At 60.8% G+C, this 40406-nt stretch carries 37 protein-coding genes; 21 read left to right on the top strand and 16 right to left on the bottom strand.

Annotated features, from left to right (window positions below; all coding sequences use genetic code 11):
• Positions 1–67 precede the first annotated feature (67 nt).
• The 4 genes from AC1D2P_RS16615 to AC1D2P_RS16600 all read right to left on the bottom strand — a co-directional run bounded on the left by AC1D2P_RS16615 (position 68) and on the right by AC1D2P_RS16600 (position 3600).
• Positions 68–622, bottom strand: a complete 555-nt coding sequence (locus AC1D2P_RS16615; RefSeq protein ID WP_077431210.1) for a tetratricopeptide repeat protein — start codon at positions 620–622, stop codon at positions 68–70.
• A 225-nt stretch (positions 623–847) separates the two neighbouring features.
• The gene (gene hemL / locus AC1D2P_RS16610; RefSeq protein ID WP_477811510.1) at positions 848–2131 is read right to left on the bottom strand and encodes a glutamate-1-semialdehyde 2,1-aminomutase; all 1284 of its coding nucleotides are present in this window, start codon (positions 2129–2131) and stop codon (positions 848–850) included.
• Positions 2132–2146: 15 nt separating this feature from the next.
• Positions 2147–2770, bottom strand: coding sequence for a thiamine phosphate synthase (thiE, locus tag AC1D2P_RS16605; RefSeq protein ID WP_477757953.1), 624 nt, complete (start codon positions 2768–2770; stop codon positions 2147–2149).
• 32 nt (positions 2771–2802) lie between these two features.
• Complete coding sequence (locus AC1D2P_RS16600; RefSeq protein ID WP_046028703.1) at positions 2803–3600, bottom strand: hydroxymethylpyrimidine/phosphomethylpyrimidine kinase; 798 nt, start codon at positions 3598–3600, stop codon at positions 2803–2805.
• A 421-nt stretch (positions 3601–4021) separates the two neighbouring features.
• Between AC1D2P_RS16600 and AC1D2P_RS16595 the strand changes: the two genes are divergently transcribed.
• From AC1D2P_RS16595 to AC1D2P_RS16580, 4 genes are all read left to right on the top strand, one after another.
• The gene (locus AC1D2P_RS16595) at positions 4022–6406 is read left to right on the top strand and encodes a hybrid sensor histidine kinase/response regulator (RefSeq protein WP_477757952.1); all 2385 of its coding nucleotides are present in this window, start codon (positions 4022–4024) and stop codon (positions 6404–6406) included.
• Positions 6407–6481: 75 nt separating this feature from the next.
• Positions 6482–8131: an acyl-CoA dehydrogenase family protein gene (locus AC1D2P_RS16590; RefSeq protein WP_477757951.1), complete on the top strand. Its 1650-nt coding sequence runs from the start codon at positions 6482–6484 to the stop codon at positions 8129–8131.
• 177 nt (positions 8132–8308) lie between these two features.
• Complete coding sequence (gene amn / locus AC1D2P_RS16585; RefSeq protein ID WP_175648968.1) at positions 8309–9808, top strand: AMP nucleosidase; 1500 nt, start codon at positions 8309–8311, stop codon at positions 9806–9808.
• A gap of 71 nt (positions 9809–9879) precedes the next feature.
• Positions 9880–10515, top strand: a complete 636-nt coding sequence (locus tag AC1D2P_RS16580; protein WP_027924272.1) for a pseudouridine synthase — start codon at positions 9880–9882, stop codon at positions 10513–10515.
• Here AC1D2P_RS16580 and AC1D2P_RS16575 read toward each other — a convergent pair.
• The gene (locus tag AC1D2P_RS16575) at positions 10510–10719 is read right to left on the bottom strand and encodes a DUF2788 domain-containing protein (protein WP_007937369.1); all 210 of its coding nucleotides are present in this window, start codon (positions 10717–10719) and stop codon (positions 10510–10512) included. The two genes, AC1D2P_RS16580 and AC1D2P_RS16575, sit on opposite strands and share 6 nt — an antisense overlap.
• A 206-nt stretch (positions 10720–10925) precedes the next feature.
• Positions 10926–11405 (bottom strand): Lrp/AsnC family transcriptional regulator, encoded by a 480-nt coding sequence (locus tag AC1D2P_RS16570; RefSeq protein WP_030129517.1) that lies wholly within the window; start codon positions 11403–11405, stop codon positions 10926–10928.
• Positions 11406–11840: 435 nt separating this feature from the next.
• On the opposite strand from AC1D2P_RS16570, the gene AC1D2P_RS16565 reads away from it, so the two are divergent.
• Positions 11841–12887 (top strand): DUF6515 family protein, encoded by a 1047-nt coding sequence (locus tag AC1D2P_RS16565; RefSeq protein ID WP_477757950.1) that lies wholly within the window; start codon positions 11841–11843, stop codon positions 12885–12887.
• Here the strand turns inward: AC1D2P_RS16565 and AC1D2P_RS16560 are convergent.
• Both AC1D2P_RS16560 and AC1D2P_RS16555 read right to left on the bottom strand, forming a co-directional pair.
• A complete protein-coding gene (locus tag AC1D2P_RS16560) occupies positions 12872–13777 on the bottom strand; it encodes a cation diffusion facilitator family transporter (RefSeq protein ID WP_077431215.1) in 906 nt (301 codons plus the stop codon). The genes AC1D2P_RS16565 and AC1D2P_RS16560 overlap by 16 nt on opposite strands.
• Before the next feature lie 30 nt (positions 13778–13807).
• Positions 13808–14227 (bottom strand): hypothetical protein, encoded by a 420-nt coding sequence (locus AC1D2P_RS16555; RefSeq protein ID WP_046028688.1) that lies wholly within the window; start codon positions 14225–14227, stop codon positions 13808–13810.
• 110 nt (positions 14228–14337) lie between these two features.
• Here AC1D2P_RS16555 and hrpB point away from each other — a divergent pair, with 110 nt between their 5' ends.
• Positions 14338–16854, top strand: coding sequence for an ATP-dependent helicase HrpB (gene hrpB, locus AC1D2P_RS16550; RefSeq protein ID WP_477811509.1), 2517 nt, complete (start codon positions 14338–14340; stop codon positions 16852–16854).
• A 126-nt stretch (positions 16855–16980) separates the two neighbouring features.
• On the opposite strand, the gene AC1D2P_RS16545 is transcribed toward hrpB, so the two are convergent.
• A complete protein-coding gene (locus AC1D2P_RS16545; RefSeq protein WP_046028870.1) occupies positions 16981–17901 on the bottom strand; it encodes a LysR substrate-binding domain-containing protein in 921 nt (306 codons plus the stop codon).
• A 225-nt stretch (positions 17902–18126) separates the two neighbouring features.
• On the opposite strand from AC1D2P_RS16545, the gene AC1D2P_RS16540 reads away from it, so the two are divergent.
• The 5 genes from AC1D2P_RS16540 to AC1D2P_RS16520 all read left to right on the top strand — a co-directional run bounded on the left by AC1D2P_RS16540 (position 18127) and on the right by AC1D2P_RS16520 (position 24039).
• Positions 18127–19620 (top strand): aldehyde dehydrogenase, encoded by a 1494-nt coding sequence (locus tag AC1D2P_RS16540; protein WP_223525573.1) that lies wholly within the window; start codon positions 18127–18129, stop codon positions 19618–19620.
• A gap of 31 nt (positions 19621–19651) precedes the next feature.
• Complete coding sequence (locus AC1D2P_RS16535; RefSeq protein WP_109786332.1) at positions 19652–21022, top strand: aspartate aminotransferase family protein; 1371 nt, start codon at positions 19652–19654, stop codon at positions 21020–21022.
• A gap of 393 nt (positions 21023–21415) precedes the next feature.
• A complete protein-coding gene (locus AC1D2P_RS16530; RefSeq protein WP_477811508.1) occupies positions 21416–22402 on the top strand; it encodes an ABC transporter substrate-binding protein in 987 nt (328 codons plus the stop codon).
• 9 nt (positions 22403–22411) lie between these two features.
• Positions 22412–23215, top strand: coding sequence for an ABC transporter permease (locus AC1D2P_RS16525; RefSeq protein WP_046028679.1), 804 nt, complete (start codon positions 22412–22414; stop codon positions 23213–23215).
• Positions 23203–24039, top strand: coding sequence for an ABC transporter ATP-binding protein (locus AC1D2P_RS16520; RefSeq protein ID WP_077431220.1), 837 nt, complete (start codon positions 23203–23205; stop codon positions 24037–24039). Before AC1D2P_RS16525 ends, AC1D2P_RS16520 begins: the two co-directional genes overlap by 13 nt.
• Before the next feature lie 117 nt (positions 24040–24156).
• Here the strand turns inward: AC1D2P_RS16520 and AC1D2P_RS16515 are convergent, their stop codons facing one another.
• Positions 24157–25233, bottom strand: coding sequence for an endonuclease/exonuclease/phosphatase family protein (locus AC1D2P_RS16515; protein WP_477757949.1), 1077 nt, complete (start codon positions 25231–25233; stop codon positions 24157–24159).
• Positions 25234–25468: 235 nt separating this feature from the next.
• Positions 25469–26143: a YciC family protein gene (locus AC1D2P_RS16510; protein ID WP_046028868.1), complete on the bottom strand. Its 675-nt coding sequence runs from the start codon at positions 26141–26143 to the stop codon at positions 25469–25471.
• A gap of 178 nt (positions 26144–26321) precedes the next feature.
• Here AC1D2P_RS16510 and AC1D2P_RS16505 point away from each other — a divergent pair, with 178 nt between their 5' ends.
• From AC1D2P_RS16505 to AC1D2P_RS16495, 3 genes are all read left to right on the top strand, one after another.
• Positions 26322–27080 (top strand): DUF2076 domain-containing protein, encoded by a 759-nt coding sequence (locus AC1D2P_RS16505; protein ID WP_477757948.1) that lies wholly within the window; start codon positions 26322–26324, stop codon positions 27078–27080.
• Positions 27081–27218: 138 nt separating this feature from the next.
• Positions 27219–27698: a LabA-like NYN domain-containing protein gene (locus AC1D2P_RS16500; protein WP_007946629.1), complete on the top strand. Its 480-nt coding sequence runs from the start codon at positions 27219–27221 to the stop codon at positions 27696–27698.
• A gap of 22 nt (positions 27699–27720) precedes the next feature.
• Positions 27721–28332 carry a 3'-5' exonuclease gene (locus tag AC1D2P_RS16495; protein WP_046028672.1) on the top strand — a complete coding sequence of 204 codons (612 nt, stop codon included), beginning with the start codon at positions 27721–27723 and terminating at the stop codon, positions 28330–28332.
• A 177-nt stretch (positions 28333–28509) separates the two neighbouring features.
• Here AC1D2P_RS16495 and AC1D2P_RS16490 read toward each other — a convergent pair whose 3' ends face one another.
• The gene (locus AC1D2P_RS16490) at positions 28510–28968 is read right to left on the bottom strand and encodes an Lrp/AsnC family transcriptional regulator (RefSeq protein ID WP_109786329.1); all 459 of its coding nucleotides are present in this window, start codon (positions 28966–28968) and stop codon (positions 28510–28512) included.
• Between the two features lie 163 nt (positions 28969–29131).
• On the opposite strand from AC1D2P_RS16490, the gene yedA reads away from it, so the two are divergent.
• Positions 29132–30058 (top strand): drug/metabolite exporter YedA, encoded by a 927-nt coding sequence (gene yedA, locus AC1D2P_RS16485; RefSeq protein ID WP_477811507.1) that lies wholly within the window; start codon positions 29132–29134, stop codon positions 30056–30058.
• A 78-nt stretch (positions 30059–30136) separates the two neighbouring features.
• Positions 30137–31471 (top strand): RNA helicase RhlE1, encoded by a 1335-nt coding sequence (locus tag AC1D2P_RS16480; RefSeq protein ID WP_109786327.1) that lies wholly within the window; start codon positions 30137–30139, stop codon positions 31469–31471.
• Positions 31472–31591: 120 nt separating this feature from the next.
• Here the strand turns inward: AC1D2P_RS16480 and AC1D2P_RS16475 are convergent, their stop codons facing one another.
• Both AC1D2P_RS16475 and AC1D2P_RS16470 read right to left on the bottom strand, forming a co-directional pair.
• Positions 31592–32836 (bottom strand): TIGR03862 family flavoprotein, encoded by a 1245-nt coding sequence (locus AC1D2P_RS16475; RefSeq protein WP_477811506.1) that lies wholly within the window; start codon positions 32834–32836, stop codon positions 31592–31594.
• A 298-nt stretch (positions 32837–33134) separates the two neighbouring features.
• On the bottom strand, positions 33135–34055 hold the full coding sequence (locus tag AC1D2P_RS16470; protein ID WP_109786324.1) for a histone deacetylase family protein: 921 nt from the start codon (positions 34053–34055) through the stop codon (positions 33135–33137).
• A gap of 74 nt (positions 34056–34129) precedes the next feature.
• Between AC1D2P_RS16470 and AC1D2P_RS16465 the strand changes: the two genes are divergently transcribed.
• The 3 genes from AC1D2P_RS16465 (at position 34130) to AC1D2P_RS16455 (ending at position 36263) form a co-directional block, all read left to right on the top strand.
• On the top strand, positions 34130–34699 hold the full coding sequence (locus AC1D2P_RS16465) for a GNAT family N-acetyltransferase (protein ID WP_046028662.1): 570 nt from the start codon (positions 34130–34132) through the stop codon (positions 34697–34699).
• Between the two features lie 104 nt (positions 34700–34803).
• A complete protein-coding gene (tesB, locus tag AC1D2P_RS16460) occupies positions 34804–35673 on the top strand; it encodes an acyl-CoA thioesterase II (protein WP_477757946.1) in 870 nt (289 codons plus the stop codon).
• Entirely contained in the window at positions 35670–36263 is a 594-nt protein-coding gene (locus AC1D2P_RS16455; RefSeq protein WP_223522712.1) for an HAD family hydrolase, read from the top strand. Before tesB ends, AC1D2P_RS16455 begins: the two co-directional genes overlap by 4 nt.
• Before the next feature lie 87 nt (positions 36264–36350).
• Here AC1D2P_RS16455 and AC1D2P_RS16450 read toward each other — a convergent pair whose 3' ends face one another.
• Both AC1D2P_RS16450 and ypfJ read right to left on the bottom strand, forming a co-directional pair.
• Positions 36351–37310, bottom strand: a complete 960-nt coding sequence (locus tag AC1D2P_RS16450) for an alpha/beta hydrolase (RefSeq protein ID WP_477757945.1) — start codon at positions 37308–37310, stop codon at positions 36351–36353.
• Positions 37311–38207, bottom strand: a complete 897-nt coding sequence (ypfJ, locus tag AC1D2P_RS16445; RefSeq protein ID WP_477757944.1) for a KPN_02809 family neutral zinc metallopeptidase — start codon at positions 38205–38207, stop codon at positions 37311–37313.
• Positions 38208–38458: 251 nt separating this feature from the next.
• Between ypfJ and AC1D2P_RS16440 the strand changes: the two genes are divergently transcribed.
• Together AC1D2P_RS16440 and AC1D2P_RS16435 are read left to right on the top strand one after the other, a co-directional pair.
• A complete protein-coding gene (locus AC1D2P_RS16440) occupies positions 38459–39235 on the top strand; it encodes an IclR family transcriptional regulator (protein WP_077431228.1) in 777 nt (258 codons plus the stop codon).
• A gap of 212 nt (positions 39236–39447) precedes the next feature.
• Positions 39448–40326: a DMT family transporter gene (locus AC1D2P_RS16435; RefSeq protein ID WP_046028645.1), complete on the top strand. Its 879-nt coding sequence runs from the start codon at positions 39448–39450 to the stop codon at positions 40324–40326.
• Positions 40327–40406: the final 80 nt, after the last annotated feature.

The following is a 40406-nucleotide window of genomic DNA, read 5'->3' as shown; positions in this document are numbered from 1 at the left end:
AGGTTCACCACTGCTCTTGTAGGAGCAAGGCTTGCCCGCGATTGCGTCAGAGAGGTCGGTAAAGAAATCAGGGAAGAGGCGAAAACGGCGTACGCCCATCGGCGCTCTGCAATTCCATCAGGTATTTACGGAAAATTTGCCCCAGTACCTGGGTGGCGACTTCCAGCTCTTCGCGCGGCATTTTCTCGGTGACTTCGTCGGCGGTGTCCAGCGCCTCTTCAGCGCCGTTGACCGCCGCCATTTTCAGCAGAATGTAAGCCTGGACGTTATTGGCCGGCACACCTTCGCCATGGAAGAACATGGTGCCGAGTTTGAATTGCGCCTGGGCATGGCCTTGCAGCGAGGCTTTTTCGAAATAGCTGAGGGCTTTATTGAGGTCGCGCGGCGCGTTTTTGCCTTCGTAGTAGAACTCACCCAACTCGTATTGCGCTTGCGCATCCCCTTCATCCGACGCTTTTTGGCAGGCGGCGAGCGCTTGCGTCAGGTCTTGCGGCTGAGTATTGAGGGTGCAGCGACCCATCGCTGGGATTAACAACGAGTTGCCGCCTGCTTGTGCGAGCGCGAGCAGGGGCTGAAGGAGCAACAGGCAGCCCATTGCAAGGGCGCGGCCGGTGCGGTTCATGAGAATCGACTTACCTCTGAAGGGCGCGCGGACCCATCGAGGGGATCCAATAAGCGCGCATTATGAAATAAGCAGGGCCAACCTTACAAAGTCTTTACTCGTTTTTCTGCTGCGTGGGGAATATATCGCCCAATTTGCGGGGGATTATTAGCGCAAGCGTCGGAATAACAGTGCGGATGTAGGTGAAAGCTGACGTCGGCAGTCGCCAACGTCAGCAGCAAAACGTTATTTCAATGCGGCGAATGCACGCTCGGCAGCGTCCAGTGTCAGTTTCAACTCGGTTTCGCCATGAGCGATCGAGGTGAAGCCGGCTTCGAACGCGCTCGGCGCCAGGTAAACCCCGCCTTCGAGCATCAAGTGGAAGAAGCGGCCGAACAGGGCGGCATCGCTCGCCATCACGTCATCGAACGTCACGATATCGTCGGCGCCACTGAAATACAGGCCGAACATGCCACCGGCTTGCGTGGTCACGAACGGAATGCCCGCGGCATCGGCGCGTTGCTGCAGGCCGTCGAGCAGACGCGTGGTGTAGTCGGTCAGTTCGGCGTGGAAACCCGGACGGCTGATCAAACGCAAAGTGGTCAGGCCGGCGGCCATGGCCAGCGGGTTGCCCGACAACGTGCCGGCCTGGTACACCGGGCCCAGCGGCGCAATGTGCTGCATGATTTCGCGTTTGCCGCCGAAGCAGCCAACGGGCATGCCGCCACCGATGATTTTGCCGAAGGTGCTCAGGTCCGGCGTTACGCCGTASTAAGCCTGGGCTCCGCCGAGGGCAACGCGGAAACCAGTCATCACTTCGTCGAAAATCAGCACTACGCCGTGCTTGTCGCACAGTGTCCGCAGGCCTTCGAGGAAGCCTGGCGCTGGCGGTACGCAGTTCATGTTGCCGGCCACTGGCTCAACGATGATGCACGCCACGTCCTGGCCGACTTCGGCGAGCATGGTTTCTACCGCGTTGATGTCGTTGAACGGCAGGGTCAAGGTGTGTTTGGCAAAGGCTGCCGGCACGCCGGCCGAGCTCGGTACGCCTTGGGTCAGCGCGCCAGAGCCGGCCTTGACCAGCAGGCTGTCGGAGTGGCCGTGGTAGCAGCCTTCAAACTTGATGATGCTGTCGCGGCCGGTGAAGCCACGGGCCAGACGGATCGCGCTCATGGTCGCTTCGGTGCCGGAGCTGACCATACGCACCATTTCCATCGACGGCACGATCGAGCAGACCAGGTCTGCCATCTCGGTTTCCATCGCGGTCGGGGCGCCATAGGACAAACCGTGTGCCAGTTGTTTGCGCACCGCGTCCAGCACGTCCGGATGGCTATGGCCGAGAATCATCGGCCCCCAGGAGCCGACGTAATCCACATAGCGCTTGTCGTCTTCGTCGGTAACGTAGGCGCCTTCAGCGTGTTTGAAGAACAGCGGGGTGCCGCCGACGCTTTTGAACGCGCGCACAGGCGAGTTCACGCCACCGGGAATGTGTTTCTGGGCATTGGCAAACAGGGTTTCGGAACGAGACATGGTCGGGCTCTCAAATCAGATTTTAAGTAGTTCGTTAAAGGCGCGGGCGCGGCGTGTCACTTCAGCCGTACTCTCGGCGCCAAAAAGACCGTGGACGACCGCCAGCAGGTCAACCCCGTGGGCTACCAGTGGCGCGGCGTTTTCCAGGGTGATGCCACCAATCGCGCAGATCGGCAGGTGCAATGTGCTGCGGGCCTGATCGAGCAAGTCGAGACTGCAAGTCGGCGCGCCGGGCTTGGTGTTGGAATTGAAGAAACGGCCGAAGGCGACGTAGCTGGCGCCTTCCTTTGCAGCCTGTTCGGCGAGTTCGAGTTGCGCGTGGCAGGTCGAACCGATGATTGCCTTGGAGCCGAGCAAGGCGCGGGTCGGAGACAGCGGACCATCGGTCTGTCCCAGATGCACACCCACGTTCAGGCGGGCAGCGAGTTCGGCGTCGTCGTTGATGATCAACTGGGTCTTGTAGCGATCGCACAGATCGCGCAGTGCTTCGGCTTCACGCAATCGGCGGGCCTCGTCACTGCTTTTGTCGCGGTACTGCAGCAAGGTGACGCCGCCTTCCAGCGCCGCCTCCACGTACGAAAGAAATTTACCGGCCAGCAACTGGCTATCGGTAATGGCGTACAGGCCACGTAGTTTCATCGGACAAGCCTCGGCGCTTTACGCATCAAAAGTTACGAACAGAAATCCAGAGGCAGGCGGCGCGGCACGAACTGGCCTTTGCCCAGTTGCTCCGCATCACGCAGGGTTCGCCATGTGTAGTTAAGCGCGGTCTGCACGGCGCTGGCGAGGTTTTCACCCAGGGCCAGACGACCGGCCAACGCGCTGGCCAGCGTGCAACCGGAACCGTGATAACTGCCGGGCAAGCGCTGGCAGGTAAAGGTTTCGCGGTGGCCGTCGCGGCTGTAGAGGCGATTGTGGATTTCGTGTTCGTCGCCATGACCGCCCGTGATCAGCAGGTGTTTGACAAACGGCAGCAGTTTTTCTGCGCATTCGTCGGCGCTGCCTTCTGGCAGTTCGGCGAGGATGCGCGCTTCGGGAAGGTTAGGGGTGGCGATGATGGACAGGGGCAGCAGGCGTTCGCGCATGGCGTAGCCGACTTCGTCCTTGCCCAGTCGTCCGCCACCGCCGGCGCGCAGCACCGGGTCGCAGACGACCGGCAGGTGCGGGTGCGCCTGAAGCAGTTCGACCACGGTGTCGACCATCTCCAGGGAACCGAGCATGCCCAGTTTGACGGCGGCGACTTCGGAGTCGTTGAGCACGGCATTGGCCTGGGCCAACACCCACTCACGGTCGAGGACGCGGAAGTCAGTGACGTTGACCGTGTCTTGCACGGTCAGGGCGGTGACGGCCGGGGCCGCATGGCAACCCTGCGCGAGCAAGGCTTCGATATCTGCCTGCAAGCCGGCGCCACCACTTGGATCGTGGCCGGAGAGACAGAGGACAACGGGGCGAGAGCTGTAGATATTCATGGTGCGCGAGCTTACCACCAGTCGACCAGCGAGTCATGAGACGGACTTGTAGCAGCTGGCGCAGCCTGCGTCCGGCTGCGCAGCAGTCGTAAACCCAGACAACGCGGTCAATCAGACAGACCGCGAATTCAGGTTTAACGACTGCTGCGCAGCCGGACGCAGGCTTCGCCAGCTGCTACAGGAATGTGTAAAACGGCCGATGCATTGATACAACCTGACCAATCAAGCTGGTTTTGCGCAAAATTTGTCGCTGGAACGCCCGTGCTAGAGCCTCTGCGAAAAAAATTCAATGGTGTTCAATGGCCATCAACGGCTATGCTAGAGTGGATCCAAACCAATAACAGGTAATGCCGGTTTTACGTCTACTCAAAGGGAATGAGGGGCTTCCTGAGATAACCGGACAGGCCACGCTGGGGCTTAAATGCGCTATTTGCTGATGTTGCTGCTTTGCTTGCCCCTCATGGCGAGCGCCATCGAGTTCGATGAATCTACCCAGAGCCTTCCCCTGGGCCGAGTCATGCAGGTGTACGAAGACGCGGACGGTCAGGCGACCATCGCCGATGTTCTTGCGCAAGCGGCGGCTGGAAACTTCAAACCCCACGATAAAGCCACCCTCAATGCCGGGTACTCGCGCTCGGTGTTCTGGCTGAAAATCGACCTGCATTACCGTCCGACCAACCCGTCAGTACAACGCACCTGGCTTCTTGAACTGGCCTATCCGCCGCTCGATCACCTTGATCTGTACTTGCCCGATGCCGGCGGTGACTATCGCCTGGCCCGGCAGACGGGCGATGCCTTGCCGTTTGCCACGCGTGAGATCCGCCAGAACAACTACCTGTTCGATTTGAACTTCACACCTGACCAGGCACAAACGGTGTACCTGCGCCTGCAAAGCGAAGGCTCCATCCAGGCGCCGGTGACCTTGTGGTCGAGCACCGCTTTTCTCGAAGAGCAGCCCGTGCGGCTTTATGTGCTGGGGCTGATCTACGGCGTGTTGTTGGGGATGCTGGTTTACAACCTGTTCATCTACCTGAGCGTGCGTGACACCAGCTATCTCTATTACATCTTCTACATCGCCTCGTTCGGTCTGTACCAACTGTCGGTCAATGGCGCGGCCGTGGAGTATTTCTGGCCGGACAATCCTTGGTGGGCCAACGCGGCAACACCGTTCTTCATCGGCTGCGCCGGACTGTTCGGCAGTCAGTTTGCTCGAAGTTTCTTGCAGACCGGGTCCTATGGTCGCTGGCTCGATCGCTTGTTGCTGGCCTTGATTGCATTCAGCGCGACGGTGATCGGGTTGTCGTTGATGGCCAGTTATGCCCTGGCCTTGCGCCTGGCCACCGCCCTGGCCTTGTCCTTCACCGTGGTGATTTTTGCCGCCGGGCTGTGTGCCTGGTTGCGCGGCCTGCGTGTGGCGCGGTATTTCATCATTGCCTGGTCGGCGTTTTTGCTCGGTGGCATCGTCAACACAATGATGGTGCTGGGTTATCTGCCCAACGTGTTCCTGACCATGTATTCAAGCCAGATCGGCTCGGCGATTGAAGTCGCACTGCTGTCGCTGGCCTTGGCCGATCGCATCAACGCCATGCGCGAGCAGCAAGCACAAACGCTGTTTGATGCGGGGCAAAAGCTCGAAGTGTTGAACCAGCAATTGGCTCACAGTAACAAGCTCAAGGATGAATTCCTTGCCACCTTGACCCACGAATTGCGCACCCCCATGAACGGCGTGATCGGTTCGCTGGAGTTGATGCAGACCGTCGAGATGGACCCTGAGCTGGAGCAATACCAGCAAACCGCTGCCGGTTCGGCGCGGGACATGATGCGCATGGTCAACGGCATCCTGACGCTGACCGAATTGCAGGCCGGCAAACTCAAGGCCACCCCGGCGGCGTTCAGCCTGCGGGGTGTGGTCGATGGCTTGCGGGCGCAGTTCGAGGGCAACGCATCGAGCAAGTCGCTGGATTTCAAAGTCGACGTCACGCCGGGACTGCCGGATCGCCTGCACGGCGACAGCGCAAAGCTGGCGCAATGCCTGGAATGCCTGCTGGACAACGCAATCAAGTTCACCCGGGTCGGCGGGCTGGCGCTGCGGGTGACGGGCAAACCGGTGGAAAACGGTCGGCTGTCGTTGTCATTTGCAGTGATCGACACAGGCATCGGTTTTACCGACCTGGGGGAGGCGACCATGTACCAGCGTTTCTTCCAGCTCGACGGTTCGATGACCCGCGAATATGGCGGTTTGGGCGTGGGGTTGGCGATTTGTCGGCAACTGGTCGAATTGCTCGGTGGGCGCCTGACTCACCGCTCCGAACCCGGCAGTGGCAGTCGTTTCCAGCTGGATGTCGACGTAGAAGTGCCTGTCGTGGAACGCCCAGCCGTACCGTCGATGAATCGCGAGGTCCCGGGGTTGCGCTTGCCAAAGGATTGCAACGTGTTGCTGGTGGATGACAACAGCGTCAATCAGTTGGTGATGCGCGGCATGTTGCTCAAGCTCGGGTTCCGGGTGCGTTCGGCCGACAACGGTCTGGCCGCCCTCGACCAGTTGCAGCTTGAAACCTTTGATGCGGTGCTGGTCGATTGTCAGTTGCCACCGCTGGACGGTATCTCCCTGTGCTGCCAGATCCGCGCCTTGCCGGGCTGTGCTCATTTGCCGGTGTTCGTGGTGGCGCTGAGTGTTGATCGTGAACGCTGCCCGACCGGTGACATGATCGACTACCTGAATAAACCGGTGAAATTCGAGGACTTGCAGGCCGCGCTCTATCGTCGGGTGCTGTGTCCAAGGCAGGGCGAAAGCGCCGACAGTTAGGCGGATATGCCACTTTGTTCAGCCTCGGGGCAGTGCTTAACTGAACCCCTTGGCTGACCCAAAGGAGCCCCCGTCATGAACCTGCATCAGTTCGCTGAAACCCACGAAGTCACCAACCAGCCACCGTCGCTGGACGGTACCAACCTCTATCGCATCGACCTTCCGCTGCAGGAATGGTCGCGGCGTTTCGGGGCCGGTTGGGCCGAATCGCGGATCGACGCCTATGGCGCCTTGGCGGGCGGGCCACTGATGGACGCCGGGTTCCTGGCCAATCAGAACAAACCGGTGTTCGTCAGTCATGACCGTTATGGTCATCGCATCGACCTGGTGGAATTCCACCCGGCCTATCACCAATTGATGCGCACCGCCGTCGAACACGGGCTGACCTCGTTGCCCTGGGCGCATCCGCAGACAGGGGCGCATGTGGCCCGTGCGTCCATGAGTTATCTGCACAGCCAGGCCGAAGCCGGCAGTGGCTGCCCTTTGACCATGACCTTCGCCAGCGTTCCGGCGATGCGCCTGCAACCGGATCTGGCCGATCAATGGCTGCCGAAAATCCTCGCCACCGAATATGACCCGCGCAACGTTGGCATGGCGCACAAGGCCGGTGTGACCATCGGCATGGCCATGACCGAGAAGCAGGGTGGCACCGATGTGCGCGCCAACACCACCAAGGCCTATCCGGTGGGCGCCAGTGGTCCGGGGCAGGCTTACGAGTTGGTGGGGCACAAGTGGTTTTGCTCGGCACCGATGTGCGATGCCTTCCTGACCCTGGCGCAAACGGACAAGGGCCTGACCTGTTTCCTGCTGCCGCGCCACCGGCCGGACGATACGCGCAATCAGTTCTACATCCAGCGCTTGAAGAACAAATTGGGCAACTGCTCCAACGCCTCCAGCGAAGTGGAATTTCGCGGGGCGCTGGCCTGGATGGTCGGCGAAGAAGGGCGGGGTGTTCCGACCATCATTGAAATGGTGGCCATGACCCGCTTCGATTGCATGGTCGGTTCCAGCGCACTGATGCGCCAGGCCCTGACCCAGGCCAGTCACCACTGCGCCCACCGTACAGTCGGTGGCAAGGTGCTCAGTGAACAACCCTTGATGCAAAACGTGCTGGCCGATCTGGCGCTGGAAAGTGAAGCCGCCCTGGCTTTGAGCCTGCGCATGGGCAAGGCACTGGACCATCTGGACGATAGCCACGAAGCCAAATTCGCCCGGCTGGTTACCGCGGTGGGCAAGTACTGGATCTGCAAACGCGCGCCCGCCATGATCAACGAAGCGGCCGAATGCATGGGCGGTGCTGGCTATGTCGAAGAAAGCATCCTGCCGCGTCTGTACCGAGAGGCGCCGGTCAATTCGACGTGGGAAGGTTCCGGCAACGTGCAGTGCCTGGATGTGCTGCGAGCCTTGTCCAAAGAACCGGGTGTGCTTGATGTGCTGTTCAGTGAACTGGGCGACGGTCATGGCGATAAACGCCTGGCCGCGCACATCCAGCAATTGCAGGCGCAGTTCAAAGACACCAGCGACATTCAATACCGCGCCCGCCAGCTCACCGAAGACATTGCCTTGGGGCTTCAGGCCAAGCTGTTGCTGGAGGCGGGCAATGCGGCGGTCAGTGATGCGTTCATCGTCAGCCGGCTCGGCTCGGCCGGTCGGGTGTATGGCGCGTTGCCACGTGGGCTGGAAGTGGAAGCAATCGTCGCCCGTTCGACCCCGCAGGGTTTTTGACCGTTGCAAAACCCTGTGGGAGCGGGCTTGCCCGCGAATGCGGTCTGACATTCAACATTAATGGTGTCTGACACACCGCTATCGCGGGCAAGCCCGCTCCCACAGGTTCTGCCTGTGCCTGACTATTGATGTATTGCCCAAACACGACTGTTCCCGTGAAGCGACGATGCAGGCAAGATGAAGGTCTGCAAGTCAGAACACAGGATGCTGATCGTGACCGAAGCTTTTATTATCGTTCAAACCGCCGAGCAAGCCGTGGACCGGCTTGCGCTCTTGCACAATCGTGCAACCACCGCGTTGAATCAGGCGCTCAAGCGATACCTGAAGGATCGTGTCGAGCCGGACGCCGAGCAGCGGGCGATGTTCCGTTATCCCGAACTGCGTCTGACCTATCACTGCCAGGGCGAAGTCCCGCAGACCACGCGCGCTTACGCCAAGGTTCAACTGCCCGGAACCTACAGCGTCACCGTCACCCATCCGGCCGCCTTCCGCAAATACCTGCTGGAACAGCTGGTGCCGTTGATGCACGACTTCACCGTGACCGTGGAAGTCGGTATCAGCCAGCAAAACATTCCTTACCCGTACGTGGTCGAGCAGGGCGATGAACTGGCCGGTTCCGGCGTGACCGCTGCCGTGCTGGCGCGGGTGTTCCCGAGTACCGACTTGTCTGCGGCCACCGACGGCATTGCCGATGGCTTGTACGATTGGGAAAACACCGACCCGCTGCCGCTGGCGCTGTTCGACGCCGCGCGGGTGGACTTCTCCCTGCGCCGCCTGGTGCATTACACCGGCAGTGACTGGCGTCATGTGCAGCCCTGGATCCTGCTGACCAACTACCACCGCTACGTTGATCAGTTCATCGTCCATGGCCTGGAGCAATTGCGCAGCGACCCGCGTTTTGTGCGCATGATCTTGCCGGGCAACGTGATCATCGAAAAGAGCATGGACCACGGCGAAGCATCGGCGATTGCCGCCGGTGTGGTGTGGCACCGTTACCAGATGCCGGCCTATCACCTGATCGCCAGCGATGGCCATGGCGTGACGCTGGTGAATATCGGCGTCGGCCCGTCCAACGCCAAGAACATCACCGACCACTTGGCGGTGCTGCGTCCGCATTGCTGGCTGATGATCGGTCACTGCGGTGGCTTGCGTCAGTCGCAGACCATTGGCGACTACGTGCTGGCTCACGCGTACATGCGCCGCGACGGGATTCTGGACCGGGTCGTGCCACCGAACATTCCGATACCGGCGCTGGCGGAAGTGCAGATGGCATTGCAGCAAGCGGCGGCCAACATCACCGGCGAGAAAGGTGACGAGCTGAAGAAACGCCTGCGCACTGGCACCGTACTGACTTACGACGACCGTAACTGGGAGCTGCGCTGGGCTCAGGAGCGCCCGTTGATCAACCTGTCCCGCGCCGTGGCGGTGGACATGGAAAGTGGCACCATCGCCGCCCAGGGCTATCGTTTGCGGGTGCCTTACGGCACGTTGCTGTGTGTCTCGGACAAACCGTTGCACAGCGAAATCAAGCTGCCGGGCTCGGCCAACGCCTTCTATGAACGTGCGGTCAGCCAGCACTTGAAGATCGGTATCGAAGCGGTCGATCTGTTGCGCACGGAACTCAACTCGCTGCACTCGCGCAAGCTGCGCAGCTTCGACGAGCCGCCGTTCCGCTAACGGTTGTCATGGTCATTTGGCGGTCAGGGCACTAGCATTAGCAGCCCTGACCGTTAGATGTTCCTTTCCCCATGCCTCGTCCACCACGTCCCGCACCTCGCCGTCCTGGCGCGAATACTCCTTCCTCAGCCCCGCGTCGTGTCGCCAAGGCGCCGCCGGCCGAGCCGAAGCTGATCTTGTTCAACAAACCGTTTGATGTGCTGACGCAATTCAGCGACGGCGAAGGGCGGGCGACGCTCAAGGATTACATCGAGATCCCGGGGATTTACCCGGCCGGACGCCTGGACCGCGACAGCGAAGGCTTGTTGCTGCTGACCAACGACGGTCAGTTGCAAGCCCGTATTGCCGATCCGAAACACAAACTGGCCAAGACGTATTGGGTGCAGGTAGAAGGCGAGCCGAGTGCCGAGCAGTTGCAGCGTTTGCGTGACGGCGTCGAACTTAACGACGGGATGACTTTGCCGGCCGAGGCGCGGCAACTGGAAGAACCGGAGCTGTGGCCACGCAACCCGCCGGTGCGCTTTCGCAAGAGTGTGCCGACAAGCTGGCTGGAGCTGGTGATTCGTGAAGGGCGCAATCGTCAGGTGCGGCGCATGACGGCAGCGGTCGGCTTGCCGACATTGCGTCTGGTGCGGGTCAGGATAGGTGACTGGACGATCGAAGGGCTCGATCAGGGCCAGTGGAAGGAAGTGCCGGCGCGTTTATAACGTGCCGGATTCAATCAGGCCGATCACCACGCTTTTGATCACGAACGCGGCCACGCCCAGACCCAGAACAAAGAACAGAATGAACGAGCCAAAGCGCCCGGCCTTGGACTTCTTCGCCAGATCCCAGACGATGAAACCCATGAAAATGATCAGAATGCTGACAAGGCCAGTCATCATCCACTCTTCAAATACTGCAGGATCCATCGAACATCTCCAGCGCGGGCGAGGCTAAAAGGGCGCGGGGAGTATACGCCTCGCTGGCTGCGTACAGTATTGGCCTGCGGCGGTGTGTCGCAGCTATTCGTCGCCTGTGCCGGCCCCATCGCGGGCAAGCCATGCTCCTGCGGGTTTGCATCTGCCACGAATCCGCACCAAATCTGTAGGAGCAAAGCTTGCTCGCGATAGCGTCTTCAGTTGCGCAGATGCGTCAGGGGCAATTCAGTGCTGTTGAGTACCTGGTTCAGCACAAAGCTCGAACGAACGCTGGTGACCCCTTCAATCCGGGTCAGGTGCCCCAGCAGTAACTTCTGATAGTGATCCATGTCCGGCACCACCACCTTGAGCTGATAATCGGCATCCATCCCGGTCACCAGGCTGCATTCCAGCACTTGCGGCAATGTACGAATCGCCGCTTCGAAGTTCTCGAAGCGTTCCGGGGTGTGCCGGTCCATGCCGATCAGCACGTAAGCCGTCAGGCTCAAGCCGAGCATTTTACGGTCCAGCAGGGCGACCTGGCGGGTGATGTAGCCGTCGTCCTCCAGTTGCTTGACCCGGCGCGAGCAAGGCGAGGGGGACAAGCCGATGCGTTCGGCCAGCTCCTGGTTGGAGATGCGCGCATCACGCTGCAATTCCGCCAAAATGCTCAAGTCGTATCGGTCGAGTTTGCTCATCAATGAGGCCTTTGTCGTAACTATTGCGGCAGATTATCTATCCAAGGTTAAAAATTGCGCAAGTGATGTTTATTTGAGCAATCTTCGCAATCCTCTGCCGGCGCCCCAGGCCTATTCTTATCACCAGAATCACTGCTCGGACAAACAGTCCACAGCGGCTCGCCCAATCAGGCCAGCCGCGGCCGCCACCCCCACCGGGGATGTGCCGGCCCCCGAGCTGCACACTGTCCAGAAGACGGGGTGAGGTGAGCCGACGTCATAAGCGTCGAGCACGGACGAAGTTCTCAAAGGGAGGCCGACGGGTCTCCCTTTTCTTTTGCCTGCGATTTCTGCACGGCCCTCAATAAATAAGTTTCGCGACTGATAACCTGTTTCAGAACCGGCCTGAACTTTCCCAGTCTTACGTACAGGCCCTAACCCGTAGTGAGGAAAAGCATGAAGTCGCGCATCTGGCGTTTGGCCGGTGTTGGTTTGTTGTGTGTCGGTGTCACTGCGCAATCACTGGCCGATGATCAACAAAACCGTGGTCCCGAAGGCGTGCAGCATGAGGGCGGCGGTCATCAGGGCAACGGTCAGGGGCATGGCGGTAACAATCAGCCGCACCCGCAGAACAACGACATCATTCGTGGCGACAACAGCCGCCAGTTCGAGCACAACGGTCAGGGTCAAAACAACGGCCAGCGGGAAAATCAGAACCATCCTGCGCCGGACTTCAACAGCCGGGTTCGCTCGCCGCCACCGCCGCCGCAATTGCCAGCGAATGACCTGCCGATTGACCCGCCGATCCACAGCCGCCCCGACACCGTGCGCCAGACCCAGCCACCGCAGCGTGGTTACTATCAGGATGTGCCTCGGCGTAACGATTACAACCAGCACTGGAATGGTTACACCGGTGCGCCGACCAATGACAATCACTGGCAGGGCGGTCGTCCGCCGGGGCATGGCAATGGCTGGGGACCAGGGCCGCGATACCGTCCGGGTCAGGAAATTGATCGCTTTCCAGACCGCGAATACCGCGTGCCTTACCGTGGCATGGATTACTTCTATTCCGGCGGTTACTGGTATCGCCCGCTGGGGCCGCACTATGTCGTGGTGCAACCGCCGCGCGGGATTCGTGTCAGCTATTTGCCTGACTATGCCGAGCAAGTCTTGATTGGCGGGTCGATGCTGTTTCTGGCGGCCGGCTCGTATTACGCCTATCAGGAGAGCACTCAGGATTACATGGTGGTCGAGCCTCCGGTTGGAGGCCCGCAAGCGCAACAACCGGCCAGCAATAGTTATGACGTGGAGGCGTATCCGGCCAACGGGCAGTCGCCGGAGCAGATCAGTCGAGACGGTTACGAGTGCTACCAATACGCGGTGCAGCAGAGTGGCTTCGACCCGCGAACCGCTACCTACCAACCGGACTCAGCGGTGGTCCAGGCCTACCGACAAGCCGAGGGTAATTGCCTCGGCAGTCGCGGTTATCAGGTCACGTTCTGAGCCTTGGCGGCCAGCACCACTTCCTGCGGGTCGGCGTGCACCAGCACTTCGGCTTTCGGGTAGGCGGCATGAATCGCATCGGCCGCCTGGTCGCTGATGCCGTGGGCGACAGACAGCGTCAAACTTCCCGGCAACTCCAGGTGCAATTGCACGAACCACTGGTTGCCGGAAATCCGCGTGCGCAGGTCATGCGCCCCTAAAACCCCCGGCACACTGCAGGCCAGTTCGAGCATGTGCTGGCTGACTTCGGGCGGCAGTTCTTCATCCATCAACACCGTAAAACTTTCCCGTGCGATCTGAATCGCGCTCCACAGAATGTAGATGGCAATGCCCAGGCCAAACCACGCATCCAGCTGATGCCAGCCAAACCCGGCCAGCACCAGTGCCACCAGAATGCTACCGTTGAGCAGCAGATCCGAACGGTAATGCAGCGAGTCCGCACGCACCGCGTTGGAGCCCGTCGCCTTGACCACCCGGTGTTGGAGCATCAGCAATGCCAGCGTCAGCACCAGGGAAAACACGATCACCCCGATGCTGATCCACGGTGCTTCCACCGGTACGGGATGCTGGAGCCGATCAAAGGCCTGCAGGGCAATCAGCACCGCACTGCCGCCAATGAACAGCGCCTGAGCCATGCCCGCCAGCGACTCGGCCTTGCCATGCCCGTAACGGTGATCGTCATCGGCCGGGCGCAAGGCGTAATGCACCGCCAGCAAGTTGAGCAGCGAGGTGACGCCGTCGAGCGTCGAGTCGGTCAATCCGGCGAGCATGCTCACCGAACCGCTCAACCACCAGGCGATGCCTTTGGCGACGATCAGCGTACAGGCCACCGCCACCGAGGCACGGGTCGCCAGCCGCAGCAGGCGGGCGTGTTCGGAGCTGGAATTCATAGGGGCGGCATTTTCCTTTGGGGGCATCGATTACGCGGCAGGTTGCAGGCCGAACATGGCCAATTGCTGGGCGCTGCCCTTGTGTTGAATCAGGCGTGGGTCGTCCAGCGGAAAGCTGCGGCCCAATTCTGTTTCGAGAATAGTCTGCAACTTGTGATTATCGACCTTGCCGTCGGCGCCGATCGCTTCCTTGAGTTTTTCCGGTGCAACCTGCGCGGTCTTGCCCGGCTCGAAATAGATCGCCCCGGTGGCGAAGTCCACCGCAAAGGCGATCAGGCCGGGGATGATGTAGAACAGCAGGCCCACAGCATCCAGCGCCGCGACAGCCGGGTCGATCTTGCCGTCAATTTGCCCACGGCGATCGGGATAGAAAATCGAGCCGCACGCCGTAACCTGGGTCAGCAGGGTCGCGACCAATACACCGCCAATCAAGCGAAAGGGAACACGCATGGAAAAACTCCTGAGTCATCTGGAAAACGAAGCATCGTTGTTATGAATTAGGACCGCGACAAACACCGAGCAGTTCGTCGTTATACTCGCCGCTCTGTTTGGGAGCCAGCATGAATTCTTTGCCGATTGATGAAGTTTTACCCGCCCTGCGTGAAGCCTTGGCGACACGCCACGAAGCCGTGCTCGAAGCACCGCCCGGTGCCGGTAAAACCACGCGCGTGCCCTTGGCCTTGCTCAATGAGCCCTGGCTGGCCGGGCAGACCATCCTGATGCTTGAACCGCGTCGTTTGGCGGCGCGGGCGGCGGCAGAGCGCTTGGCCAGTGAGTTGGGCGAGAAGGTCGGTGAAACCGTCGGCTATCGGATTCGGCTGGACAGCAAAGTCGGGCCCAACACCCGCATCGAAGTGGTCACCGAAGGCATCCTCACGCGGCGCCTGCAAGATGACCCGGCGCTGGAAGGCGTGGGTTTGCTGATCTTCGACGAATTCCACGAACGTAGCCTCGACGCTGACCTGGCGTTGGCCCTGAGCCTGAATGGCCGGGAGTTGTTTCGCGACGATCAACCGCTGAAAATCCTCTTGATGTCCGCAACCCTGGAAGGCGAACGCCTGGCCGGGTTGCTGGACGACGCGCCGATCCTGCGCAGTGAAGGGCGCATGTACCCGGTGGCGATGCGCTGGGGCCGGCCGTTTCAGTCAGGTGAGTTCATCGAGCCGCGCCTGGTGCAAACCGTCCTCGAGGCCTTGAACGATGAAACCGGTAGCCTTCTGGTGTTCCTGCCGGGGCAAGCGGAAATCCGTCGAGTCCATCAACAATTGGCCGATGCGCTGGGCGACAACACGCCGGTGCTGCTTTGCCCATTGCACGGCGAACTGGACCTGGCCGCGCAGCGAGCCGCGATCGACCCGGCACCCGCAGGCAAACGCAAAGTGGTGCTGGCGACCAACATCGCCGAGACCAGCCTGACGATCGATGGCGTGCGCGTGGTCATTGATGCCGGGTTGGCGCGAGTGCCGCGTTTCGACCCCGGCAGCGGCATGACTCGCCTCGACACCCAGCGCATTTCCAAAGCCAGTGCCACTCAACGCGCGGGCCGGGCCGGACGGCTGGAGCCGGGCGTGTGTTATCGCCTGTGGTCGCAGGATCAACACGAACAACTGGCGGCGTATGCCAGTGCGGAAATTCTCTCGGCCGATCTCGCGGGCCTGGCGTTGCAACTGGGACGCTGGGGCGTGACACCGGGTCAGTTGGTTTGGCTGGATGTACCGCCGGCCGCTGCTTATGCACAGGCGCAGGATTTGCTGGATCGTCTGGGCGCGCTGGATGGCGACGCATTGACCCGTCACGGTCAGGCCATGGCCGAACTGCCGGCGCATCCGCGCATCGCGCATTTGCTGTTGCGCGGGCAGGCGCTCGGTTTGGCCGACATGGCCTGCGATGTCGCGGCATTGCTCGGCGAGCGAGATATCTTGCGCGGTGCCGGGGCGGATCTGCACAGTCGTCTGGTGTTGTTGTCCGGCGAAGAGCGAGCCGCGCGGGGGGCGCAGGGCGGTGTTCAGCGCGCCCGGCAACTGGCGCGGCAATATCGTGGTTATTTGCGCGGCAAAGCGTCGGAACCGGTCAGCGATCCCGATCATTCACGCTGGCTCGGTGCGTTGCTGGCGCTGGCCTATCCCGACCGCGTGGCCCAGCAACGACGGGCCGGTGGCGCGGAATATCGCCTGGCCAACGGCCGTGCGGCGCTGTTCGCCGAAGCGGACAGTTTGATGAAGCAACCGTGGCTGGTGATCGCCGATCTCGGCAGTCGTCAGGGCCAGCGTGAAGAGCGAATTTATCTGGCGGCGGATTTCGATCCGGCACTGTTCGACACGGTGCTCGCCGAGCAAGTGCGCAACGTCGATCAACTGGATTGGGACGAGCGCGAAGGCGTGTTGCGCGCCGAGCGTCAGCGCAGGGTGGGTGAGTTGATCCTCAGCCGCGAACCGTTGACCGGCCTTGATGAAACCGCTCGCAGCCAGGCTTTGGTGAACCTGGTGCGGCGCAAAGGCCTGGAGCTGTTGCCATGGACGCCGGAGCTGCGTCAGTGGCAGGCGCGGGTCGCGTTGTTGCGCCAGTTGGACCTTGCCGGCAAGGGCGACAGTGAGTGGCCGGATGTCAGCGACGTCGCCCTGCTGACAAATCTTGAACAGTGGCTGATGCCGTATCTGGGCAAAGTCTCGCGACTGAGTCATTTCGCCAATCTGGACTTGTCGAGCATCGTCCACAACCTGCTGCCGTGGCCGCTGCCGCAACGGCTGGATGAGCAGGCGCCGCATCATCTGAGCGTACCGTCGGGTTCTTCGATTCGTCTGGACTACAGCGAACAGCCACCGATTCTGGCGGTGCGTTTGCAGGAACTGTTTGGCCTGGCCGAGACACCGCGCATTGCCGGTGGCCGGCAAGTGGTCAAGCTGCACCTGCTGTCGCCTGCGCGGCGCCCGGTGCAGGTGACGCAGGATTTGGCGAACTTCTGGCRCAGCACCTATGCCGATGTGAAGAAGGATTTGAAGGGGCGGTATCCGAAGCACTATTGGCCGGACGATCCGCTGGTGGCCGAAGCGACGGCGCGGATCAAACCCCGTAAGTAACGTTTACTCTGATCGTTCCCACGCTCTGCGTGGGAACGCCGCCATGGACGCTCTGCGTCCGCCTTTGTGACGCGGAGCGTCACGGGATCCATTCCCACGCGGAGCGTGGGAACGATCAAATAACGATCAAGGTTTGGTCTGGGCCTTGGCGGTCAACTGCTCCCGGCAATAATCGGCAAACAACTGCGCCGGTTTGGTCAGTTGCCCGCGCTTGAGCCACGCCGCCACCAGCCCTGAGCCGGTGACGTCTTCGACGATGTCCACGCACACCACTTTCTGGCCGTCGTAGGTGCACTCCGAATGCGGCCGCGTGACCAGGATCGAAAAGCCGAACCCTTGGCCGACCATGCCCCGGACCATCTCGATTGACGGTGAGCTGAAGGCAATGTTCGGCGACAGGTTCAATTCTTCGAAGAGGCTGACGAAGTAGGTCCGGCTCGGTTGCACATCCAGCAGAATCATCGGCTCCAGGCACAGATCGCGCAGCGACACTTGCTTGAGCTGGGCAAAGCGATGATCCGCCGGCAGCAGCGCATAAGGTCGCTGCGCCGGCATCAGCGGTTCGGTCTGGATGGTGGCGTCGAGGTCGTGCTCGTACAGGATTGCCAGGTCGAAGGTGCCCGACGTCAGGCCTTGTACCAGCTCTTGCTGCTCGCCGTCGCGGATGCGGATTTTCACCCCCGGATACAGCGCCGAGAACCCGGCAATCAATTGCGGCAGGTACAGCGGCGCGACCGTTTCGAAGCAGCCGATATCGATTTGCCCGGCCACCACGTCGTTGTCGGCCAGGGCGTTCTGTTCGAACTCCTTGGCCATGCGCAGCAGCTCCTGAGCCTTGCGGTAGAAGCGCGCACCGCTCGGGGTCAAGGACACGCCCTGGGCGTGATGACGGATCAGCAATTGCACGCCGAAGCTGTCTTCCAGGCCTTTGATGGCCGTGGAGATCGCCGGCTGGGCGATGTACAGCTTGCGCGAGGCCTCGGCGACGCTGCCGCATTCGACGGTGGTGATGAAGTATTTCAGTTGACGCAAGTTGTAGGCAGCCACGGCAAACCTCGGGGTGGATGATCCAGGCATCCAGGCAATATTCGCGCCGACTGCGTCCGTTCTGACGACGGTGTTGTTGTGCCTGAACAATAACCACATACCGCGCCACGGGGGAGGTTGGCTGCCCAGTTTTTTCATGGTCTGCGAAAACATTTTTACTATTTTTCGTGGACACGGGGCTGGGCCACCATCCAATCACAAGAAAAGCCCCTGGAGCATCTGAACGTGTTCGAGCTTGCATATTGGCAACACAAAGCCGCTGCGCTGCAGTTTCCCGACCGGGCCGTGATCGACGGCAAACTTCGTGCTGCGCAGTCCGGCCAGACGTTCGCCGCGATCAACCCCGCCACTGGCCAATGCCTGGCCAACGTCACCGCGTGCGGCGACGAAGAGGTCAACGCTGCGGTCAGCAATGCACGACAGGTGTTCGACGCCGGCACGTGGTCGGCGCGTTCGCCCATTGAGCGCAAGCAAGTGCTGCTGCGCCTGGCTGACCTGATCATGACCCACCGCGAAGAACTGGCGCTGCTGGACTCGCTGAACATGGGCAAACCGGTGATGGACGCCTACAACATCGACGTGCCGGGCGCCGCCGGGGTGTTTCGCTGGTACGCCGAAAGCCTCGACAAACTTTACGATCAGGTGGCTCCCAGCGCGCAAAACGTCCTGGCGACCATCACCCGTGAAGCACTGGGCGTGGTCGCTGCCGTGGTGCCGTGGAATTTCCCGCTGGACATGGCCGCGTGGAAACTCGCGCCGGCCTTGGCCGCTGGCAATTCGGTGATTCTCAAACCCGCCGAGCAATCACCGTTCTCTGCGTTGCGCCTGGCCGAACTGGCGCTCGAAGCAGGCTTGCCGGCAGGCGTGTTGAACGTGCTGCCCGGCCTCGGCGAGCAGACCGGCAAAGCCCTCGGTTTGCACCCGGACGTGGATTGCCTGGTGTTCACCGGTTCCACCGAAGTCGGCAAATACTTCATGCAGTATTCCGCGCAATCGAACCTGAAACAGGTGTGGCTGGAGTGCGGTGGCAAGAGCGCGAACCTGGTGTTCGCCGATTGTCAGGACCTTGACCTGGCCGCCGAGAAAGCCGCGTTCGGGATCTTCTTCAATCAGGGCGAAGTCTGCTCGGCCAACTCGCGATTGCTGGTGGAGCGTTCGATTCATGACGAATTTGTCGAGCGCCTCATGGCGCAGGCCGAACGCTGGCTGCCGGGTGATCCGCTGGACCCGGCGAGCGGCGCCGGAGCGATTGTCGACAGCCGCCAGACCGCGCGCATCATGAAGTTCATCCAGCAAGCCGAACGTCAGGGTGCGACTAAGGTGTGCGGTGGCCGGCAGTCGATTTTCAACGGTTCAGACAACTTCATTCAACCAACGATTTTTACGGGCGTGAGCCCGGACATGCCGCTGTTTCGCGACGAGGTGTTCGGCCCGGTGCTGGCCGTCACGGCGTTCGATGACGAGGCACACGCCTTGCAACTGGCCAACGACAGCGTCTACGGTCTGGCCGCTTCGCTGTGGACCGACGACCTCAATCGCGCCCACCGTGTGGCGCGGCAATTGCGAGCGGGCACCGTGTCGGTCAACAGCGTCGATGCGCTGGACGTGACCGTGCCTTTCGGTGGCGGCAAACAGTCGGGCTTCGGCCGTGATTTGTCGCTGCACTCATTCGATAAATACACCCAGTTGAAAACCACCTGGTTTCAGCTGCGCTCATAACAGCCGCTAATAACAAAACGGAGAACTGGCGATGACATCACCACGTGAAACCCGCGACTACCAGGCCGCCGACGCTGCGCACCACATCCACGCATTCGTCGATCAAAAGGCACTCAATGACGAAGGACCCCGGGTGATGGTGCGTGGCGAGCGCCTGCACCTGTGGGACAACGACGGTCGGCGTTATCTGGACGGCATGTCCGGGTTGTGGTGCACCAACCTTGGTTACGGGCGCAAGGATCTGGCGGCGGCGGCGACTCAGCAGCTTGAACAACTGCCGTACTACAACATGTTTTTCCACACCACCCACCCACAGGTCATCGAGCTGTCGGAGCTGCTGTTCAGCCTGCTGCCGGGGCACTACAGCCACGCGATCTACACCAACTCCGGCTCCGAGGCCAACGAGGTGTTGATTCGCACCGTGCGCCGTTACTGGACGATCCTCGGCAAGCCCGAGAAGAAAGTCATGATCGGGCGCTGGAACGGTTACCACGGTTCGACCCTGGCCGCGACGGCGCTCGGTGGCATGAAGTTCATGCACGAAATGGGCGGCATGCTTCCCGACATCGAACACATCGATGAACCGTACTTTTTCGCCCACGAAGGTAACCTGACGCCGGCTGAATTTGGCCTGCGGGCCGCGCAGCAACTGGAAGCGAAGATTCTCGAACTGGGCGCCGACAAGGTCGCAGGTTTCATCGCCGAACCGTTCCAGGGCGCGGGCGGGATGATCTTTCCGCCAGAGAGCTACTGGCCGGAAATCCAGCGTATCTGCCGCAAGTACGACGTGCTGTTGTGCGCCGACGAAGTGATCGGCGGCTTTGGTCGCACCGGCGAATGGTTCGCCCATGAACACTTCGGTTTCGAGCCGGACACCTTGTCCATCGCCAAGGGCCTGACTTCGGGTTACATCCCCATGGGCGGGCTGATCCTGTCGAAGAAAATGGCCCAGGTGCTGGTGGAGCAGGGCGGGGTATTCGCCCACGGCCTGACCTATTCCGGGCACCCGGTGGCGGCGGCGGTGGCGATAGCCAACCTCAAGGCGTTGCGCGATGAAGGGGTGGTGACGCGGGTCAAGGATGACATCGGCCCGTACCTGCAACAGTGCTTGCGCGAGGTGTTCGGCAATCACCCGTTGGTGGGCGATATTCAAGGCGTCGGCATGGTCGCGGCGTTGCAATTGGCCGAGGACAAAACCAGCCGCAAGCGCTTTGCCAACGAGAACGACATCGCCTGGCGTTGCCGCACGATCGGCTTTGAAGAGGGCGTGATTATTCGCTCGACGCTGGGGCGGATGATCATGGCTCCAGCGTTGATTGCCACTCGGGAAGAGGTTGATGAGTTGGTGGGTAAAACCCTGAAAGCGGTGGATCGCACGGCTCAGGAATACGGCCGGCTCTGATATTGCCGGAAGGTCCTGCGGACCTTATCGCGGGCAAGCCCGCTCCCACAGAAATGTGTGTCGGTTGCGAAAATTTGGTACGGCACAGGACCTGTGGGAGCGGGCTTGCCCGCGATAGCTATTGTCCAATCGCTAGACTTTTYCAGTCTTGCACCCTCCTTGGGCATCCCCGCCCGCAATGCCCTTTGACCGTGCGCACTACCCAGTTTTTTCATCACTCCCAACGACATATTTCCTGATTTTCCTATTCCCGGCCTTGGGCCAACATCGACTTCGCCAGTCAGCCGAACGCTGCTCACCAAGAGGTCCATCAGAGACCACCGGTAGCCGCTTCAATCAGGCTCCTGGCCGTACTGCCCATCAAAACTAAATCAACAGCTTTGGGAGTGCTCCATGATCAAGTCCTTGCTTACCCGTTTCGCTCATCCCCTGGCGGTCACCGCCATTGCCGCCACGGTCGCGACCAGTGCCCAGGCCGGCACCCTGTCCATCGGCCATACCACGTGGGTCGGTTACGGCACCCTCTACCTCGCCCAGGACCTGGGCTACTTCAAGGAAAACGGTTTGACCGTTGAATTGCCCGTCGTCGAAGAAGCGTCGATGTACATGGCCGCCCAAGCCTCGGGCGAATTGTCGGGCTCGGCGTCGACCATCGACGAAGTGCTGAAATACCGTCCGCAATTCTGCTTCAAAGCGGTCGCCGCACTGGATGACAGCCATGGTGGCGACGGCGTGCTGGTGGGCAAGGACGTCAAGAGTTTGCAGGAGCTCAAAGGCAAGGCGGTGGCGGTGAACGAAGGGTCGACCTCGCAGTTCTGGTTGTCGTATCTGCTGAAAAAACACGGCATGACCATGAGCGACATCACCGTGCAGAACATGACAGCTGACGACGCCGCGACCGCGTTCATCGCCGGTCGCGTGCCGGCCGCCGTGACCTGGGAGCCGCATCTGTCGATGGTCCGTGACAAGCAGCAAGGCAAGGTGTTGATCGACAGCAGCAGCACGCCGGGCGTGATTGTCGACGTGGTTGCGCTGAACTGCTCGGTCATCGAGAAGCAGCCAGAAGACGTAAAAGCCTTGGTCGCCGGGTTGTACAAAGCGGTGAAATACACCCAGGAACACCCCGAAGAAGCCTACAAAATCATGGCCAAAGGCRTCGGCGGTTACCTCGCCGATCCGAAGGAACTGGCCGCCGCCGCGCAAGGCGTGCGCTTCTACGATCAGGCCATGAGCGAAAAACTGCTCGGCTCGCCAGGCAAGCCGGGCGACAGCGCACCGTTGATCAAACTGGCCAACGAAACCGCCAGTGAATTGCAGGGCAAGCCCTACAACGTCAGCAATGACGACCTGATCGACAACCGTTTCGTCAGCCCGCTGTAGGAGGTTTGCATGTTCAAGCGCAATTCATGGCTGAGCCGCTGCATCACGCCCAAGACTGGCCTGCCGGTGCAGGTCATCTGGAGCGCGAGCGGTCTGGCCTGGGTTCTATTGATCGGTCTGTGGGCCGGGTTGTCTTACGGTGGCGTGGTGCCGGGGATGTTCCTGCCGACGCCGGGCGCGGTGGTTGAGGCCGCCGTGCGCCTGAGTCGCGACGGCACACTCGGTCTGCATGTGTGGGCCAGCCTCGAAGTGGTGGTGGTCGGTTTTGTTGTCTCGTCGCTGGTGGCGGTGCCGCTGGGGTTGTTGATGGGCAGCTTCCGCATCGTTCAGGCCTTCCTTGAACCGATGGTCAATTTCATCCGCTACCTGCCGGTGACCTCGTTCGTGCCGCTGTTCATTTTGTGGATTGGTATCGGCCTGGAGCAACGAGTCTCGGTGATCATCTTTGGTGTGTTCTTCCAGCAACTGGTGATGATCGCGGACGTGTCCAAGGGCATCTCCAAGGACCTGATCAATGCGTCCTATACCCTCGGTTCCAATCGTCGCGATGCGGTGCTGCATGTGATCGCCCCGGCGTCGTTGCCAGGTGTGCTCGACACCTTGCGCGTGACCATGGGCTGGGCCTGGACCTACCTGGTGGTCGCTGAGCTGGTCGCCGCTTCCAGTGGCCTGGGTTACTTGAGCCTCAAAGCCATGCGTGGCTTTCAAGTGGATGTGATTTTCCTGGCAATCGCGATCATCGGCCTGTTGGGCCTGGTCACCGATCAACTGTTTCGTTTCCTACGTCTGAGGATCGCCGCATGGGCTCAGTAAGCGCCGTCAACCCTCGCTTCGTCACACCCTCGGCCGCGCCGGTACAGGCCGCCCCAAGGCTGCAAGTGGACAAGGTCAGCCTGCGCTATCAGAAACCTGACGGTGGCATGTTCACCGCACTGGAGCAGGTGTCGTTCGAGGTTCCGGATCAACAATTCGCCGTGCTGGTCGGGCCTTCGGGCTGCGGCAAGTCGAGTCTGCTGTACCTCACCGCCGGCCTCAACGAGCCCACGGAAGGCGAGATCTACGTCGGTGGCCAGCAAGTTCAGGGGCCGGGCGCGGATCGCGGCATGGTGTTCCAGAGCTACACGTTGTTCCCGTGGCTGACGGTTCGCCAGAACGTCGAGTTCGGTCTCAAGCGTCGCGGCATGGCGGCGGCACAGCGCAAGGAAATCGTCGACTACTACGTCAACGAAGTCGGCCTTACCGGGTTTGCCGACAACTACGCCAAGCAGTTGTCCGGCGGCATGATGCAGCGTGTGGCGATTGCCCGGGCGCTGGCCAATGATCCGCAGATCCTGCTGATGGATGAACCGTTCGGCGCGCTCGACAGCCAGACCCGCCTGCAAATGCAGCAGCTGTTGCTGCGGGTTTGGGGTAACAGCAAGAAGACCGTGTTGTTCGTGACCCACGATATCGACGAGGCGGTTCTGCTCGGCGACCGGGTCTACGTGATGGGCGCCAGGCCTGGGCGGATCAAGCAGATTCTCGACGTGCCGATCGAACGCCCACGGACTCTGGACATGGTCATGGAGCGCTCGTTCATCGACATGAAGCGCAAGATCTTCGGGCTGCTGCATGACGATCTGGAAGAGGTTCATTGAACCTGCGCGATCCCTGTGGGAGCGGGCTTGCCCGCGATTGCATTCTGTCAGTTGGCATGTATTTAACCTGACACACCGCTATCGCGGGCAAGCCCGGCTCCTACAGGTTTTGCATTGTCAGTTGGCGGGCAAAAGGAACCTTGCGATCACCGGCAAGTGATCGGAGATGCGCAACGTATCGTCCTGCCTCACCGTTGCTTCGACCCGTTTGATGCGCGGGCTGTAGAACAGGTAGTCGACCGTCCGGTCCGGGCCGCTCAAGCCTGGATCATTCGGGTAATGCGTCAGCCACTGTGCCCGATCGACGCCGCTGGCTTCGTTGTTGGTCGGAATCATCGGGTACTTGTCCCACAGCACATGCAGTGCACTGTCGGCGGAGTAGGGGGTGCGTTGCTCGTCGGGCAATCGGCGAAATTGCCCCAGCGGCAGCAGGTTGAAGTCGCCACCAATCAGCCATGGCGTGCCACGGCTTTCGAACTTGTCGAGGACTTTGGCGACGGCTGTCACTTGGGCTTGCAGTGTTTCGTCGGGCTGGGTGGCGCGGTCCAGATGGGTATTGAGCAGTGCCATCTGCCCGCCGTCGTTCAGCGGCAGATAAGTGACCAACACGGCGTTTTTCGGTTTGAATTGCCGGCTGATGAAATTGGCCGGTTCGACCGGCAATTGCAGGCGTTCGGCGTGTTCGATCTGGTAACGGCTGAGCGTTGCCAGTTGCCGACCGACACTGCCGGAGATGTGTGGGTCAGGCACGAAGTCGGCCTTCCAGTCGAAGGCACGGGCGCTGCACGGGTACAGGTCGGCGACCCGTTCTTGCAGGAGCTTGAACTGGTTCTGGTAATCGCTGGCCTTGGCGCCGTCATCGAGTTCCTGCAACAACACAACGTCGGGGTTTTCGTCGCGAATCACCCGCGCCACTTCATCGAGGCTGAAGGCCATGTCTTCAGGGGTGGGGCTTTCGTCATCGCCCTGGGCCAGATCGTTCCAGAACATATAGCGCTTGCCCGCCAGGTACTGAACGTTCCAGGTCATCACTTTCAAGGCCTGGCCGGGCACCAGCGTCGGTGCATGGGCATTGCAACTGACCGGCAATACTTCCTTGGCGTCGGGGCGCCACGTCAGGTTGTAGATCAGCAGTGCGAAAAAGCCGATGACTGTCAAAAGGCTTAGCAGGGTGTAGCGCAGTAGACGGGGCATGGCTCGGCTTATAGCGTTACAAAAGATGGCCCGAGCATAACCGAGCGTCGGACGTAAGCCCAAGGGCCAAACGCAATAGCCGTAACACGCACCTGTAGCCGCTGGCGAAGCCTGCGTCCGGCTGCGTAGCAGTCGTCATCCAGCGCGTGCGGTTTACCTGATGCACCGTGGGCACCGATTTTACGACTGCTGCGCAGCCGGACGCAGGCTTCGCCAGCTGCTACAGGGGAGGCAGTCAGAGCGGCCGGTCAATCTGCTCGGGTGCATCGCCGATCAGCATGAACAAACGGAACAGCACCACGCTGGTGAACAGTTGCAGGAAGCTGTGAGCACTGTCGATCAGCAGGGAAATCACCGGGTTCTGTGGCTCCGGGTACACCGCGAGGGTGGCACCCTTGAGCAGCCACAACGGGGCCATCACGCACAGGATGCACACCAGAATGCGCATGAAATGGCCGCGGGTCAGGCGCAGGCTTTCTTTCATGGCCGCCAGTGGGGCCATGCCGCGCAGCACCAGCAAATACTCGCCGAACGCCAACGTCACCATCAGCCAGATGCCCGGCAGGAAATACAGCGAAAGGCCGAGCAGAATCAGCAGGGTATTGAGCGCCGTCAGCAGGGCGAAGCGCGGCCACAAGTAGGCGGACCTCGCCAGCAGGTCGCGATTGCGCGGGGATTCGCCCCGGCTGCGGGCGTCGAGAAACAGGATCAGGGCGGCGGTGTACAGCGGATAAACCAGCAAGCCGACGATCACGCTGACGCCGGGGAAACTGTCCGGTTCGGTGGAGTGGTCGACCACTTGTTGCAGCAGCGCCTCGAAGATCACCAGCGGCAGGCACAGTTGCACGATCTGGCCCAGATTGCGCTTGAAGAAATACAAGGAGTCACGCAGCACGTCGAACGGATTCATCAGTCGGTATCGCTGGTCATAAGCAGTTACACACTGTAACCGATGATGTACCGCCCGAAGCAAACGTAAACGTTAGGTAAAGCTCATTGAAACAACTTGCTTCAGCCTCCATTAAGGTCGAGCACCTTATCCTCTTTGGAAAAGGACAACGATTTCCCCGGCAATCTACGAGGTCGCCATGAACAGCGAAGAACAAACCCTGATCGATGGACTGTTTTCCCGGCTGCAACAGGCCGAAACGGATTCAGCCCCGCGCGACGCCCAGGCCGAGGCGCGGATCAAGGAGCACCTGACTCGCCAGCCCGCGGCCGGCTATTTCATGACCCAGGCCATTCTGGTTCAAGAAGCCGCCATCAAGAGCCTCGACGAACAGAACAAACAACTGACCCAGCAAGTGCAGCAATTGCAGGCCGAACTGCAATCGGCCAAGGCACAGACAGCGGCCCCGGCCCCGAGCAGTGGTGGCTTTTTGTCGAGCATCTTCGGCAGCAGCGCCCGTGATCCGCAGCCGGCCCCGACCCAGAGCGCACCGCCGTCCACCGGTGGCTGGCGTGAACCGGCACGGCCATCGTTCAACTCACAAGCGCCACAGCAGAACTTTGGTACCGCATCACCCCAACAAAATTACGCCCCTCAGCAGCAAGCGCCGGCGGCGGGCAGCGGTTTTCTCGGCGGTGCGCTGAAAACGGCGGCGGGCGTGGCGGGTGGCGTGATGCTGGCACAAGGCATCAGCAGCCTGTTCCATCACAATCAGCAACCGGAAGTGGTTGAAGTCATCAAGGAAGAGCCAGCCCAGGTCAATGACCAAGGCAACAATGGCTGGGGCGATGACCAGCGCATGGCCGACAACTCCAACGATCAGGGCGGTTTTGCCAACAGTGACTACAGCGATGAGGACTCATCGTTCTTCGGCAGCGACGACGACTCCTTCGTCTGATATGCCATTCGTCCGGGGCGYGACCGTGCCCCGGGCCGATTATTCGCGGAACAATCCTTCGGGCTGGCATACTGGGCAACTTTTCGGGCCAGGTGCCTGATCTCGCCTGCGCGCCTGTGCGCCAAGAGGAAGCCCGCGGTGAAAAAAATCGCAGTGTTCGCCGATGTTCAAAACCTCTATTACACCGTGCGTCAGGCCTACGGTTGCCACTTCAACTACGCCGCGTTGTGGGCTGATATCAGCAAACAGGGCGAGATCGTCGAGGCCTATGCCTACGCGATCGATCGCGGTGACAGCAAGCAGCAACAGTTTCAGCAGATCCTGCGCAATCTCGGTTTCACCGTGAAGCTCAAGCCCTATATCCAGCGCAGCGACGGCTCGGCCAAGGGCGACTGGGACGTGGGCATCACCCTCGACATCATGGACGCCGCCGATCATGTCGACGAAGTGGTGCTGGCCTCCGGTGACGGTGATTTCGACATGCTGCTGGAACGCATCATCAGCAAACACGGGGTGCAAGCGGTGGCCTATGGCGTACCGGGCCTGACCGCCAACTCGCTGATCCGCGCCGCCAGTCGTTATGTGCCGATCGAAGGCGCCTTGCTGCTCAAGAATTGATTTTTACGGAGTTGAAACAGGTTTGGAACGCATCGCAGTCATCGACTTTGAAACCACCGGGATCTCCCCGAGCAGCAGCTGCCGGGCCACGGAAATTGCCGTGGTCATCCTTGAAGAGGGGCGCATCGTCGAGCGTTACCAAAGCTTGATGAATGCGGGCGTGCGCGTCCCGGCGTTCATCGAGCAACTGACCGGCATCAGCAACGCCATGCTGCGCACCGCGCCGTCGGCGGAGCAGGTGATGAACGAGGTGAACGAGTTCGTCGGCTGCACTCCGTTGCTCGCGCACAATGCGGCGTTCGACCAGAAGTTCTGGGACTTCGAACTGGGGCGGATCAAACGTACGCGTTTGCAGAACTTTGCCTGCTCGCTGCTGCTGGCCCGGCGCCTGATGCCCGCCGCGCCGAACCATAAGCTCGGCACGCTCACCACATTTGCCAACCTACCCGATACGGGCAAGGCTCACCGGGCCATGGCTGATGCAGAGATGGCCGCGAACCTGACGACGCACTTGATGGAAGAATTGCAGCGCAGGCATGGGCTGCGTGAGTTGTCCCATGATTTGCTGTGCGGCTTGCAGAAAGTGCCGGCGGCGAAGATCAACGAACACCTCAAGCGCCATCGCGGGTTCTGAAACCACCACAAAATCCCCTGTCCCTGATCGTTCCCACGCTCCGCGTGGGAACGCCTCATCGGACGCTCTGCGTCCGCTCTTGGGACGCGGAGCGTCCCGAGCTGCATTCCCACGCAGAGCGTGGGAACGATCCAGTCACCCTCAATGTTGACTGTTAAACCGCCATCGCGAGCAAGCTCAGCTCCTACAGCCATTGCCTTCGATGTGCCCCAGCGGCACGCGCTTCTCTATCGCACTCGACAACACAATCGACGTCTTGCTGAAGCCAAACGTGGCAATCCGGTTGATTAACTCCTCCAGCTCCGGCATCGAGCCCACCGCCGCTTGCATGATCACGCACGGATCGCCGGTCACCCGGTGGCATTCGGTCAGTTGCGGGATTTTGATCAGGTCGTCGTAGGCCTTTTGATTGCCATGCTGGTTCAAGCGCAGCTCGATGACGCACTGGATCGGCAAGCCGAGCTTGGCCATGTCGACTTTTGCCTGGTAACCGGTGATCACACCGCTGGCTTCCAGCTTGGCCACACGTTCGGCCACGGCCGGGGCGGACAGGTTGACCTTGCGCGCGAGGTCGGCGTAGGACGCACGACCGTTTTCCAGCAGGGCACTGAGCAGCATGCGGTCGTATTTGTCCATGGTCGTCTTCCTGAAAAGTGACTGACTTTCGAAAGCACGGTTTATATCGATAATCACCGTTCTTTGAAAAGTGTACCGGCGCTATAAACAGGTTTTGTAACTTATTTTTAGCCGTTGGCCTTTCTAGAATAGCGGTTCTCTTGTCTTTGCCTGCGAGCGCACCATGCCTGGCCTTCGTCGCTTTCCCTTACCGTTGATCGCTGCCTTTTTCGCCTTGTACGTGATTTGGGGCTCGACGTACCTGGTGATTCGCATCGGCGTGGAATATTGGCCGCCGCTGTTGCTCGCCGGGGTCCGCTTCGTGATCGCCGGGTCGTTGATGTACGCCTTCCTGCGCTGGCGCGGGGCGCCGGCACCCACCTGGGCGCAGTGGAAAGCGGCGGGGATCATCGGGATCTTGCTGCTCAGCTGCGGCAACGGCGCGGTCAGCGTGGCGGAGCACACGGGCGTGGCCTCTGGTGTCGCGGCGTTGGCGGTAGCGACGGTGCCGCTGTTTACCTTGCTGTGCGGCTATTTCTGGGGCGCGCGTAATACACGTCTGGAATGGGCCGGGATTGTGCTCGGACTGATCGGCATCGCCATGCTCAACCTCGGCTCCAATCTGCAATCGAGTCCGTTGGGCGCGGCATTGCTGATATTTGCCGCTGCCTCCTGGGCTTTCGGCTCGGTGTGGAGCAAACATTTGCCGTTGCCCCAGGGTGCCATGGCCAGTGCCGTGGAAATGCTGGTGGGCGGCGTGGTGTTGCTGATCGGCAGCGCGGTCAGCGGTGAGCATCTGCAGGGCATGCCGCCAATTGAAGGCTGGGCGGCGCTGGCGTACCTGACCGTCTTCGGTTCGATCATCGCGTTCAACGCCTACATGTACCTGCTGAAACATGTGCGTCCGGCGGCTGCCACCAGTTATGCCTACGTCAATCCGGCGGTGGCGGTGTTGTTGGGGATCGTGTTTGTCGGCGAGACCATAGGGATCGAAGAAGGGCTGGCGATGCTGGTGATCATCAGCGCCGTGGTGTTGATCGGTTTGCCGCAGTGGCGTCGTACGCCTGTGCAGCCGACTGTAGCCGYGCCGACAGAATCGCGAGTGAATTAGGGTAAACTGCGCGCCATTGCATCTTGTTTTGCACACTTGTTTTGAAAAACCCGCGCTGAATTTCCCTACGGTACTCCCATGACTTTCGCCACCCTTGGTCTGATCGAACCCTTGCTGCGCTCTCTCGAGACGCTCGGCTACCAGACCCCGACGCCGGTTCAGGCGCAAGCCATTCCGGCGGTGCTGGCCGGTCGCGACCTGATGGCCGCCGCTCAGACCGGCACCGGCAAGACCGCCGGTTTTGCGCTGCCGCTTCTGCAATTGCTGGCCATGGAAGGGCCGAAAGTCACCGCGAACTCGGTGCGCGCACTGATTCTGGTGCCGACCCGTGAGCTGGCGGAACAGGTTCACGAAGCCGTGAGCCAGTACGCCGAGAATCTGCCGTTGCGCACTTACGCGGTGTACGGCGGTGTCAGCATCAACCCGCAAATGATGAAACTGCGCAGCGGCGTCGATCTGCTGGTGGCGACGCCGGGCCGTTTGCTCGACCTGTTCCGTCAGAACGCGCTGAAGTTCAATCAGCTGCAAACCCTGGTGCTGGACGAAGCGGATCGCATGCTCGATCTGGGCTTTTCCGAGGAGCTGGGGAACATTTACAAGGCGCTGCCGAAGAAGCGTCAGACGCTGTTGTTCTCGGCGACGTTCTCCGATGCGATCCGCACGCTGGCCGGGCAAATGCTCAACGACCCGCTGAGCATCGAAGTCAGCCCGCGTAACGTGGCCGCCAACACGGTGAAACAGTGGGTCGTGACGGTCGACAAGAAGCGCAAGCCGGAGTTGTTCATTCACTTGCTGCGCAAGGGCAAGTGGAAGCAAGTGCTGGTGTTCGCCAAGACCCGTAACGGTGTGGACGCACTGGTGGAAAAACTTCAGGGCCTGGGCGTCAATGCCGACGGCATTCACGGCGACAAACCACAGGCAACGCGCCAGCGCGCACTGGACCGTTTCAAGGCCAGCGAAGTACAGATCCTGGTGGCGACGGACGTCGCGGCCCGTGGTCTGGACATCGAAGACTTGCCGCTGGTGGTCAACTTCGACCTGCCGATCGTGGCCGAAGACTACATCCACCGCATCGGTCGTACCGGCCGTGCGGGCGCCACTGGGCAGGCCATTTCGTTGGTATGTGCCGATGAAGTGAATTTGCTGTCGGCCATCGAGACGTTGACCCGTCAGACATTGCCTCGGCAAGTGGAGCACGACTTCGAACCAGAACACCGCGTGCCGGACACCGATGCCAGCGGTCAGGTCGTCAAGAAGCCGAAAAAACCAAAGAAGCCAAAGACCTCCGGTGGCGGCAAGCGCAACCTGGGCAAGTGGGTTGAGAGCGGGGATGCTTCGGCGCCGGAGCCTTCGATCAAACCTGTGCGTAAAGTGCCGGTGTTCAACACCGGGCCGCGTAAGCGTAAGCCTTAACAGCTGTGGCGAGGTGATCGTTCCCACGCTCCGCGTGGGAATGCCTCAATGGACGCTCTGCGTCCGCTGTTGGGACGCAGAGCGTCCCGGGCTGCGTTACCACGCCCCGCGTGGGAACGATTATCCGTGGCGGTGTTTCAACCACTCCACCATCCCCATCCCCGCCGCACGCCCGCTGGCGAAACACGCGGTCAGCAGGTAGCCGCCCGTCGGCGCTTCCCAGTCCAGCATCTCCCCCGCGCAGAACACGCCAGGCATTTGCTTGAGCATCAATCGCTCATCCATTGACTCGAACAACACACCGCCAGCACTGCTGATGGCTTCGTCCAGTGGACGGGTTTTTACCAGCGTCAGTGGCAACGCCTTGATCGCTTTGGCCAGCAGCGCCGTGTCGCTGAAGCAGTCGGCCGGGGTCTGTTCACGCAGTAACGCTGCTTTGACCCCATCAATGCCCAGCTGACTGTGCAGGTGTTTGGCCATCGAGCGTGAACCGCGAGGTTTGCTCAGTGCCGCCTGCACTTTATCCACAGGCCTGCCGGGCAGCAGGTCGAGATGAATAGTTGCGCAGCCGTGCTGGTTGATGGCATCGCGAATCGGTGCCGAGAGGGCGTAGATCAAACTGCCTTCAATCCCGGTGGCGGTGATCACGCATTCGCCGAGCCGTGGAACGTCGTCATTGAGGCCGATGGCGATGTTTTTCAGCGGGGCGCCGGCGAATTTACTGACCATCAGTTCGCTCCAGGCCTGCACCTCGAAGCCGCAATTACTCGGTTGCAATGGCGCCAATCCTACTCCGCGCTGATCCAGTGGCAGCATCCAGGCACYGTCCGAACCCAGGCGCGACCAACTGCCGCCACCGAGGGCCAGCAGCGTGGCGTCCGGCGTCAGGTTTTTTTCACCCTCGGGGCTTGAGACTTTCAGGCTGCCATCGGTATTCCAGCCGAGCCAGCGGTGGCGGGTGTGGATAACTACGCCGGCGTCTCGCAGGCGTTTTAGCCAGGCCCGCAACAGCGGCGCGGCTTTCATGTCGGTCGGAAACACCCGGCCGGAACTGCCGACAAAGGTTTCGATACCCAGGTCATGAATCCATTGGCACAGCGCGTCGGCGCCAAAGGAGCGCAGCAGCGGTGCAATCTGCGGGGCGCGCTCGGCGTAGCGCGAAAGAAACGCCGGATAGGCTTCGGAGTGGGTGATGTTCATGCCGCCGACACCGGCCAGCAGGAATTTTCGTCCCACTGAAGGCATGCCGTCGTAGAGGTCGACCTTGATCCCGGCCTGGCTCAGGACTTCCGCCGCCATCAGGCCGGCAGGGCCACCGCCGATGATGGCGACTTGAGGGGAGGGTGGATTCGACGGCTGGGTCATGATGAGCGCTGCAGTGTGGCGGAATAGCCGCGCATTCTAGCAGTACCCAATTACTGTGGGAGTGGCGGTGCGGCGATCCGACTTGCCCGCGATAGCGGAGTGTCAGTCAACAAAGACTTTGAATTTGCCGGCCTCATCGCGGGCAAGCCCGCTCCCACAGTTGATCTTCGATGGTTTCAGAAGAGCTGTTCAAAAAACAATCATCAAGTTGTAGCCCATGCCTGGTATGGGCTGCAGGCCCTTTCACTCAGGTTATCCACAGGCAGTTCCACAGGCATTGTGGGTAAAGGCTCACGACTCAGTGACAACCTGATGACTGCCAGACCCGTTGAGCGCTGTGATGCAGGATGCCGTGCCGGCGTGCCAGGGCTTTGCGGTCCTTGCTGTAACCGCCGCCAATCACTCCGACCACCGGAATATCCCGGCCCAGGCAATGGCGCATCACGCTTTCATCTCGCGCCGCCACGCCTTCGTCCGTCAGCTTCAAGTAACCCAGTGCGTCGTCCTTATGCACATCGACCCCTGCGTCATACAGCACCAGGTCCGGTTGATAGAGCGGCAGCAAATAGTTGAGCGCATCGTCGACCACGTTCAGGTAGTCGGCATCGCCCATGCCTTTGGGCAGCGGGATGTCCCAGTCACTTTCGGCTTTGCGTGCAGGAAAATTCTTTTCGCAATGCAGGGAAACCGTCACTGCGTCCGGGGTGTTGTGCAGGATCCGCGCAGTCCCGTCGCCCTGATGCACGTCGCAGTCAAAGATCAGCACCCGATTCACTCGGCCACTTTCCAGCAGGTAACGGCTGATCACCGCCAGGTCGTTGAAAATGCAGAACCCGGCCGGGTAGTCGTAATGGGCGTGATGCGTGCCGCCCGCCAGGTGACAGGCCAGACCGTGCTCCAGCGCCTGTTCCGCCGCCAGCAATGAACCGCCTACCGCGCGCACCGTGCGTCGCGCCAGGGCTTCGCTCCAGGGCAGGCCGAGGCGACGTTGGTCTTCACGGGACAGCTCGCCACTCATGTAGCGTTCGATATAGGCAGTGTCATGGGCGAGGGCGAGTATGTCCGAGGGGCAGAGCTGCGGGCGCAACAGATCGGCGTCCTTGGTCAGGCCGCTGTCCACCAGGTGATCGCGCAGCAGGCGAAACTTGTCCATGGGGAAGCGGTGATCCGCCGGGAACTCGGGGCTGTAGTCTTCGTGATAAATCAGCGGCAGCGGCATGATGATTTCATACAGGAATGAGAGAAGGATCCTACCAGCGATGTAGACTTGCGGCATGGAAACAGGGGGGCACCATGGAGCCAATACTGCAACTCGAAAGTGCGCGACTGCTGTTGCGGCAGTGGCGCGATGAGGATTTGCCGGAATTTGCGGCGATGTGCGCCGATCCGCAGGTGATGCGATATTTTCCGGCACCGTTGAGCCGTCTGGAAAGTGCCTCGCTGATCGGGCGTATTCGCGGGCATTTTGCCGAGCATGGTTTCGGCCTGTGGGCACTGCAACGCAAAGACACTGGCCAATTCATCGGATTTACCGGGCTGGGTGTGGTGGGCTTCGACGCACCATTTACCCCCGCGACCGAAATCGGCTGGCGCCTGGCCCGTGAACATTGGGGCCTGGGGTATGCCAGTGAAGCGGCATGGACCGCTCTGCGTTGCGGGTTTGACCGGTTGGCGCTGACCGAGGTCGTGTCCTTCACCGCCAAAAACAACACGCCCTCCGAGAAAGTCATGCAGGCCATCGGCATGCACCATGATTCAGCCGATGACTTTGAGCATCCCAGGCTCGCGGCCGATCATCCCTTGCGTCACCATGTGCTTTACCGCATCACCCGTGAACAATGGCTGCAAACCTTGCATGGATAAGCCGGCGCGCACGTTTACAATGGCGCCCATGGGGCCTGTCCCGAAAGTGTATCGACCGTGCCAGCCAAGACTGCGCGGCAATGTTTTGTGTGAGGAGAGTCTGAATGAGCCAAGTGTTGGATGATCTGGTCGACTTGCTGACCCTGGAACCGATCGAAGAAAACCTGTTCCGCGGCCGCAGCCAGGACCTGGGTTTTCGCCAGTTGTTCGGCGGTCAGGTGATCGGTCAGTCGCTGTCGGCAGCCAGTCAGACGGTTGAAGCAGCCCGGCATGTGCATTCCATGCACGGGTATTTCCTGCGACCGGGCGATTCCGCGTTGCCCGTGGTTTATCAAGTGGACCGGGTGCGCGATGGCGGCAGTTTCAGCACGCGCCGGGTGACGGCGATCCAGAAGGGCAATCCGATTTTCACCTGCAGCGCCTCGTTCCAGTACGACGAAGAAGGCTTCCAGCACCAGACCGAAATGCCACAAGTGGTCGGCCCGGAAAATCTGCCGACGGAGCTGGAAATCACCAAGAGGCACGCGCACCTGATCCCCGAGCACATGCGCGAAAAGCTGCTGTGCCCGAAACCGATCGAATTCCGCCCGGTCACCGAAAAAGATCCTTACAACCCGCTGCCATCCGATCCGATCAAGTACGTCTGGTTTCGCGCCGACGGTGCCCTGGCCGACTCGCCGGCGCTGCACAAATACTTGCTGGCCTATGCCTCGGACTTCGGTCTGTTGGTGACCTCGATGCAACCTCATGGCAAATCGGTCTGGCACAAAGACATGCAGGTCGCCAGCCTCGATCACGCGCTGTGGTTCCATAAGGACCTGCGCGCAGATGACTGGTTGCTTTATGCGATGGACAGCCCATGGGCCGGTAATTCCCGTGGCTTCAACCGTGGCAGCGTGTTCAACCGTGCAGGACAACTGGTGGCCTCGGTCACGCAGGAAGGCCTGATTCGTCATCGCAAGGATTGGGCATGAGCCTGGCCGAAGTGCGTCACTGGGTGTTCGACATGGACGGCACCCTGACGGTGGCCGTGCATGACTTCGCGGCGATTCGCGTGGCGTTGGCGATCCCGGCTGAAGACGACATCCTGACCCACCTCGCCGCACTGCCGGCCGATGAAGCGGCGGCTAAACATGCGTGGCTGCTGGAGCATGAACGTGATCTGGCGCTGGGTTCGAAGCCGGCGCCGGGTGCCGTGGAGCTGGTGCGAGAATTGGCCGGGCGCGGCTATCGCCTGGGGATTCTCACGCGCAATGCCCGGGAGTTGGCGCATGTGACGCTGGAGGCGATTGGCCTGGCCGACTGCTTCGCGGTGGAGGATGTGCTGGGGCGTGATGAAGCGCCGCCCAAGCCGCATCCCGGTGGTTTGCTGAAACTGGCCGAGGCCTGGAAGGTGCCCGCGAGCGAAATGGTGATGGTCGGTGATTACCGCTTTGATCTCGATTGCGGGCGAGCGGCAGGGGCACGGACGGTGTTGGTGAATCTGCCGGATAACCCGTGGCCGGAACTGACGGACTGGCATGCGGCGGATTGTGTGGTGTTGCGGCAGATGCTGTTGGCTTGAGGGCCTCTTCGCGAGCAGGCGCCTGCTAAAAATCTACGGTGGGAGCCGGGCTTGACCGCGATGGCGTCAGCTCAGGCACCCCTACACTCACTGCCCAAACAACGCCTTGATCCCCTCCGGCGAAGTCAACATTTCATCCCCGTTATGCCCGACGCCTGGCACTTCAACCAGTCGCTGGTTCACTCCGCGCGGATTGCGACGCAGCAGATAATCAAAGTAAAAGTGCCCACGAGCCAGGCGATTCGCGCCTTGGGCCTCTGCTTCACACCCCTTGTCCAGTGCAGGCTGTTGCGGGTCGATGTCTTGCTGCCCGAGCAGATAAGTCACGTCACGTTTGACGTAATTGCCTTCAATCTGCGGTGACGTTTGCCCACTGCCATAGAGGGGTAAATCTGTCAGACCATACTTCCAGCGATTGAACCCCGGACAGTTCGCGTGGTTGAACACCACGGGCCGACGCTCATCGAAATACGCGTACGAGGAAGGGTTGGCGACAACATAGCGAACCTTAATGCCTGCGGCCGACAGCTCCGGTTGCTCGTGAGCGAGCAATGCATAACGCTGGACGACCTGGGCGCCACCGGAATGTCCGGCGATGACGATCTCTTTCAAGTCCGGAAACTGCTGGCGATCACTGACCCTCGCGATGATTTGATCCAGCGCCGCATAGGAACTCACCGCAAAGGGCGCGGTGGACATCCCGCCCGCCATCCAGTCATTGCCCTGCCAGCGCAACACAGTGTCTGCCACGGGATGCAGTGCTACGTCGGTTTCATTGAGAAATTGCGGGGCGATCACCAGCGTGGATGCACTTTGGCCCGCCCACTCTGCTGCTTGCTCGGCGCTTTGCCGATAGGTTTCTGCGTTGCGCAAGCGACCATGGAGGATGATCAGCACACGTTCGATTTTCGCCGGAGCCGGGCCGATGCCCACCGCCATCTCGCCTTCTTTGAGCAACAGCCGACCGGGGCTTACTGCCTTGACCGCATGCTCGGCGGCCTGGGTTGTTGCACAGGTAAACAGTAGAGCTAACAGCCACTTATTCATTTACAAATTTTTCGCCGCAAAGGTATCGCACTGGCCCACCTGGCCTTGCGCAAATCCGGTTTTGAACCAGCGCACCCTTTGCGCTGATGTGCCATGGGTAAACGAGTCCGGCACCACGCGACCCTGACCTTGCTGCTGCAAGCGGTCGTCGCCGATGGCGTTGGCGGCGTTCAAGGCTTCTTCGATGTCGCCCGGTTCCAGCCAGTTCAGACGTTTCTGCGCGTTGTTGGCCCACACCCCGGCCAGGCAATCCGCTTGCAGTTCCTGGCGCACGAGCAAGCCGCCATCGCCTTCCATTTGCCGGCCTTGGGCACGGGCTGCCTGAATTTTCGCTGAAACGCCGAGCAAGGTCTGAACGTGATGTCCGACTTCGTGAGCAATCACGTAGGCCTGCGCGAAGTCACCGGCGGCGGAAAAGCGTTGCGACATTTCCTGGAAGAACGCCATGTCCAGGTAGACCTTCTGGTCCGCCGGGCAATAGAACGGGCCGGTTGCCGACGTCGCCAGACCGCAGGCGGAGTTGACGCGATTGCTGAACAGCACCAGCGTCGGGTCCTTATATTGCCGACCTGCCTGCTGGAAAATCTGACCCCACGTGTCTTCGGTGTCACCGAGGATCGAGCGGACGAATTCGGCGCCCTCATCGTTTGCCGGTGGCGCCTTGCGGGTCTGGTTAGTGGCTGGCGCCGATTGCTCGCTCATTTGACCCGTGAGTTGTCCGAGGATTTGTAGCGGATCCTGGCCCGTGATCCAGCCGATGCCGACAATCAGAATGATCGCGGTCAGGCTCAAGCCCCTGCCGCCACCGAAACGCATTCCGCCCCCACCGCCACCGCCGGCATCATCGCCACGGGCATCGACCACGTTGTCGCTGCGTCGGCCTTTTTTCCATAGCATGTGGGAATCCTCTGATTGTCCGTGGGGGTGAGTGTTGCTGGTGTGAGGGAGCGGCGCCAGTCCGATCGTCCGGGTTTCGGCTATTCCCGGCGTTCGCCTGCAGTATTCCAGACTTGTATGAACGTGGACTCCCCATCGAATTCCGTCAGGTGCCGGGTTTTTATCGAATGAACCTGGCGATCGACGAGTTCCAGATTTCGCATTACCGGGTTCATCTTCTAGAATCAGGCAAATTGTGTGTGGAACCTCCCATGGCCGGCAGTCAGATCGAACGTGTTTTCAGCGTGCTGGAAAGCCTTACCAGTGACCCGCGCGGACTGCCGATGCAGACCCTGGCGGAACAACTGGACATCCCGAAAAGCGCGACCCATCGCTTGCTCGCCGAGCTGATTCGGTTGGGCTATGTGCGACAGAATCCAGAGAACCTGCGCTATCACCTGACCACTAAATTGATCGCGATGGGGTTTCGTTATCTCTCGGGCAGCGGCGCCGATATCGTGCAGCCAGTGCTGGATCGCCTCGCGCAGGAGACCGGTGAACTGGTGCGCCTGGGCGTCATTGAAGGCGAGCGGCAGATCTGGATCGCCAAGTCGCAAGGTGCCCGGTCCGGCCTGCGTTACGACCCGGACATGGGCCGCGATGCGCCGTTGTTCTACACCGCATCGGGCCACGCCTGGCTGGCGTGCATGAGCGATGCCGAGGCGTTGTCGCTGGTAGAACGCCAGGGCGGGGAGCGGCCCAAAGACCTGGGGCCGAATGCGCCGCGTTCCAACATTGAACTGCTGGAGCGCTTGCGTCTGGCGCGTGAGCAGGGTTATGCCTGGGTTGAAGAGAGTTCGGCGGTGGGCACCTCGGCGATTGCTGCCGTGGTGCGCCATCCGAGCGAGGGGCGGGTGATGGGGGTGCTGAGCATCGCCGGGCCGAGCGCACGTATGCCGGGTGCTCGGTTGCATGAGTTGGCGCCGCTGTTGTTGAGGTATACCGAGGAGTTGTCGGCGGCGAGCCTTGCTTCAGAGTTGTTCAGCTGATTCGAACACACCACCCATCCATTGTGGGAGCGAGCTTGCTCGCGATGGCGGAGTGTCAGTCGACATCAATGTTGAATGATGAATGGCTATCGCGAGCAAGCCCGCTCCCACAGTGAAACCGTGCGATGTTCGAACACTTTCGGCCTATGCTTGTATTGGAATCTGGAACCAGGTTCTAAATTATTGTAATTCGCCAGGCACAAGGGACCCCCATGACCGTCAGCACTCCGCTCTCCGGCGTAAACCAGCCCTTCAAAGGGATTTTGCTGATCGTCGTCGCCACGTTCCTCTTCTCCAGTCACGACGCCCTGTCCAAATACCTCTCCGGTTTCTATCCGATCGTCATGGTGGTTTGGGCGCGCTATGTGGTTCACACCTTGTTGATGGCGGGGATTTTCCTGCCGCAATCCGGATTGCGCGTACTGCGAACCAAGCGGCCATGGCTGCAAGTAATGCGGGCGTTGTGCCTGTTGGGCACCAGTCTGTTTTTCACCACCGGTTTGCAATACATCCCGTTGGCCGAAGCCACGGCGGTCAACTTTCTTGCGCCGGTATTGGTCACCGCGCTGTCGGTGCCGTTGCTGAAGGAACACGTCACCCGCGGCCAATGGATCGCGGTAATTTGTGGATTTAGCGGCGTGTTGATCATCGTCCACCCCGGCGGTGATCTGTTCACGCCAGCGGTGCTGCTGCCGCTCTGCTCGGCGCTGTTCTTCTGCTTCTATCAATTGCTCACCCGCAAGCTCAGCAACATCGACAGCCCGACCACCAGCAACTTCTTCGCCGGCCTGTGCAACACCCTGGTGATGAGCGCGCTGGTGCCGTTCTTCTGGCAAGTGCCGAGCCTAGGGCATGGCTTGATGATGGTCGCGTTGGGCGCGTGCGGGATGACGGCTCACTTGTTCCTGACCCAGGCGTTTCGCTACGCTGCGCCGGCGTTGCTGGCGCCGTTCGGTTATTGCCAGATTGTGTTTGCCGGTCTGCTGGGCTGGCTGCTGTTTGCCCACACACCGACCCTGACTACGGTGATCGGGATCGCGGTGATTTGCTGCAGCGGATTGGCGGCGGCGTGGCAACAGAGTCGCCGATAAACAGCTATCGATGAACGACCTGTGGGGGCGAGCCTGCTCGCGAAGGCGTCAAGTCAGTCAACGTTAATGTTGAATGACAG

It is taken from the genome of Pseudomonas sp. P1_F1_2 (genome assembly GCF_056405815.1).
Note: the sequence above shows the minus strand (reverse complement) of the source record. Positions and strands in the feature narration are given on the sequence as shown.

Coding starts and splice junctions, on each gene's coding strand:
- AC1D2P_RS16615 (WP_077431210.1), bottom strand. CDS start 622: ATGAACCGCACCGGCCGCGCCCTTGCAATGGGCTGCCTGTTGCTCCTT.
- thiE (WP_477757953.1), bottom strand. CDS start 2,770: ATGAAACTACGTGGCCTGTACGCCATTACCGATAGCCAGTTGCTGGCC.
- AC1D2P_RS16600 (WP_046028703.1), bottom strand. CDS start 3,600: ATGAATATCTACAGCTCTCGCCCCGTTGTCCTCTGTCTCTCCGGCCAC.
- AC1D2P_RS16595 (WP_477757952.1), top strand. CDS start 4,022: ATGCGCTATTTGCTGATGTTGCTGCTTTGCTTGCCCCTCATGGCGAGC.
- AC1D2P_RS16590 (WP_477757951.1), top strand. CDS start 6,482: ATGAACCTGCATCAGTTCGCTGAAACCCACGAAGTCACCAACCAGCCA.
- amn (WP_175648968.1), top strand. CDS start 8,309: ATGAAGGTCTGCAAGTCAGAACACAGGATGCTGATCGTGACCGAAGCT.
- AC1D2P_RS16580 (WP_027924272.1), top strand. CDS start 9,880: ATGCCTCGTCCACCACGTCCCGCACCTCGCCGTCCTGGCGCGAATACT.
- AC1D2P_RS16575 (WP_007937369.1), bottom strand. CDS start 10,719: ATGGATCCTGCAGTATTTGAAGAGTGGATGATGACTGGCCTTGTCAGC.
- AC1D2P_RS16570 (WP_030129517.1), bottom strand. CDS start 11,405: ATGAGCAAACTCGACCGATACGACTTGAGCATTTTGGCGGAATTGCAG.
- AC1D2P_RS16565 (WP_477757950.1), top strand. CDS start 11,841: ATGAAGTCGCGCATCTGGCGTTTGGCCGGTGTTGGTTTGTTGTGTGTC.
- AC1D2P_RS16560 (WP_077431215.1), bottom strand. CDS start 13,777: ATGAATTCCAGCTCCGAACACGCCCGCCTGCTGCGGCTGGCGACCCGT.
- AC1D2P_RS16555 (WP_046028688.1), bottom strand. CDS start 14,227: ATGCGTGTTCCCTTTCGCTTGATTGGCGGTGTATTGGTCGCGACCCTG.
- AC1D2P_RS16535 (WP_109786332.1), top strand. CDS start 19,652: ATGACATCACCACGTGAAACCCGCGACTACCAGGCCGCCGACGCTGCG.
- AC1D2P_RS16525 (WP_046028679.1), top strand. CDS start 22,412: ATGTTCAAGCGCAATTCATGGCTGAGCCGCTGCATCACGCCCAAGACT.
- AC1D2P_RS16520 (WP_077431220.1), top strand. CDS start 23,203: ATGGGCTCAGTAAGCGCCGTCAACCCTCGCTTCGTCACACCCTCGGCC.
- AC1D2P_RS16515 (WP_477757949.1), bottom strand. CDS start 25,233: ATGCCCCGTCTACTGCGCTACACCCTGCTAAGCCTTTTGACAGTCATC.
- AC1D2P_RS16510 (WP_046028868.1), bottom strand. CDS start 26,143: ATGAATCCGTTCGACGTGCTGCGTGACTCCTTGTATTTCTTCAAGCGC.
- AC1D2P_RS16505 (WP_477757948.1), top strand. CDS start 26,322: ATGAACAGCGAAGAACAAACCCTGATCGATGGACTGTTTTCCCGGCTG.
- AC1D2P_RS16490 (WP_109786329.1), bottom strand. CDS start 28,968: ATGGACAAATACGACCGCATGCTGCTCAGTGCCCTGCTGGAAAACGGT.
- AC1D2P_RS16480 (WP_109786327.1), top strand. CDS start 30,137: ATGACTTTCGCCACCCTTGGTCTGATCGAACCCTTGCTGCGCTCTCTC.
- AC1D2P_RS16470 (WP_109786324.1), bottom strand. CDS start 34,055: ATGCCGCTGCCGCTGATTTATCACGAAGACTACAGCCCCGAGTTCCCG.
- AC1D2P_RS16465 (WP_046028662.1), top strand. CDS start 34,130: ATGGAGCCAATACTGCAACTCGAAAGTGCGCGACTGCTGTTGCGGCAG.
- tesB (WP_477757946.1), top strand. CDS start 34,804: ATGAGCCAAGTGTTGGATGATCTGGTCGACTTGCTGACCCTGGAACCG.
- AC1D2P_RS16455 (WP_223522712.1), top strand. CDS start 35,670: ATGAGCCTGGCCGAAGTGCGTCACTGGGTGTTCGACATGGACGGCACC.
- AC1D2P_RS16450 (WP_477757945.1), bottom strand. CDS start 37,310: ATGAATAAGTGGCTGTTAGCTCTACTGTTTACCTGTGCAACAACCCAG.
- ypfJ (WP_477757944.1), bottom strand. CDS start 38,207: ATGCTATGGAAAAAAGGCCGACGCAGCGACAACGTGGTCGATGCCCGT.
- AC1D2P_RS16440 (WP_077431228.1), top strand. CDS start 38,459: ATGGCCGGCAGTCAGATCGAACGTGTTTTCAGCGTGCTGGAAAGCCTT.
- AC1D2P_RS16435 (WP_046028645.1), top strand. CDS start 39,448: ATGACCGTCAGCACTCCGCTCTCCGGCGTAAACCAGCCCTTCAAAGGG.